Source organism: Streptomyces sp. NBC_01003 (assembly GCF_045162695.1).
Classification (GTDB): Bacteria; Actinomycetota; Actinomycetes; order Streptomycetales; family Streptomycetaceae; genus Streptomyces.
In genome coordinates, this window is sequence record NZ_CP108707.1 from 4,232,251 (window position 1) to 4,288,034 (window position 55,784).

Annotated in this window: 59 protein-coding genes (2 of these 59 only partly in view); 26 read left to right on the top strand and 33 right to left on the bottom strand. The window is 69.8% G+C overall.

Features of this window, described 5'->3' with window-relative positions:
• Positions 1-537: the 3' portion of a malonic semialdehyde reductase gene (locus OG698_RS19230; protein WP_406104291.1), read on the top strand. 54 nt of this gene lie to the left of the window's left edge; the window shows 537 of its 591 coding nt (coding positions 55-591); its start codon lies off the left edge, out of view; its stop codon occupies positions 535-537.
• A 139-nt stretch (positions 538-676) separates the two neighbouring features.
• Here OG698_RS19230 and OG698_RS19235 read toward each other — a convergent pair whose 3' ends face one another.
• Positions 677-1,198 (bottom strand): DUF4245 domain-containing protein, encoded by a 522-nt coding sequence (locus OG698_RS19235; RefSeq protein WP_100596555.1) that lies wholly within the window; start codon positions 1,196-1,198, stop codon positions 677-679.
• Positions 1,199-1,346: 148 nt separating this feature from the next.
• Here OG698_RS19235 and glpX point away from each other — a divergent pair, with 148 nt between their 5' ends.
• Positions 1,347-2,381, top strand: a complete 1,035-nt coding sequence (gene glpX, locus OG698_RS19240; protein WP_406104293.1) for a class II fructose-bisphosphatase — start codon at positions 1,347-1,349, stop codon at positions 2,379-2,381.
• Between the two features lie 85 nt (positions 2,382-2,466).
• Here glpX and OG698_RS19245 read toward each other — a convergent pair whose 3' ends face one another.
• Both OG698_RS19245 and OG698_RS19250 read right to left on the bottom strand, forming a co-directional pair.
• A complete protein-coding gene (locus OG698_RS19245; protein ID WP_406104294.1) occupies positions 2,467-2,844 on the bottom strand; it encodes a WhiB family transcriptional regulator in 378 nt (125 codons plus the stop codon).
• A 174-nt stretch (positions 2,845-3,018) separates the two neighbouring features.
• Positions 3,019-3,687 (bottom strand): DUF1707 domain-containing protein, encoded by a 669-nt coding sequence (locus tag OG698_RS19250; protein WP_399969955.1) that lies wholly within the window; start codon positions 3,685-3,687, stop codon positions 3,019-3,021.
• Between the two features lie 154 nt (positions 3,688-3,841).
• On the opposite strand from OG698_RS19250, the gene OG698_RS19255 reads away from it, so the two are divergent.
• On the top strand, positions 3,842-5,512 hold the full coding sequence (locus OG698_RS19255; protein ID WP_399969957.1) for a fumarate hydratase: 1,671 nt from the start codon (positions 3,842-3,844) through the stop codon (positions 5,510-5,512).
• Between the two features lie 75 nt (positions 5,513-5,587).
• Here the strand turns inward: OG698_RS19255 and OG698_RS19260 are convergent, their stop codons facing one another.
• Positions 5,588-7,111 carry a ricin-type beta-trefoil lectin domain protein gene (locus OG698_RS19260; protein WP_406104296.1) on the bottom strand — a complete coding sequence of 508 codons (1,524 nt, stop codon included), beginning with the start codon at positions 7,109-7,111 and terminating at the stop codon, positions 5,588-5,590.
• Positions 7,112-7,227: 116 nt separating this feature from the next.
• Here OG698_RS19260 and OG698_RS19265 point away from each other — a divergent pair, with 116 nt between their 5' ends.
• From OG698_RS19265 to OG698_RS19280, 4 genes are all read left to right on the top strand, one after another.
• A complete protein-coding gene (locus tag OG698_RS19265; RefSeq protein WP_406111150.1) occupies positions 7,228-8,634 on the top strand; it encodes a class II fumarate hydratase in 1,407 nt (468 codons plus the stop codon).
• 73 nt (positions 8,635-8,707) lie between these two features.
• Entirely contained in the window at positions 8,708-9,400 is a 693-nt protein-coding gene (locus tag OG698_RS19270; protein ID WP_406104298.1) for a DUF402 domain-containing protein, read from the top strand.
• Positions 9,401-9,493: 93 nt separating this feature from the next.
• A complete protein-coding gene (locus OG698_RS19275) occupies positions 9,494-10,234 on the top strand; it encodes a class I SAM-dependent DNA methyltransferase (protein ID WP_406104299.1) in 741 nt (246 codons plus the stop codon).
• A 49-nt stretch (positions 10,235-10,283) separates the two neighbouring features.
• Positions 10,284-12,443: a SpoIIE family protein phosphatase gene (locus OG698_RS19280; protein WP_406104300.1), complete on the top strand. Its 2,160-nt coding sequence runs from the start codon at positions 10,284-10,286 to the stop codon at positions 12,441-12,443.
• A gap of 61 nt (positions 12,444-12,504) precedes the next feature.
• On the opposite strand, the gene OG698_RS19285 is transcribed toward OG698_RS19280, so the two are convergent.
• Positions 12,505-14,784, bottom strand: a complete 2,280-nt coding sequence (locus tag OG698_RS19285) for a transglycosylase domain-containing protein (protein WP_406104301.1) — start codon at positions 14,782-14,784, stop codon at positions 12,505-12,507.
• A gap of 268 nt (positions 14,785-15,052) precedes the next feature.
• On the opposite strand from OG698_RS19285, the gene OG698_RS19290 reads away from it, so the two are divergent.
• The 5 genes from OG698_RS19290 (at position 15,053) to OG698_RS19310 (ending at position 20,008) form a co-directional block, all read left to right on the top strand.
• The gene (locus tag OG698_RS19290) at positions 15,053-15,997 is read left to right on the top strand and encodes an SPFH domain-containing protein (RefSeq protein WP_406104303.1); all 945 of its coding nucleotides are present in this window, start codon (positions 15,053-15,055) and stop codon (positions 15,995-15,997) included.
• The gene (locus OG698_RS19295) at positions 15,994-16,266 is read left to right on the top strand and encodes a hypothetical protein (protein WP_326774293.1); all 273 of its coding nucleotides are present in this window, start codon (positions 15,994-15,996) and stop codon (positions 16,264-16,266) included. Before OG698_RS19290 ends, OG698_RS19295 begins: the two co-directional genes overlap by 4 nt.
• Before the next feature lie 135 nt (positions 16,267-16,401).
• Positions 16,402-16,929, top strand: coding sequence for a PadR family transcriptional regulator (locus OG698_RS19300; protein ID WP_399969971.1), 528 nt, complete (start codon positions 16,402-16,404; stop codon positions 16,927-16,929).
• Complete coding sequence (locus OG698_RS19305) at positions 16,926-17,612, top strand: ABC transporter ATP-binding protein (protein ID WP_406104304.1); 687 nt, start codon at positions 16,926-16,928, stop codon at positions 17,610-17,612. The genes OG698_RS19300 and OG698_RS19305 overlap by 4 nt, the downstream gene beginning before the upstream one ends.
• On the top strand, positions 17,609-20,008 hold the full coding sequence (locus tag OG698_RS19310; protein WP_406104305.1) for an FtsX-like permease family protein: 2,400 nt from the start codon (positions 17,609-17,611) through the stop codon (positions 20,006-20,008). Before OG698_RS19305 ends, OG698_RS19310 begins: the two co-directional genes overlap by 4 nt.
• A 40-nt stretch (positions 20,009-20,048) precedes the next feature.
• On the opposite strand, the gene OG698_RS19315 is transcribed toward OG698_RS19310, so the two are convergent.
• Entirely contained in the window at positions 20,049-20,984 is a 936-nt protein-coding gene (locus OG698_RS19315) for a LysR substrate-binding domain-containing protein (RefSeq protein ID WP_383096343.1), read from the bottom strand.
• A 160-nt stretch (positions 20,985-21,144) separates the two neighbouring features.
• Between OG698_RS19315 and OG698_RS19320 the strand changes: the two genes are divergently transcribed.
• A complete protein-coding gene (locus OG698_RS19320; protein WP_100598182.1) occupies positions 21,145-21,699 on the top strand; it encodes a peroxiredoxin in 555 nt (184 codons plus the stop codon).
• Between the two features lie 6 nt (positions 21,700-21,705).
• Positions 21,706-22,236 (top strand): alkyl hydroperoxide reductase, encoded by a 531-nt coding sequence (locus OG698_RS19325; protein ID WP_100598183.1) that lies wholly within the window; start codon positions 21,706-21,708, stop codon positions 22,234-22,236.
• Positions 22,237-22,360: 124 nt separating this feature from the next.
• Here OG698_RS19325 and OG698_RS19330 read toward each other — a convergent pair whose 3' ends face one another.
• From OG698_RS19330 to OG698_RS19345, 4 genes are all read right to left on the bottom strand, one after another.
• Positions 22,361-23,764 carry an AI-2E family transporter gene (locus tag OG698_RS19330; RefSeq protein ID WP_406104307.1) on the bottom strand — a complete coding sequence of 468 codons (1,404 nt, stop codon included), beginning with the start codon at positions 23,762-23,764 and terminating at the stop codon, positions 22,361-22,363.
• 147 nt (positions 23,765-23,911) lie between these two features.
• Entirely contained in the window at positions 23,912-24,643 is a 732-nt protein-coding gene (locus tag OG698_RS19335; protein ID WP_406104309.1) for a lytic transglycosylase domain-containing protein, read from the bottom strand.
• A 409-nt stretch (positions 24,644-25,052) separates the two neighbouring features.
• The gene (locus OG698_RS19340; RefSeq protein WP_406104310.1) at positions 25,053-26,372 is read right to left on the bottom strand and encodes a PhoH family protein; all 1,320 of its coding nucleotides are present in this window, start codon (positions 26,370-26,372) and stop codon (positions 25,053-25,055) included.
• Positions 26,373-26,692: 320 nt separating this feature from the next.
• Positions 26,693-27,454 (bottom strand): isoprenyl transferase, encoded by a 762-nt coding sequence (locus OG698_RS19345; protein WP_100598187.1) that lies wholly within the window; start codon positions 27,452-27,454, stop codon positions 26,693-26,695.
• A gap of 132 nt (positions 27,455-27,586) precedes the next feature.
• Between OG698_RS19345 and mgrA the strand changes: the two genes are divergently transcribed.
• Positions 27,587-28,627 carry an L-glyceraldehyde 3-phosphate reductase gene (gene mgrA, locus OG698_RS19350; protein ID WP_406104312.1) on the top strand — a complete coding sequence of 347 codons (1,041 nt, stop codon included), beginning with the start codon at positions 27,587-27,589 and terminating at the stop codon, positions 28,625-28,627.
• Between the two features lie 49 nt (positions 28,628-28,676).
• Here mgrA and OG698_RS19355 read toward each other — a convergent pair whose 3' ends face one another.
• Positions 28,677-29,195 (bottom strand): hypothetical protein, encoded by a 519-nt coding sequence (locus tag OG698_RS19355; RefSeq protein ID WP_406104314.1) that lies wholly within the window; start codon positions 29,193-29,195, stop codon positions 28,677-28,679.
• 339 nt (positions 29,196-29,534) lie between these two features.
• Between OG698_RS19355 and OG698_RS19360 the strand changes: the two genes are divergently transcribed.
• Positions 29,535-29,870, top strand: a complete 336-nt coding sequence (locus OG698_RS19360; protein ID WP_100598190.1) for a DUF192 domain-containing protein — start codon at positions 29,535-29,537, stop codon at positions 29,868-29,870.
• A 310-nt stretch (positions 29,871-30,180) separates the two neighbouring features.
• Here OG698_RS19360 and OG698_RS19365 read toward each other — a convergent pair whose 3' ends face one another.
• Entirely contained in the window at positions 30,181-30,969 is a 789-nt protein-coding gene (locus OG698_RS19365) for a class I SAM-dependent methyltransferase (RefSeq protein ID WP_406104315.1), read from the bottom strand.
• Between the two features lie 112 nt (positions 30,970-31,081).
• Between OG698_RS19365 and OG698_RS19370 the strand changes: the two genes are divergently transcribed.
• Both OG698_RS19370 and OG698_RS19375 read left to right on the top strand, forming a co-directional pair.
• On the top strand, positions 31,082-31,588 hold the full coding sequence (locus OG698_RS19370; RefSeq protein WP_406104317.1) for a DinB family protein: 507 nt from the start codon (positions 31,082-31,084) through the stop codon (positions 31,586-31,588).
• Positions 31,589-32,011: 423 nt separating this feature from the next.
• A complete protein-coding gene (locus OG698_RS19375) occupies positions 32,012-33,313 on the top strand; it encodes a cytochrome P450 (protein ID WP_399982545.1) in 1,302 nt (433 codons plus the stop codon).
• Between the two features lie 167 nt (positions 33,314-33,480).
• Here OG698_RS19375 and OG698_RS19380 read toward each other — a convergent pair whose 3' ends face one another.
• The 10 genes from OG698_RS19380 to OG698_RS19425 form a co-directional block, all read right to left on the bottom strand.
• Positions 33,481-33,807 (bottom strand): hypothetical protein, encoded by a 327-nt coding sequence (locus OG698_RS19380; protein ID WP_406104319.1) that lies wholly within the window; start codon positions 33,805-33,807, stop codon positions 33,481-33,483.
• Positions 33,808-33,968: 161 nt separating this feature from the next.
• Positions 33,969-34,595 (bottom strand): OmpA family protein, encoded by a 627-nt coding sequence (locus OG698_RS19385; RefSeq protein WP_406104321.1) that lies wholly within the window; start codon positions 34,593-34,595, stop codon positions 33,969-33,971.
• Between the two features lie 4 nt (positions 34,596-34,599).
• Positions 34,600-35,166, bottom strand: coding sequence for a hypothetical protein (locus OG698_RS19390; RefSeq protein WP_406104323.1), 567 nt, complete (start codon positions 35,164-35,166; stop codon positions 34,600-34,602).
• Positions 35,167-35,194: 28 nt separating this feature from the next.
• A complete protein-coding gene (locus tag OG698_RS19395; RefSeq protein ID WP_406111152.1) occupies positions 35,195-35,806 on the bottom strand; it encodes a pilus assembly protein TadG-related protein in 612 nt (203 codons plus the stop codon).
• The gene (locus OG698_RS19400; RefSeq protein ID WP_372564789.1) at positions 35,803-35,994 is read right to left on the bottom strand and encodes a hypothetical protein; all 192 of its coding nucleotides are present in this window, start codon (positions 35,992-35,994) and stop codon (positions 35,803-35,805) included. Before OG698_RS19400 ends, OG698_RS19395 begins: the two co-directional genes overlap by 4 nt.
• A 177-nt stretch (positions 35,995-36,171) precedes the next feature.
• On the bottom strand, positions 36,172-36,996 hold the full coding sequence (locus OG698_RS19405) for a hypothetical protein (RefSeq protein WP_406104325.1): 825 nt from the start codon (positions 36,994-36,996) through the stop codon (positions 36,172-36,174).
• A 129-nt stretch (positions 36,997-37,125) separates the two neighbouring features.
• Positions 37,126-38,028, bottom strand: coding sequence for a DUF5936 domain-containing protein (locus tag OG698_RS19410; protein ID WP_100598197.1), 903 nt, complete (start codon positions 38,026-38,028; stop codon positions 37,126-37,128).
• 46 nt (positions 38,029-38,074) lie between these two features.
• The gene (locus OG698_RS19415; protein WP_406104327.1) at positions 38,075-39,025 is read right to left on the bottom strand and encodes a type II secretion system F family protein; all 951 of its coding nucleotides are present in this window, start codon (positions 39,023-39,025) and stop codon (positions 38,075-38,077) included.
• Between the two features lie 34 nt (positions 39,026-39,059).
• Entirely contained in the window at positions 39,060-40,397 is a 1,338-nt protein-coding gene (locus OG698_RS19420) for a CpaF family protein (protein WP_406104329.1), read from the bottom strand.
• 8 nt (positions 40,398-40,405) lie between these two features.
• Positions 40,406-40,807, bottom strand: a complete 402-nt coding sequence (locus OG698_RS19425; RefSeq protein WP_406104330.1) for a TadE family protein — start codon at positions 40,805-40,807, stop codon at positions 40,406-40,408.
• Positions 40,808-40,813: 6 nt separating this feature from the next.
• Here OG698_RS19425 and OG698_RS19430 point away from each other — a divergent pair, with 6 nt between their 5' ends.
• Positions 40,814-41,053, top strand: coding sequence for a hypothetical protein (locus tag OG698_RS19430; RefSeq protein ID WP_406104332.1), 240 nt, complete (start codon positions 40,814-40,816; stop codon positions 41,051-41,053).
• Positions 41,054-41,070: 17 nt separating this feature from the next.
• Here OG698_RS19430 and OG698_RS19435 read toward each other — a convergent pair whose 3' ends face one another.
• From OG698_RS19435 to OG698_RS19445, 3 genes are all read right to left on the bottom strand, one after another.
• Positions 41,071-42,666 carry a CpaE family protein gene (locus tag OG698_RS19435; protein ID WP_406104334.1) on the bottom strand — a complete coding sequence of 532 codons (1,596 nt, stop codon included), beginning with the start codon at positions 42,664-42,666 and terminating at the stop codon, positions 41,071-41,073.
• 39 nt (positions 42,667-42,705) lie between these two features.
• On the bottom strand, positions 42,706-43,416 hold the full coding sequence (gene cpaB / locus OG698_RS19440; protein WP_406104336.1) for a Flp pilus assembly protein CpaB: 711 nt from the start codon (positions 43,414-43,416) through the stop codon (positions 42,706-42,708).
• Positions 43,417-43,498: 82 nt separating this feature from the next.
• A complete protein-coding gene (locus tag OG698_RS19445) occupies positions 43,499-44,503 on the bottom strand; it encodes a hypothetical protein (protein WP_406104337.1) in 1,005 nt (334 codons plus the stop codon).
• 256 nt (positions 44,504-44,759) lie between these two features.
• On the opposite strand from OG698_RS19445, the gene OG698_RS19450 reads away from it, so the two are divergent.
• From OG698_RS19450 to OG698_RS19460, 3 genes are all read left to right on the top strand, one after another.
• Positions 44,760-45,767 carry a chitinase gene (locus tag OG698_RS19450; protein ID WP_406104338.1) on the top strand — a complete coding sequence of 336 codons (1,008 nt, stop codon included), beginning with the start codon at positions 44,760-44,762 and terminating at the stop codon, positions 45,765-45,767.
• 78 nt (positions 45,768-45,845) lie between these two features.
• Complete coding sequence (locus OG698_RS19455; protein ID WP_406104339.1) at positions 45,846-46,160, top strand: hypothetical protein; 315 nt, start codon at positions 45,846-45,848, stop codon at positions 46,158-46,160.
• On the top strand, positions 46,160-47,416 hold the full coding sequence (locus OG698_RS19460; protein ID WP_406104340.1) for a putative T7SS-secreted protein: 1,257 nt from the start codon (positions 46,160-46,162) through the stop codon (positions 47,414-47,416). Before OG698_RS19455 ends, OG698_RS19460 begins: the two co-directional genes overlap by 1 nt.
• Before the next feature lie 101 nt (positions 47,417-47,517).
• Here OG698_RS19460 and OG698_RS19465 read toward each other — a convergent pair whose 3' ends face one another.
• Complete coding sequence (locus tag OG698_RS19465) at positions 47,518-48,021, bottom strand: ATP-binding protein (protein WP_406104342.1); 504 nt, start codon at positions 48,019-48,021, stop codon at positions 47,518-47,520.
• A 254-nt stretch (positions 48,022-48,275) separates the two neighbouring features.
• Here OG698_RS19465 and OG698_RS19470 point away from each other — a divergent pair, with 254 nt between their 5' ends.
• The 3 genes from OG698_RS19470 (at position 48,276) to OG698_RS19480 (ending at position 49,627) form a co-directional block, all read left to right on the top strand.
• Entirely contained in the window at positions 48,276-49,127 is an 852-nt protein-coding gene (locus tag OG698_RS19470) for a helix-turn-helix domain-containing protein (RefSeq protein ID WP_406104343.1), read from the top strand.
• An 11-nt stretch (positions 49,128-49,138) separates the two neighbouring features.
• Complete coding sequence (locus tag OG698_RS19475; RefSeq protein WP_406104345.1) at positions 49,139-49,330, top strand: hypothetical protein; 192 nt, start codon at positions 49,139-49,141, stop codon at positions 49,328-49,330.
• 108 nt (positions 49,331-49,438) lie between these two features.
• Positions 49,439-49,627, top strand: a complete 189-nt coding sequence (locus OG698_RS19480; RefSeq protein WP_406111154.1) for a hypothetical protein — start codon at positions 49,439-49,441, stop codon at positions 49,625-49,627.
• On the opposite strand, the gene OG698_RS19485 is transcribed toward OG698_RS19480, so the two are convergent.
• From OG698_RS19485 to OG698_RS19495, 3 genes are read right to left on the bottom strand one after another with little or no spacing between them, the layout of a single operon-like run.
• Positions 49,615-50,316, bottom strand: coding sequence for a hypothetical protein (locus OG698_RS19485; protein WP_406104347.1), 702 nt, complete (start codon positions 50,314-50,316; stop codon positions 49,615-49,617). The genes OG698_RS19480 and OG698_RS19485 overlap by 13 nt on opposite strands.
• Before the next feature lie 25 nt (positions 50,317-50,341).
• Entirely contained in the window at positions 50,342-51,694 is a 1,353-nt protein-coding gene (locus OG698_RS19490; protein ID WP_406104348.1) for an Nramp family divalent metal transporter, read from the bottom strand.
• A 60-nt stretch (positions 51,695-51,754) separates the two neighbouring features.
• A complete protein-coding gene (locus OG698_RS19495) occupies positions 51,755-52,261 on the bottom strand; it encodes a hypothetical protein (protein WP_406104349.1) in 507 nt (168 codons plus the stop codon).
• A 147-nt stretch (positions 52,262-52,408) separates the two neighbouring features.
• Here OG698_RS19495 and OG698_RS19500 point away from each other — a divergent pair, with 147 nt between their 5' ends.
• The gene (locus OG698_RS19500) at positions 52,409-52,783 is read left to right on the top strand and encodes a hypothetical protein (protein WP_406104351.1); all 375 of its coding nucleotides are present in this window, start codon (positions 52,409-52,411) and stop codon (positions 52,781-52,783) included.
• 91 nt (positions 52,784-52,874) lie between these two features.
• On the opposite strand, the gene OG698_RS19505 is transcribed toward OG698_RS19500, so the two are convergent.
• The 4 genes from OG698_RS19505 to OG698_RS19520 form a co-directional block, all read right to left on the bottom strand.
• Positions 52,875-54,356: a GntP family permease gene (locus OG698_RS19505; protein WP_406104352.1), complete on the bottom strand. Its 1,482-nt coding sequence runs from the start codon at positions 54,354-54,356 to the stop codon at positions 52,875-52,877.
• A 121-nt stretch (positions 54,357-54,477) separates the two neighbouring features.
• Positions 54,478-54,888, bottom strand: a complete 411-nt coding sequence (locus OG698_RS19510; protein WP_100598214.1) for a RidA family protein — start codon at positions 54,886-54,888, stop codon at positions 54,478-54,480.
• Positions 54,885-55,697, bottom strand: a complete 813-nt coding sequence (locus OG698_RS19515) for an IclR family transcriptional regulator (RefSeq protein ID WP_326774325.1) — start codon at positions 55,695-55,697, stop codon at positions 54,885-54,887. Before OG698_RS19515 ends, OG698_RS19510 begins: the two co-directional genes overlap by 4 nt.
• Positions 55,694-55,784, bottom strand: the end of a protein-coding gene (locus OG698_RS19520) for a sugar kinase (protein WP_406104354.1). Its footprint extends 968 nt past the window's final position; the window shows 91 of its 1,059 coding nt (coding positions 969-1,059); the start codon falls outside the window, past its right edge; the stop codon is at positions 55,694-55,696. Before OG698_RS19520 ends, OG698_RS19515 begins: the two co-directional genes overlap by 4 nt.

The window sequence follows — 55,784 nt, forward strand, 5'->3', positions numbered from 1 at the left end:
ACCGCGAACACCTTCACCGACGAGCCGGTGACCGACGAGCAGGTCCAGGCGATCTACGACCTGGTCAAGTTCGGTCCGACGGCGTTCAACCAGTCGCCGCTGCGCATCACCCTGGTCCGCTCCCCCGAGGCCCGCGAGCGCCTCGTGCAGCACATGGCCGAGGGCAACCGTCCGAAGACGGCCTCCGCCCCGCTGGTCGCGATCCTCTCCGCGGACAACGAGTTCCACGAGGAGCTCCCGGCGCTCTTCCCGCACTTCCCGCAGGCCAAGGACGCCTTCTTCGCGGAGCGCCCCGTCCGTGAGGGCGCCGCCGCCCTGAACGCCACCCTGCAGGCCGCGTACTTCATCATCGGCGTACGCGCCGCCGGCCTGGCCGCGGGCCCGATGACCGGCCTCGACTTCGCCGGTGTCCAGAAGGAGTTCCTGGACGACGACCACACCCCGCTGATGGTCATCAACATCGGCAAGCCGGGCGACGACGCCTGGTTCCCGCGCTCCCCGCGCCTGGAGCACGACCAGGTCATCACCACGATCTGAGTGCTCCCGCCGAGCACTCCCCCCGGGTGCTCCCGCACGCTTGACGAGAAAGGCCCCCCGGCAACAGCCGAGGGGCCTTCCCCATGCGCCGAAACGCCTGAAATCCCCGGAATCCCGTGCGCCGGGGTCCCTGAAATACCTACTTCGTCCGCAGCGCCTCGGCCATCTTCGTCAGCTGCGCGAACGACGCCGTACCGGTCACGACGGTCGTCGACTTGTCACCCTTGAGCACCAGGGCGTCGTACTGGTCGCCCTTGTAGCGCCGCCAGGTCTCGCCGCCGATGCGCTGCGTCGCGCTGGTCTCGGTGGCGCCCTGGCTGGCCCGGTCGATGAAGGCCGAGGCCTTCTCGGTGGACTGCTCGACGCCCACGTACTGGCCGTCGGCGTCGTGGAAGCCGAGGTGCCAGGCGTCGAAGTTCGAGCCCTGGAACCGCACCGACGTCGGCTTCCAGGACTTCGCGAGCCCCTCGGGCGCCGCAACCGGGTACGCCGCGGCGCGCCGCGCCGTCAGCAGCTCCACGCGGTAGTCCACACGCTTCACCGGCGGGGTGCCGGAGTCGTCGTGCGGGACGAACACGTAGATGCCTGCCGCCGCGAGCACGGTCGCGCCCATCGAGAGGACCAGACTTCCGACGGTCTTCTTGCCTTTGGTACCTGCCACGCCCCCATCGTCGCAGGTACGTGAGCGATCACCGCACGTGGGCCCGGTCTGCTCAAACGTGGGGCCCTCTGCTCATTTTGTCGGCCTGACGATAGAGTCTGGGCATCACCCTCATCCGGCCGTCGTCGTATCAGAAAGGTGCGTCTCGATGACCGAGCATCACCAGCTGCCGTCCGAACTCGAAGTCCCCGCGGAGGCTCCCGACCGGAACCTCGCCCTGGAGCTCGTCCGCGTCACGGAGGCCGCGGCCATGGCCGCCGGCCGCTGGGTCGGCCGCGGCGACAAGATCGGGGCGGACGGCGCCGCCGTGCGCGCCATGCGGACCCTCGTCTCCACCGTCTCGATGAACGGCGTCGTCGTCATCGGTGAGGGTGAGAAGGACGAAGCCCCGATGCTCTACAACGGGGAGCGCGTCGGCGACGGGACGAGCGCCGAGGTCGACATCGCCGTCGACCCGATCGACGGCACCACGCTCTGCGCCAAGGGCATGCCGAACGCCATCGCGGTCCTGGCCGCCGCCGACCGCGGCACCATGTTCGACCCGTCCGCCGTCTTCTACATGGACAAGCTGGTCGCGGGCCCCGAGGCCGCCGACTACGTGGACATCAACGCCCCGGTGGCGGTGAACATCCGCCGTATCGCCAAGGCCAAGCGCGCCGCTCCCGAGGACGTCACGGTCGTCATCCTGGACAGGCCGCGCCACGAGGGCATCATCAAGGAGGTCCGCGAGGCCGGCGCCCGGATCAAGCTGATCTCCGACGGCGATGTCGCGGGCTCCGTGCTCGCGGTGCGCGAGGACAGCGGCGTCGACCTGCTCCTGGGCATCGGCGGCACCCCCGAGGGCATCATCTCGGCGTGCGCCATCAAGTGCCTCGGCGGCGTCATCCAGGGCAAGCTGTGGCCCAAGGACGACGCGGAGCGCCAGCGGGCGATCGACGCGGGCCACGACCTGGACCGGGTCCTGTCGACGAACGACCTGGTCTCCGGCGAGAACGTGTTCTTCGTCGCCACCGGCATCACGGACGGCGAGCTGCTGCGCGGTGTGCGCTACCGCGCCGAGAGCGCAACGACGTCCTCGCTGGTGATGCGCTCCAAGTCGGGCACGATCCGTCAGATCGACTCGCAGCACCGGCTGTCGAAGCTGCGCGCGTACAGCGCGATCGACTTCGACCGCGCCAAGTAGGTCACGCGAAGCAGGTTCTTTCCGCTACGCGTTCGGGGCGCCCCTTTGTGCGGAGGGGCGCCCCATTCGCGTATCGGGAGGGTGGTCAGCCGGCCGCGCGGATCTGGTCGACCGAGCTCGCCGCCTTCTGGAGCTCGACCTCGCGCCGGCGCCTGCGGGCGAGGGCCACGCGGCGCTCGGCGGCGGTGAGGCCGCCCCACACCCCGTAGGGCTCGGGCTGAAGGAGCGCGTGCTCGCGGCACTCGACCATCACGGGGCAGCGGGCGCATACGCGCTTGGCCGCCTCCTCGCGGGACAGGCGGGCCGCGGTCGGCTCCTTGGACGGGGCGAAGAAAAGGCCGGCTTCGTCGCGCCTGCACACGGCCTCCGTATGCCACGGGGCGTCCTGGTCCCGATCTCGCACTGGCCCCCGCTGCGGGGGGACGGCGGCGACCTGCAGGGACTGATGCGGCGGATGCAGCACGGTCTACTCCTGACGACGGCTTCGCGAGCGAGCGACGATGCAGCAACCTCTACCCGCTGTGTGCGCGCCTATGCACTGAGTTCCGGAGGACGGGAGTTCCCCGGCCACCGGCCGCCGTGCCTCCGCCGCGCGCCCCTTGCGCGTCCGCCGCGCGTCCGCCGTCCCGGAGGCGGGTCAGCTGTCGAGGTGTTTGCGCATGCGGTCGTGCAGATCGCGCAGGCGCTTCCCGCGCTTGGGCTTGGCCTCGATGTTGCCGAGGACCGCGATGCCGTCGACGTACACGACGGGCGCGTCCGGGTCGGCCGAGTCGAGGGTGTGCACCTCGAAGTTGCCGAGGACGCCGCCGCCGCTGCCGCGCAGCGAGATGTTCTCCGGGACGCGGACCTCCACGTTCCCGAAGACGGAGACGGCCTTGATCACGACCTGCTGGTACTCGAAGATCGCCTCGCTGAGGTCGATCTCGATGTTCCCGAAGACGGCGTACGCGTGTGTCCTGCGGCCCACGCGCCAGCGGCCCTTGCGGGTCGAGGTGCTGAAGACGGCGACGAGGTTCTCGTCGGCGACCGCGGGGACCGCGCCCGTGGCGGGGCGGTTCGGGGCCGGCGACGAGGTCGTGGGCCGGTGCTGCGTGTGGCCGCCGGGCAGGTCCCTGACGAGCGGCTCCAGCTCGGCGTGGGTCTTGGCGCGGTACACCCCGTCGATCCGCTCGGAGTGCTCCTCCGCGGTGAGCCGGCCCTCCGCGAGGGCCTCGCGCAGGATCTCCGCGGTGCGGTCGCGGTCGGCGTCGGAGGCACGCAGATCGGTCTGCGGCGCGGGCTGCTCGGAGCGCTTCTCAAGGTCCACGCCGCCAGAGTACCCAAACGCGATAGATCGCGACTAGGGGGCGGCGGCGCGAACTGAGCCTTACCTCACAGGCTCGGCCGTGCCGTCAGGTTCTACGCTGGTTGGCGCTGCCAATGGATGCCAGCTGCTACCGGCCGAAAGAGGAATGGGCGAGATGCCTGAGTTCGCGTACACCGATCTGCTCCCCCAGGGCGAGGACACCACCCCGTACCGACTGGTGACCACGGAGGGTGTCTCCACCGCCGAGGGGCCGGACGGCCGTACGTTCCTGAAGGTCGAGCCGGAGGCGCTGCGCAAGCTCGCCGAAGAGGCGATCCACGACATCCAGCACTACCTGCGCCCGGCCCACCTCGCGCAGCTGCGCCGCATCATCGACGACCCGGAGGCGTCGGGCAACGACAAGTTCGTCGCGCTCGACCTGCTGAAGAACGCAAACATCGCGGCGGCGGGGGTGCTCCCCATGTGCCAGGACACCGGCACCGCGATCGTCATGGGCAAGCGCGGCCAGAACGTCCTCACGGAGGGCGGCGACGAGGCGGCCCTCTCCCGCGGCATCTACGACGCGTACAAGAACCTCAACCTGCGCTACTCGCAGATGGCCCCGCTGAACATGTGGGACGAGAAGAACACCGGCTCGAACCTGCCGGCGCAGATCGAGCTGTACGCGACCGACGGCGGCGCCTACAAGTTCCTGATCATGGCCAAGGGCGGCGGCTCGGCCAACAAGTCCTTCCTCTACCAGGAGACGAAGGCGGTCCTCAACGAGGGCTCGATGATGAAGTTCCTGGAGGAGAAGATCCGTTCGCTCGGCACGGCGGCCTGCCCGCCGTACCACCTGGCGATCGTCGTCGGCGGCACGTCCGCCGAGTACGCGCTGAAGACCGCGAAGTACGCCTCCGCGCACTACCTGGACGAGATCCCCGCCGAGGGCTCCGAGCTCGGGCACGGCTTCCGCGACAAGGAGCTGGAGGAGAAGGTCTTCGAGCTGACGCAGAAGATCGGCATCGGCGCGCAGTTCGGCGGCAAGTACTTCTGCCACGACGTGCGCGTGGTGCGCCTGCCGCGGCACGGCGCGTCCTGCCCGGTCGCGATCGCCGTGTCCTGCTCGGCCGACCGCCAGGCCGTCGCGAAGATCACCGCCGAGGGCGTCTTCCTGGAGCAGCTGGAGACGGACCCGGCGCGCTTCCTGCCGGAGACCACGGACGAGCATCTCGACGAGTCGGGCGACGTCGTGAAGATCGACCTGAACCAGCCGATGGACGACATCCTCGCCGCCCTGACGAAGCACCCGGTCAAGACCCGCCTCTCCCTGACCGGCCCCCTGGTCGTGGCCCGCGACATCGCGCACGCCAAGATCAAGGAGCGCCTGGACGCGGGCGAGGAGATGCCGCAGTACCTGAAGGACCACCCGGTGTACTACGCGGGCCCGGCGAAGACCCCGGAGGGCTACGCGTCCGGTTCCTTCGGCCCGACGACGGCCGGCCGCATGGACTCCTACGTGGAGCAGTTCCAGGCGGCGGGCGGCTCCAAGGTCATGCTGGCCAAGGGCAACCGCTCGCAGCAGGTCACCGACGCGTGTGACGCCCACGGCGGCTTCTACCTCGGCTCGATCGGTGGCCCTGCCGCCCGTCTCGCGCAGGACTGCATCAAGAAGGTCGAGGTCGTCGAGTACGAGGAGCTCGGCATGGAGGCGGTCTGGAAGATCGAGGTCGAGGACTTCCCGGCGTTCGTCGTCGTGGACGACAAGGGCAACGACTTCTTCAAGGACCCGGCCCCGGCCCCGACGTTCACCACCATCCCGGTGCGCGGCCCCGGCCTCGCGTAACACCTGACGCACGACACAAGGGCCGCCCCGCCGACTTCACGGCGACGGGCGGCCCTTGTGCTGTCTGCCGGAAGGTCAGGCGAACCGCTGGCCCGCCGAGCCGTCGCAGTTCTGGAGCCGTACGTTGTCCTTCGCCGAGGCGAGGGTCAGGCACAGGCCCGTCGAGGCGGCCGGGCGCAGGGTGTCGCCCTGGCGGACGAACTGCTGGTTGGTGCCGCCGTGGCAGTTCCACAGGACGAGGGCCGTGCCCGCCTTGTAGGCGCTGTCGGGGACGTCCACGCAGCGGTCCTGGGTGAGTTCGGAGTGCAGGGACCGGCCGGCCGTGTCGTACCACCAGCCCTGGTTACGGGTTCCCGAGCAGTCCCAGCCGATGACGGCCGTGTTGTTCGCGCTGCTCGCTCCCTTGGCGTCGGCGCACGTGCCGGTGCCCGCGTTCTTCAGCGGCCGGTAAGCGTCGTCCCAGCCGCCCTTGTAGAGCTTGGGGGTGCCGGTGCTGGCCGGATCGGCGCAACCTGCTTCCTGGTAGCCGGAGTTGTAGAGCTGGGTGAGGCAGGAGGCGAAGGCACCGTGGCCGCGCACGTTCGGGTGGAAGGACTGGCGCACGGAGTTGGAGTCGGGCGGGAACGGGTTGGAGATGTCCACGTAGAGGCCGCGGGCCCAGGCGTCCTCCATGCAGACCTCGTGGCCCTGGAAGAGGCGGGAGTTGTCGAGGTAGACGGCGCCGGACTCCTGGGCGGCCTTGCGCATGCCGCGTTCGAAGGCGGGCACGGCGGCGTTGCGGCCCCAGGCGGCGTCGGAGTCGTAGCCGAGGCAGCCGCCGGGGAGCTTGCCGGGGAAGCTGGGGTTGTCGTGGATGTCGGGGCCGATGGGGCTGGGGTAGCCCATGACGACGAGCTTGTAGTCGCTGTCGGCGTAGCCCGCGCCGCGCATCACGGTCTTCAGGTCGGCGACGGTCGACTCGACCTTGGGCACGAGCCCGTCGACCCTGGCCTGCCAGCCCGGCGCGTACTTGGGCTCGCACGCGCCCTGGAGCGTGAGGTAGCGGGTGACGCAGTCGGTCATGACGGGGCCGAACTGGAGGTCGTCGTTGGCGCCCGCGACGAGCACGATCATCTTGATCTTCGTGTTGCGTGCCTTGACGGCGAGAGCGTCGCTCTGCACCAGCTCGTCGGCGTACTGCTTGCTGCCGCCGATGCGGATGTTGCCGGTGTACGCGCCCGAGCAGGAGACGTTGTACGTCTCGTCGGCCGGGATCCCGGTGCGGTGGATGGCGGAGTCGGGCGAGCGGTGGCACCAGTTGTCCGGGCCGTTCGTGCCGGCCTCGTACGTGCCGACGCCCTCCCCCGAGATCTCGCTGTCCCCGAGCGAGATGAGGGCGGTCCTGCGGTCGGCGAGGGGCCGTTCGGCCGGGTCCCCGTAGAGCTTGGTGGCCTCGGCCGCGCGGATCTTCTCCAGGTCCGGCGGGAGCGGGCTGGTGGCCGCGGCGGCGGGTGCCGCGGACGCGGTCGGCGCGGTCAGGCCGACGAGTGCGGCGGCCGTCGCCGCGACAACGGCGACGGCGCATCTGATGCTGGGTCTGGTGCGGTGCAGGACGTTCATGACGCCTCCCCGGTTTGGGTGTTACCCGAGGTATTTACTGGCGAGTAAGAGACTTGGGAATAGCCAGAACAAGACAAGTGCTCACGTTTTTAGGAGGGATGACGATGACGACGGCGATGAACGACGACGGCGGCGACAGCGGCCGGTACCGGATCGAGCACGACTCCATGGGCGAGGTACGGGTCCCCGTGGACGCCAAATGGCGGGCCCAGACGCAGCGGGCCGTGGAGAACTTCCCCATCTCGGGCCAGCGCCTGGAGCGCGCCCACATCGAGGCGCTCGCCCGCATCAAGGCGGCCGCGGCCCATGTGAACGCCGAGCTCGGCGTGGTGGACAAGGACATCGCGCAGGCGATCGCGGAGTCGGCCGGCGAGGTCGCCGACGGGCGCTGGGACGACCAGTTCCCCGTGGACGTGTTCCAGACCGGCTCCGGCACGTCGTCCAACATGAACACCAACGAGGTCCTCGCGACTCTCGCGACGGAGCGCCTCGGCCGCGACGTCCACCCGAACGACCATGTGAACGCGTCCCAGTCCTCGAACGACGTCTTTCCGTCGTCGATCCACATCGCGGCCACCGCCGCCGTCACCCATGACCTGATCCCGGCGCTCGGCCATCTGCGGGCGGCCCTGGAGCGCAAGGCGGACGAGTTCGCCGACGTCGTGAAGTCGGGGCGTACGCACCTCATGGACGCGACGCCGGTGACCCTCGGGCAGGAGTTCGGCGGGTACGCGGCGCAGGTCGCGTACGGCGTCGAACGCCTTCAGGCCTCGCTGCCTCGCCTGGCCGAACTGCCGCTCGGGGGAACGGCGGTGGGCACGGGGATCAACACGCCGCCCGGGTTCTCGGCCGCCGTCATCGCGGAGGTGGCGCGGACCACGGGCCTGCCGCTGACCGAGGCGCGCAACCACTTCGAGGCGCAGGGCGCGCGCGACGGCGTCGTGGAGACGAGCGGGCAGCTGCGGACCATCGCCGTCGGCCTGACGAAGATCGCCAACGATCTGCGCTGGATGGCGTCGGGACCCCGCACCGGACTGGCCGAGATCAGCCTGCCGGACCTCCAGCCGGGCTCGTCGATCATGCCGGGCAAGGTGAATCCGGTCATTCCCGAGGCGGTGCTCATGGTCGCCGCCCAGGTCACGGGGAACGACGCGACGGTCGCCGCCGCGGGCGCCGCGGGGAACTTCGAGCTCAACGTCATGCTGCCGGTCATCGCCAAGAACGTCCTGGAGTCGATCAGGCTGCTCGCCAACGTCGCGCGCCTACTCGCCGACCGGACCGTGGACGGCATCACCGCGCACCGCGAGCGCGCCCGCGAGTACGCCGAGTCGTCACCGTCCGTGGTGACCCCGCTGAACAAGTACATCGGCTACGAGGAGGCCGCGAAGGTGGCCAAGAAGTCGCTGGCCGAGCGGAGGACGATCCGCGAGGTCGTCCTGGAGGGCGGCTACGTGGAGCGCGGCGACCTCACGGTCGAGCAGCTCGACGAGGCGCTGGATGTCCTGCGGATGACGCGCCCGTAACAGCGTTTGGCGACTGACCGAATTCGTGACGCGCACCGCGGCGTCACGTGTCGGGGGCACCTAATATCTGTCCATGACGGACCGGACGAGCATTCTGGCAGGTGAGACCGACGGCAGCGTTGGGCGCTGGGCGCCCGGCAGCCGGATTCTGTGGCGGTACCGGACGAACGGCGGGGACGGCTTCCACATCTGCCGCCCCGTCACGGTCGTCGAGGACAGCGCCGAGCTGCTCGCCGTGTGGCTGGCACCCGGCACCGAGTGCGTGAGACCGGTCCTGGCCGACGGCACACCGGTGCACGAGGAGCCCCTGGCCACCCGGTACACGAAGCCGCGCACCGTCCTGCGCGACCGGTGGTTCGGCACCGGCGTCCTGAAGCTGGCGCGGCCCGGCGAACCCTGGTCGGTGTGGCTGTTCTGGGAGCCGGGCTGGCGGTTCAGGAACTGGTACGTGAACCTGGAGCAGCCGCGGGTGCGGTGGTCCGGCGGCGTGGACTCCGAGGACCACTTCCTCGACCTGTCGGTCTACGCGGACCGCACCTGGCGCTGGCACGACGAGGACGAGTTCGCACAGGCGCAGATCGCGGGCCTGATGAGCGCGGCGCAGGCCGAATCCGTACGGAGAGCGGGGCGCGCCGCGGTCGAGGTGATCGAGGGCTGGGGGCACCCGTTCCCCGACGGCTGGCAGCACTGGCGGCCCGATCCTGCGTGGCCGGTTCCCGCGCTTCCGGGTGACTGGAACCGTACGCCCGCGCATGTGTCCTCATGAGACCCTTGATGCGCCCCCGTGGTTCAAACGTAGGATCGTCCTCCGCAAGTGCGCACAAGTACAACTCTTCGTGCTTGCAGCAGGTCTGACACGATGTCAACGAGGTCATCGAGGGGCGGCGGGACCGTGAGTCACGGCAGCGAGGGTTACGAGACGTACGGGAGTGGCCGCCGGACCCCGGCGCCGGACCGTACGGGCCAGGCCGATGCCTTCGACGCGATCGGCGCCCGCTACGACGACGCCTTCCCGCACAAGGAAGGCCAGTTGGCCGCGGTGGACGCGCTGCTCGCAGGCCTCGCACCCGGCTCGCGCGTGCTCGAGGTCGGCTGCGGCACCGGAGTTCCGACGAGCCGTCAACTGGCCGACGCGGGGCACTCGGTGGTCGGTGTGGACCTGTCGGCCGGCATGCTGGAACTCGCCCGCAAGAACGTCCCCGAGGCCGAGTTCCACCAGCTGGACCTCGCGTCACTGAGACCCGAACCGGGCGAGGAACAGGGCGAGTTGGGGGAGTTCGACGCCGTCACCTGCTTCTTCACGCTGCTGATGCTGCCGCGCGCGGAGATCCCCGCGGCGCTGCGGCTGCTGCGCTCGATGCTCCGGGCCGGCGGGCTGCTCGCCCTGTCGATGGTCGAGGCCGATCTGGACGACGCCGAGATTCCGTTCCTGGGGCACACAATCCGGGTATCGGGTTTTCTGCGGGACGAGCTGCGCCAGGTCGTACGCGACGCGGGACTGGAGATCACCGGCGAGCACACGTACGCGTACGCTCCGGCGAGCACCGATGTACCACCCGAACACCAGCTGTTCTTCAACTGCCGGCGTGCCGGGAAGTGAAGCGGCACGTCATTAGGCGCGCAGCCCAGGACGGACGGATTCGAAACGCGTGACGGAGCACCCCACCTCCCACGAGGGCCGCCGGCCGGCCGCCCGCCCCGCCGCCCCCGCGGACCCCCGCGGGGCCCTGAGGCGCGCCTCCGACGCGTTCCCCGCACAACAGGGGCGCCCCGGAGCGACCGCGTCCGCCGACGACGCAGATCCCGCGCGCCGGGCGCCCGCGTCGGGCGCCTCCGCACCGCGCGGCGCCGCGCCCGAGCACTCCGGAGCCGCACCCGTACCGGAGCCGCCACGTCGTGAGAGCGGTGGCGGTGGCGTGCCCGGGCGGCGCAAGCCCGGTTCCGCTTCCGGGGACGCCGACAGCGCACCCGAACACGCCCTGTCGGACGCAGGACCGGACGATCCCCACCGGCCGAGGCCCGTGCCCGACCGCCGGAGCGGACAGCCGCGCCCGCCGGGGACACCCGTCCCGATGCGGCGGGACGGGGACCGGCTGCGCTTCGTGGGCGCCGCGACCCGGCGGATCGCCCGCGGGATAGACCTCGACGAGATCGTCATGGGCCTGTGCCGCGCCTCCGTACCCACGTTCTCCGACGTGATCCTGGTCTATCTGCGGGACCCGCTGCCGGTCGGCGACGAGCGGCCCTCCGGGCCCGTCGTGCTGCGGCTGCGCAGGACGGACCGGCTGCGCCTCATCGAGGAGGGCGCCGAGGACCCGGACACCGACGGCGGCGGACTCCTGACGATGGCGGCCGGCACCGCCCAGGGCGACCCCGTCACCGCCGAGCTGTGCGAGGTGCGGACCGGCGGCGCGCTCGCCGAGGTACTGCGGGGTGTACGGCCCGTGTTCGCGGACTCGCCCGCCGCCCTGGCCGCGCTGCCGGAGCTGCTCGGTGACGACCCGGACCTCGCCCTGCCCACCGGGCAGCGGGCGATCCTCGCGCCGCTGCGCGGGCGCCGCCGGGTCATCGGCGCGGCCGTCTTCCTGCGCCGCCCCGAGCGCCACGCGTTCGAGAACGACGACCTGCTGGTCGCGGGGCAGCTCGCCACGCACAGCGCGCTCGGCATCGACAAGGCCGTCCTGTACGGCCGCGAGGCGTACATCGCCGACGAGCTCCAGCGCACGATGCTGCCCGAGACGCTGCCGCGGCCCACGGGCGTGCGCCTCGCGTCCCGGTATCTGCCGGCCGCGGAGACCGCGCGCGTGGGCGGCGACTGGTACGACGCGATCCCGCTGCCGGGCAGCCGCGTCGCCCTCGTCGTGGGTGACGTCATGGGCCACTCCATGACGTCCGCCGCGATCATGGGCCAGCTGCGTACGACCGCGCAGACCCTCGCGGGCCTCGACCTGCCGCCGCAGGAGGTCCTGCACCATCTGGACGAGCAGGCCCAGCGCCTCGGCAGCGACCGCATGGCGACCTGCCTGTACGCCGTCTACGACCCGGTCTCGCACCGCATCACCATCGCCAACGCGGGCCACCCGCCGCCGGTCCTCCTGCATCTGGGCGGCCGCGCCGAGGTGCTGCGCGTCCCGCCGGGCGCGCCGATCGGTGTCGGCGGCGTCGACTTCGAGGCGGTCGAGCTGGACGCCCCGGCGGGCGCGACGCTCCTCCTCTACACGGACGGTCTGGTCGAGTCGCGGCTGCGGGACGTGTGGACCGGGATAGAGCAGCTGCGGGAGCGGCTCGCCGCGACGGCCCAGCTGACCGGCCCCGACCATCCGCCGCCCCTTGAGGCGCTGTGCGACGAGGTCCTCGACATGCTCGGCCCGGGCGACCGGGACGACGACATCGCGCTGCTCGCGGCCCGCTTCGACGGGATCGCGCCGAGCGACGTCGCCTACTGGCTCCTCGACCCCGAGGACGCGGCGCCGGGCCGGGCCCGCCGCCTGGCGCGCAGCGCGCTCGCCCGGTGGGGCCTGGAGGAGCTGACGGACTCGGTGGAGCTCCTCGTCAGCGAGGTCGTGACGAACGCCGTGCGGTACGCGTCCCGGCCCGTCACGCTGCGCCTGCTGCGGACCGACGTGCTGCGCTGCGAGGTCGGCGACGACGTGCCACAGCTGCCGCGGCTGCGTCAGGCCCGCGCCACCGACGAGGGCGGGCGCGGCCTGTACCTGGTCAACAGGCTGGCGAGGCGCTGGGGCGCGACACGGCTGAGCACCGGCAAGGTCGTGTGGTTCGAGCTGGCGCACGGGAACGGCACAGCCTGAACCTGGAGACGCGAGTGGGCCCGGAACCGTACGGTTCCGGGCCCACTCGCGTGCGTCACTGTCAGCCGGTGAGGCCGCGTGGTCTGTTGCTGCCCGAGTCGTCCGGGTTCTCCGGGATTCCGAAGGTCGGCGACGAGGGGTCCGTCGGGGGCGTGACGCCGCCTGACGGCTCGTCGGTCGGCGGGGTGGTCTCCGGGCTCGACTCCGGGGTGCTCGGCGTCGTCGGCGGAGTGGACTCCGGGGTGCTCGGCGTGTCCGACGACGGGGTGGACTGCTCGGTGCTCGGCGTGTCCTGGGGGGTGGACGGCACCTCGACGGCCGCGCCCATGTCCGTGTCGAGGTCGAACTCGGCGGTGGGGCTGGACGAGTTGAAGGTGTACTGGGCCCAGATGCGGGCCGGGAAGCTGCCGCCGTCGACGCGGGGCAGCCCGCCGGCGCCCTTCATCGGCACCTGGTTGCCCGCCTCCGAGGTCTTCAGAGCGCCCTCGCCGAACAGGCCCACCGAGGTGACCAGATCCGGCGTGTAGCCGGTGAACCAGGCCGACTTGTTGTCGTCGGAGGTACCGGTCTTGCCCGCCACCTTCTGCCCGTTCCGGGCCGGGTTGTCACGCACCGAGGTCTTCGCCGTACCGTCGTCGACCACGCCGGTCAGGACCGAGGTGATCGAGTCCGCGGCGCCGCGGCTGATCACCTGGTTGCCGATCGCGTCCGGCAGCGGGACGTCCTCGCCCTGCTTGGACACGGACTTCACGATCTGCGGAGTGACCTGCTTGCCGTGGTTGTCGAGCGTCGCGTAGACACCGGCCATCTCCATCGGACTCGCGCCCATGGTGCCCAGGGTCTGCGCCGGATACGGCTTGAGGTCGGCGTCGTCCATGCCGAGCTTCTTGGCCGTCGCCATGACCTGGTCCATGCCGACATCGACGCCCATCTGCGCGAAGACGGAGTTGATGGACTTGTTCATGGCGGTCTGCACGGTGACCGGGCCGTAGCTGTGGTCGTCCTCGTTCGGCGGCGCGAAGCCGACCTTCTTCCCTTCGCTGACGACCGGCCGCTTGTTGGTGCCGTCGTAGATCGTGCTCGCCTTGATCGACTGCCCGGTCTGCGTCGTGGCGTTGTTCTCCAGGGCGGCCGCGAGGATCAGCGGCTTGAAGGTGGAGGCCGGCTGGTAGTCGGTGCGGGTCGCGTTGTTGACGTAGTGCTCGCTGAGCCCTGCACCGCCGTACAGCGCGAGGACCTTGCCGGTCTTCGGGTCGACCGAGGCGGCACCTGCCTGCACCCGGGAGTCGGCCTTCTTGGTCTTCGGGTCCAGGTTGTCGGTCAACTGCTGCCTGACCGACTTCTCCAGCTGCTTCTGCTTCTTGCGGTCGATGTTGAGGGTGACCGTGTAGCCGCCCGCGTCGAACTGCGCCTCGGTGAGGTTCAGGTCCTTCATCACCTCGGCCTTGGCGGCGGTGTACAGGTAGCCCTCCTGGCCCTCGAGCCCGGCGGCGGCCTTCGGCGCCTTCGGCTTGGGGAACGTCATGCCCTCGCGCTCGCTCGCGCTCAGCCAGTGCATGTCGACCATGTTGTCCAGGACGTAGTTCCAGCGCTCCACGGCAAGCTTCTTGCCGGTGTCCGAGGCGATGCCCCAGTCGTACTGGTTCGGAGCCTGGAGGAGCGCCGCGAGATACGCGCCCTGCTCCACTGTCAGCTTCTTGGCGTCGACGTGGTAGTAGGCCTGGGCGGCGGCCTGGATGCCCCACGAACTGCGGCCGTAGAAGCTGGTGTTGATGTAGCCCGCGAGGATGTCGTCCTTGGACTTCTTGCGGTCCACCTTCAGCGAGATGACCAGTTCCTTCAGCTTGCGCGTGACGGTCTGGTCCTGCGTGAGGTAGTAGTTCTTCACGTACTGCTGGGTGATCGTCGAACCACCCTGCTTGCCCTTGCCGGTGAGCGTGTTGACGACACCGCGGGCGGTGCCCTTCAGGTCGACGCCCTTGTCCTTGTAGAACGTCTTGTTCTCAGCGGCGACGAACGTGTGCTGCACGCCCGTGGGCACCTCGGAGAGACCGACGATCTCGCGGTTGACCTGACCGACACGGGCCATGGTCGCGCCGTCGCTGTACTTGTAGACGTTGCTCTGCCGCATCGCGTCCGGGTTGCCCTCGGGGACGTCGATCACCATGTACAGCACGATGAACGCGCCCATGCAGAGGAGGCACAGGCCGAAAAGTGTGCCGAGGATCTTCTTCCAGGTGAAGAAGCGGCGTATACCCGTCCGCCGGGTGGACGAGCCCCCGCGCGCCGCCCGGCGCGCGCCGCCGCGCTGCCGTGCTCGTCTCTCGTCCGCTCGACCCATGGCTCCCGGTACTCCGCTTCTAGTCGCTGACATGTCCGCGCGCCCACGGCGCACTTCACACTCATCGGTGCTGAATCAGCTCATGAAGCTAACACCGCACCTAAGGGCAAAAGGCTGCCGATCCGGGCATTTCCGGACGTGACAATCAGCACCTGTCCCATGGGAACCGACGATCGGGAGGTGCAGATGGTTGCCGCACGCGATAAAGTGATATCACTTTGCTAGACCTGGTTCGCGAGAACCGCCAGCTCACAGGACGGGGACCCTTATGTCCGAGACGGACACCACAGCCACGGACACCACAGCCGACGCACCCGAGATGCCCAAGCCGCGCGTCAAGGAGGTCGTCGCTCACAGCATCGGCGGCGGGCTCGCCCTGCTGCTCGGCCTGCTCGGCCTCTTCGCGGGCGTCGCCCTCATCGCGACCGGCGCTTCGCTGTCGTCGGCGGGCGCGAAGGCGGGGCTGATCGTTCTCGGCGTCGTGGTCGCGATAGCCGCGTTCTTCGCGATGTGCGGGCTGAACATGGTGGCGCCGGGCGAGGCCCGCGTCGTCCAGCTCTTCGGCCGCTACCGGGGCACGATCCGCGAGGACGGCCTGCGCTGGGTGAACCCGCTGACGTCCCGCACCAAGATCTCGACCCGCGTACGCAACCACGAGACGGCCGTCCTCAAGGTCAACGACGCCTACGGCAACCCGATCGAGCTGGCCGCCGTCGTCGTGTGGCGCGTCGAGGACACGGCGCAGGCCACCTTCGAGGTCGACAACTTCCTGGAGTTCGTCGCCACGCAGACCGAGGCCGCCGTGCGGCACATCGCCATCGAGTACCCCTACGACGCGCACGAAGAAGCCGGCCTCTCGCTGCGCGGCAACGCCGAGGAGATCACCGAGAAGCTCGCCGTCGAGCTCCACGCGCGCGTGGAGACCGCCGGCGTGCAGATCATCGAGTCCCGGTTCACGCATCTCGCGTACGCCCCCGAGATCGCCTCGGCCATGCTCCAGCGCCAGCAGGCGGGCGCCGTGGTCGCGGCGCGGCGGCTCATCGTGGACGGTGCGGTCGGCATGGTCGAGGACGCGCTCGCCCGGATCGCGGAGCAGGACTTCGTGGCGCTCGACGAGGAGCGCAAGGCGGCCATGGTCAGCAATCTGCTCGTGGTCCTGTGCGGCGACCGCGCAGCCCAGCCGGTCCTGAACACGGGAACGCTCTACCAGTGAGCCCCTCAGAAGAGGAGCGCGAGGGTCCCCCCGAGGGGCCCGCACGCCGGTCGCGGCCGCAGCGCAAGCAGGTACTGCTGCGGCTCGACCCGCTCGTGTACGACGCGCTGGCGCGGTGGGCCGGGGACGACCTGCGCTCGGCGAACGCGCAGATCGAGTTCCTGCTGCGGCGCGCTCTCGCGGAGGCCGGGCGGCTGCCCGGCTCGGCGGGGCCGCTGCCGCGGCGGGGGCGGCCGCCCAAGGGATCGCAGGGCGACGAGGCGGAGTGAACGGTCCGGGGCACGCGCCCCGGACCGTCCGCGCTCCCCCCTGGAACTCCTCCCTGAACTCCCCCGAACTCCTCCCGGAAGTCCTCACCGAGACGCTATACACACCACGTATACGCACTATGTATAGTGACCGCCATGTCCATCGGTCACACCCTTCTGGGGCTTCTCGAGTCCGGGCCACGACACGGCTACGACCTCAAGCGCACTTTCGACGCCACCTTCGGGCACGACAAGCCGCTGCACTACGGACAGGTCTACTCGACCATGTCCCGGCTCCTGAAGAACGGCCTGGTCGAGGTCGACGGGATCGAGGCCGGCGGCGGCCCGGAACGCAAGCGCTACGCCATCACCGACGCCGGCATCACCGATGTCCAGCGCTGGCTCGCCACCCCCGAGGCGCCCGAGCCGTACCTGCAGTCCGTCCTCTACACCAAGGTCGTCCTGGCGCTGCTCACCGAGCGCGACGCCGTCACGGTCCTGGACGCCCAGCGCGCCGAGCACCTGCGCTTGATGCGCATCCTCACCGACCGCAAGCGCAAGGGCGACCTCGCCGACCAGCTGATCTGCGACCACGCCCTCTTCCACCTCGAAGCGGACCTGCGGTGGCTCGAACTCACCGCCGCACGCCTGGACAAGCTCGCCGCGGAGGTGCGCAAGCCATGACCCCCGCCGGCTCCCTCCTGACCGCCGACGGTCTCCACAAGACCTACGGCGCCACCAAGGCGCTCAACGGCGCCGAGTTCTCCGTCCACCCCGGCGAGGTCGTCGCCGTCATGGGCCCCTCCGGCTCCGGCAAGTCGACTCTCCTGCACTGCCTCGCCGGCATCGTCACGCCCGACGAAGGCACCATCACCTACGCGGGACAGAACCTCGCCACCCTGTCCGACGCCGCACGCAGCGCCCTGCGCCGCAGCGACTTCGGCTTCGTCTTCCAGTTCGGCCAGCTCGTACCCGAACTCACCTGCCTGGAGAACGTCGCCCTGCCCCTGCGCCTCAACGGCGCCAAGCGCAAGGCCGCCGAGGCCACCGCCCGTACGTGGATGGAGCGCCTGGAGGTCGACGACCTCACCGGCAAGCGCCCCGGCGAGGTCTCCGGCGGCCAGGGTCAGCGCGTCGCCGTCGCCCGCGCCCTGGCCACCAGCCCCCGCGTCCTGTTCGCCGACGAGCCCACCGGCGCCCTCGACTCCCTCAACGGCGAGCGCGTCATGGAGCTGCTCACCGATGCCGCCCGGTCCACCAACGCCGCCGTCGTCCTCGTCACCCACGAAGCCCGCGTCGCCGCCTACTCGGACCGCGAGATCATCGTCCGTGACGGCAGGTCCCGCGACATGGAGCGCATCGCATGAGCGCGACGCGCACAAAGCCGCAGCCCGCGGCCACGGCACCGGACTCCGCCCCCACCGGCGTGCGCGCCTGGATCCGCGACCTGGGCATGGGTATGCGCTTCGCGGCCGCCGGCGGGCGCGAGGGCTGGATCCGCACGATCCTCACCGCTGTCGGCGTGGGCCTCGGGGTCGCGCTGCTGCTCGGTGCCGCGTCCGTGCCGTACCTGACCGACCACCGCAGTGACCGCTCCTCGGCGCGCGAGGCCGCGGACCGGATGACGCTCGCGGGCAAGATCAAGCGGTCCGACACGACCCTGTTGATGCGGGACACGTTCACGACGTTCCGCGACCGCTCACTGGAGGGCAGGTTCGTACGGGCCGAGGGCGGCCGGCCCGTCCTGCCGCCCGGCCTCGGCAAGCTGCCCGGCGACCACGAGATGGTCGTCTCGCCCGCTCTGCGCGACCTCCTCGACGACCCCGGCGCGAGGCTCCTCAAGGAGCGCTTCCGTGACTACCGCATCACCGGAACGATCGCCGACGCCGGCCTGGTCTCCCCGCAGGAGCTCTTCTACTACGCGGGATCCGACACCCTAACGACCCGCGACGGCGGCTACCGGGCGGCGAGGTTCGGCTCCGACCTGTCGGCACCGTTGAACGCGCTCCTGATGGTGCTCGTCGTACTGATCTGCGTCGTGCTGCTCACGCCCGTGGCCGTCTTCATCGGTACGGCGGTGCGGTTCGGCGGCGACCGACGCGACCGGCGCCTGGCCGCGCTGCGCCTGGTCGGCGCGGACGCCAGGGCGGTGCGGCGGATCGCGGCGGGCGAGTCGCTGTTCGGGGCCCTGCTCGGCCTGGCCGTCGGCGCCGTGTTCTTCCTCGCCGTACGGCAACTGATCGGCGTGGTCGACCTCGACAGGGTCAGCGCGTTCCCGTCCGACCTGCAGCCGGTGCCGGTGCTCGCCGCGCTGATCGTCGTGGCCGTGCCGCTCTCGGCGGTCCTCGTCACCGTCTTCTCGCTGCGCTCGGTGGCCATCGAGCCGCTCGGTGTCGTGCGCGGCGGCGTGCCGCGCAGGCGTCGCCTGTGGTGGCGGCTGCTCCTGCCCGTCGCGGGCATCGGGATCCTCCTGGCCATCGGCCGGGTCAGCGGTACCGACCAGGACATCAACGCGTATGCCATCGCGACCGGCGCGACCCTGGCCCTGGTCGGGCTGAGCACGCTGCTTCCCTGGCTGCTCGAATCGGTCGTGGCCCGGCTGCGCGGCGGCCCGGTGCCGTGGCAACTGGCCACACGGCGGCTCCAGTTGAGCAGCGGCACCGCAGCCCGCGCGGTCAGCGGCATCACCATCGCGGTGGCCGGCGCGGTCGCCCTGCAGATGATGTTCGCGTCGATGCACGACGACTTCAACCGCACGACGGGCCAGGACCCGCACCGCGCCCAGCTGACCGTGCACTCCCAGGCCGGCGACGGCAGGCTCGCGCAGCGGATGATCGACGACTTCCGTGACACGCAGGGCGTCAAGAGCGTCATCGGCACCGTGTCGACATACGCCACGCGCCCCGGCCCGGTCCCGGAGGGCGAGATCCAGCCCACGACGATGATCAGCATCGGCACCTGCGCGACCCTGCGCGAACTGGCCCGCGTCGGCAGCTGCCGCGACGGCGACACATTCGTCTCTCACACCGGCGACCGGAAGATGAACGCCTGGGTCGACGAGTCGGCGCGCCCCGGCAAGCCCGTCGACGTGGGGCCCGGCGACGGCAGGAAGTCGAGCCAGATCCTGTGGACGCTGCCCGCGGACGCCCGCACGGTCCAGGCACGGCCCAGCCCTACCGGCGACAAGGTCGACGGCATCCTCGCCACCCCCGGCGCGATCGACATCGCGAAGCTGACCGAGGCCACGACCACCGCCATGGTGCAGATCGACCCGAAGGTGCCGGACGCCGAGGAATACGTGCGCAACACCGCGGCCCGTATCGATCCGATGCTCGACGTGATGTCGATCAAGGCGGTCAACCGCGACAAGCAGTACGCGAGCATCGCGAGGGGGCTGCAGATCGGCGCGGCCGCGACGATGGCCCTGATCGCGGCGTCCATGCTGGTCTCCACGCTGGAGCAACTGCGGGAGCGCAAGCGGCTGTTGGCGGCCCTGACCGCGTTCGGCACGCGGCGCCGGTCGATGGCCTGGTCGGTCCTGTGGCAGACGGCGATCCCGGTCGCCCTCGGCATCGGCCTGGCGATCGGGGGCGGGCTCGGCCTGGGCTACGTGATGACCCGCATGATCGACAAGCAGGTGACCGACTGGTGGGCGTTCGCACCCCTGACAGCGGGCGGCGCCGGACTCGTCGCGGTGGTGACACTGCTCAGCCTGCCGCCACTGTGGCGCATGATGCGGCCGGACGGCCTGCGCACCGAGTAACACACCCTGCCGGTACGGGACTTGCCCCCAAGAGCTGGGGTCACAGCACCCGTACCGGCAGCGGCCGCACCGCCTCGCGCAGGGCCGCGGCCAGCTCCTCGTACTCAGCGCCGCGCGCGGCGCCCGTCCGCATGGCGAGGGCGATGCGGCGGGTCGGCGCCGGGTCCTCGAAGAACCCGGTGAGCAACTGGCTGCTGCGGCTGGCCTCCACGGCGAGCGCGGTGCGCGGCAGCAGCGTCACGCCGAGCCCGCCCGCGACCAGCTGGACCAGCGTGGACAGGCCGGCCGCCGTCGTGGTCACCGGGGCGTCCGCGCGGCCGGCCTCGCGGCAGATGTCGAGCGCCTGGTCACGCAGGCAGTGCCCCTCGTCGAGCAGCAGCAGCCGCAGCTCGCGCAGCGCCTCGCGCGGGATGCCCTCGCGGCCCCCGAGCCAGTGGTCGAGCGGCGTGACGAGCACGAAGTCCTCGTCGAACAGGGGCAGTTCGGTGACGCCGGGCATCCCGAGCGGCACGGCGAGAAGCAGCAGATCGAGCCGCCCCGCCGCGAGCCCTTCGAGCAGGGACGACGTCTGCTCCTCGTGGACCTGGAGGTCCAGGTCCGGGTACTTCTCGTGGACGAGGCGCAGGACGGCCGGCAGGAGGTAGGGCGCGACGGTGGGGATGACGCCGAGGCGGAGCGCTCCCGTGAACGGCGCCCGTACCGCCTCGGCCTCCTCCATCAGCGCGCCCACCTCGTCGAGCACGGCCTTCGCCCGCACCGCGAGCCGCTCGCCCTCGGGCGAGAGCAGCACCTTGCGGGTGGTGCGTTCGAGCAAGGTCACGCCGAGGGACTCCTCCAGGGCGGACACGGCGCCGGAGAGCGCGGGCTGGCTCATGCCGATCGCGGCGGCGGCGTCCCGGAAGTGCAGATGCTCGGCGACGGCGGCGAAGGCCCGCAGCTGCGCGAGGCTCGGCTGTCGCCGCTTGGTGCTGGCCACGGTCACTCCCCTTACCTACGGCTACTGATAGCCGGGTCCGATCAACACAACCGAGTCTAGCTATTTCCATAATCAATGCACCCTGTGCCACGATCGGACCCAGTCCAACCCCCTTGGAAAGCCCTCAAAAAGGGCCCCTCCATGCTGCAAGGAGTAGTGCGTGCTCACTGTCGGTGACAAGTTCCCCCAGTTCGACCTGACTGCCTGTGTCTCCCTGGAGAAGGGCAAGGAGTTCGAGCAGATCGACCACAAGACCTACGAGGGCAAGTGGAAGATCGTCTTCGCGTGGCCCAAGGACTTCACCTTCGTGTGCCCGACCGAGATCGCCGCGTTCGGCAAGCTGAACGACGAGTTCGCCGACCGTGACGCCCAGATCCTCGGCTTCTCCGGCGACTCCGAGTTCGTGCACCACGCCTGGCGCAAGGACCACCCGGACCTGACCGACCTGCCCTTCCCGATGCTCGCCGACTCGAAGCACGAGCTCATGCGCGACCTCGGCATCGAGGGCGAGGACGGCTTCGCGCAGCGCGCCGTCTTCATCGTCGACCAGAACAACGAGATCCAGTTCACGATGGTGACCGCCGGTTCCGTGGGCCGTAACCCCAAGGAGGTCCTGCGGGTCCTCGACGCCCTGCAGACCGACGAGCTGTGCCCGTGCAACTGGACCAAGGGCGAGAACACCCTCGACCCGGTCGCGCTCCTGTCGGGCGAGTGATCTGACATGGCTCTCGACGAACTGAAGTCCGCCGTCCCGGACTACGCCAAGGACCTGCGCCTGAACCTCGGCTCGGTCATCGGCAACTCGGACCTGCCTCAGCAGCAGCTGTGGGGCACCGTGCTCGCCTGCGCGATCGCGTCCCGCTCCCCGCGCGTCCTGCGCGAGCTGGAGCCCGAGGCGAAGGCGAACCTGTCGCCGGAGGCGTACACCGCCGCCAAGTCGGCCGCCGCCGTCATGGCGATGAACAACGTCTTCTACCGCACGCGCCACCTGCTCTCCGACCCGGAGTACGGGACGCTGCGCGCCGGCCTGCGGATGAACGTCATCGGCAACCCGGGCGTCGAGAAGGTCGACTTCGAGCTGTGGTCCCTCGCGGTCTCCGCGATCAACGGCTGCGGCCAGTGCCTCGACTCGCACGAGCAGGTGCTGCGCAAGGCGGGCGTCGACCGCGAGACGATCCAGGAAGCGTTCAAGATCGCCGCGGTCATCCAGGCCGTGGGCGTCACGCTGGACTCCGAGGACGTCCTGTCCTGACGGACGGATCACCTCGGTAAGCGCATACGAGAACGCCGGGCGGGCTGAAGGAAATTCAGCCCGCCCGGCGTTCTCGCGTATCCCGGCGTTCTCGTGTGTCCGGCGTTCTCGCGTATCCCGGCTTCTAGGTCTTCCCGGCCGTCGGATCGACCGGTGCCACGTCGACGACGGTCGCCCCGTGCGGCGGAGGCGACTGCCGCAGCGCCGCCTCACGCGAGTACGAGCGCAGATAGCCGACGACCGTGTTCGTCACGGCCACGAGCGGCACCGCCACCACGGCCCCGCCGATCCCGTTCACCAGGCCCCCGGCCGCGACGGAGAGCACCACCGCGAGCGGATGCACCCGCACGGCCCGGCCCAGGATGAACGGCTGGAGGATGTGGCCCTCGATCTGCTGCACGGCCAGTACCACCGCGAGCGTCATGACGGCCGTGAAGACGCCCTGGGTCACCAGGGCCACCACCACCGCGAGCGCTCCCGAAATCACCGCGCCCACCAGCGGGATGAACGCGAACAGGAAGATGAAGACGGCGAGCGGCACCGCCATCGGGACCCCGAGGAAGAAGATGCCGAGCCCGATGAAGATCGCGTCGATGAGCGCGACTATCACCGTGCCGCGCACATACGCGGTGAGCGTGCGCCAGGCCCGTGGCCCCGCGCCGGCGATACCGGGACGGGCCTGCGCCGGGACGAGCCTGGTGGTCCACTCCCAGATGCGCCGGCCGTCGTAGAGCAGGAACAGTGTCGAGAACATCGTGAGCAGGATGCCGGTGAGCGCCTCGACGATGACGGTGACGCCTTCGAGACCCGCGGACGTGATCTGGTCGGTGTTGGCGCCGACCGCGTCGCGCAGGGACTTGGCGATCTCGTTGATCTGGCTCTCGGTCACATGGAACGGGCTGTTGAGGAGCCAGTTGCGCAGCTCGTCGATGCCGTCCTGGATCTGGTCCGAGAGGTTGTCGATGTTCTCCTGGACCTGCCAGACGACGAACCAGCCGACAAGTCCCATGATGACGAAGCCGAGGATCGCGGTGAGTGCGGTGGCCAGGCCCCGCGGCACGCCGTGTCTCCTCAGGCGCGCCACGGTCGGCTGGAGGAGCGCGGTGATGAGCATCGCGGCGACGAACGCGTAGACCACCAGCTGCACCGCGCTGATGACCCTCATCAGGACCCAGAGGGTGCCCGCCAGGACGAGCAGCCGCCAGCCGGCCTCGGCCGCGACGCGCATCCCCCACGGCACGGCCGCGACGGGGTCGGGCCTGGCCGCTATCGCGGGCGCGTACGCGGGCGGCGGGGGTACGTGGTCGCCGCCGCCGTTCTCCGGCCGGGTGACGGGCACTTGGGGCACTTCGGCGGCCGCATGCGCGGCATCACGGGTGGGGTGAGGGGCGGACCCGGTGGCGGCATCCGGGACGGAGTCGTCCCCGCGGTCGTCGCGCTCGGCCTCGGCGCGGCGCTCGTCCAACCGCTCCCCCATCCGGCTGAGCTCACTGCCGAGCCGGCCGAGCCATCCTGGAACTCGCGACATGATCCGTCCTCTTCCCCCGTGCTCTCTCACCACTCCCCCGGGAGTCGTCGGCTCCGACCGTACATGCCCTGAGCCCCTCACCGTAGGACGGCAAGGGGCTCAGGAAGGTTGACGGGCCAAGGGCCCGTCATGAAGCTGTACCGGCTTCTAGTACCAGTGGTTGGCCTGCCAGAAGCTCCAGGCCTCACACGGGCTGCCGTAGCGGCTGTCCATGTAGTTGAGGCCCCACTTGATCTGGGTGGCCGGGTTGGTCTGCCAGTCGGCGCCCGCGCTGGAGTACTTGGACGCGGGCAGCGCCTGGAAGAGACCGTAGGCGCCGGAGGAGGCGTTGGTCGCCCGGTAGTTCCAGCTGGACTCGTGGTCCACGATGTTGCTGAAGCACTGGAACTGCCCGGCGGGGACCATCTGACGCGCCATCGCCTGTATCTGCGACGTCGAGTAAGAGGCCTGCGTGGCGAAGCTGGAGGCGTCGCGGGTGGCCGAGCGGCTGGCGACCTTCTTGGCCTCCTCACGCTCCTTGGCTTCCTTGTCCGCCTTCTCCTTGGCGTCGGCGGCCGCCTGCTGCTTGGCGACGGCGTCCTCGGCGGCCTTCTTACGGGCTGCTTCCTCCGCCGACTTCTGAGCGGCGTTGTCCGCGGCGATGGCCTGCGTCTCCGCCTGCTGCGTCAGCGTGGCGGTCTGCACCTGGGCCTGCTGGCCCGCGGGTATGTCGGCGAGGAGGGTCGCGTCGCTCGCCGTGGCCTCAGCCTCGTTGTTGGAGGGCTGAGCGGTGCTGCCCGAGGCAACACCCACGACTGCGCCGACTGTGGTGACCGCGGTGGCCGAAGCCACTGCGAATCCCCGGACCGAAATCCGGCTCACACGGTTTCCTTCCAGCATCGCCCGCTGTAGGTGACCCTCGCGGACGCAATCGTGCCCCTGGCGCTGGCCTCCCAACTGCGGGGTCACGGGAGACACGGGCCCGGTGGGCAACTCCCGCTGGGGGAGAGCCGCGTGGTGCACGGGCGGCATACGACGGCCTCTGTGAAGTTCTGGTGTCCGTGGTGCTCGTAATGCTGTGGATGCACAAGTGTCGTATGCGGGGCCTGACAGGACTGAGACTCTGCCGGACGCGGTTGCCTCAAGGCAATTCTCATCCAAGTGGGAAAGCTCACACCTCGTTTGCCCCAGCGGTTTCGCGGAAACAAGCGCGCGGCACAACGCCGCCCGGCTAAGCTCCTGCGCTTCGCCGGGCGGCGCCAACTACCGCGTAACCCCTACAAGATGGGGTGCTTCGCTCGCTCTCTCATCACAGGGGGCCGTCCTCCAGCATCTCGGTGACCAGGGCCGCGATCTGCGAACGCTCCGACCGCGTGAGCGTGACGTGCGCGAACAGCGGGTGTCCCTTCAGCTTTTCTACGACGGCGACCACTCCGTCGTACCGGCCGACCCGGAGGTTGTCGCGCTGTGCCACGTCGTGCGTGAGCACAACCCGCGAATTCGCCCCGATCCGCGACAGAACGGTCAAAAGGACGTTCCGTTCGAGGGATTGGGCCTCGTCCACGATCACGAACGCGTCGTGCAGGGAGCGGCCGCGGATGTGGGTGAGCGGCAGGACCTCCAGCATGCCGCGCGCGGTGACCTCCTCGATGACGGCCTTGCCGGCGACCGACCCGAGCGTGTCGAAGACCGCCTGCGCCCACGGGCCCATCTTCTCGGCCTCGGTGCCGGGCAGATAGCCGAGCTCCTGGCCGCCCACCGCGTACAGCGGACGGAAGACCATCACCTTCTGGTGCTGGCGCCGTTCGAGCACCGCTTCGAGGCCCGCGCACAGCGCGAGCGCCGACTTGCCGGTGCCCGCCCGGCCTCCCATCGACAGGATCCCGATGTCCGGGTCGAGGAGCAGATCGAGCGCGATGCGCTGCTCGGCGCTGCGTCCCTTGATGCCGAACGCCTCACGGTCGCCGCGCACCAGACGGACGTTGCCCTCGGCCGTGATCCTGCCGAGCGCCTTGCCGCGCTCGGACTGGATGGTGAGGCCGGTGTGGACGGGCAGCTCCGCCGCCTCCGGTACGTACAGGCTCTCCTCCTCGAAGAGGAGGTCCACCTGTTCAGCGGAGAGCCGCAGCTCGGACATCCCGGTCCAGCCGGAGTCCGTGCTGGCGAGCTCGGCGCGGTACTCCTCGGCGAGCAGGCCCACCGACGACGCCTTGATGCGCAGCGGCAGGTCCTTGGAGACGACGGTGACGTCGTACCCCTCGGCCTGGAGGTTGCGGGCGACGGCGAGGATGCGGGAGTCGTTGTCCCCCAGGCGGTAACCCGCCGGGAGAACGCCCGGGTCCGAGTGGTTGAGCTCGACGCGCAGGGTCCCGCCCAGATCGCCGATGGGGATCGGGGCGTCCAGGCGTCCGTGCCGGATACGGAAGTCGTCGAGCAGGCGCAGGGCCTGCCGGGCGAAGTATCCGAGCTCCGGATGGTGCCGCTTGGCCTCCAGTTCCGTGACCACGACGATCGGGAGCACCACTTCGTGCTCGTCGAACCTGGTCAGGGCGTTCGGGTCGGCCAGCAGGACGCTGGTGTCGAGAACGTAAGTGCGCCGGTCGGGCTGGCGCTTGTTGCTGGTCACCACGGAAGGACGTACCCCCTCGGATGAGGTCGGGGAGCGACAGAGGGATCCAGGGCCGGGCGGGGCGGGTCGTACCCGCCGGTCGACGGCCGCAATGCGTGGGCCGTGGACCGGCCCCCAGCCTGTCCAGCGGAGCACGTGCTCCCCGCGTGGTCGTCGTGGCGCAAAGGGCCTCCCGGGCGGACAGCCCCGTGCCGTCCGCTGAGACTCGACGTCCGTGAATCGGACATCGACCTGGAAGGCTTATTCCCTCGAACACGCGCCGCCATGCCACGGCATATGACGGCGCGCGCGTTAACTCCTGGTGACGTACGTCCCCGGGGTCAGCCGCCGTAACGCCGGTGGCGGGCGGCGTAGTCGCGCAGGGCGCGCAGGAAGTCCACCTTGCGGAAGGCGGGCCAGAAAACTTCGCAGAAGTAGTACTCGGAGTGGGCCGACTGCCAGAGCATGAATCCGGACAGGCGCTGCTCGCCGCTCGTGCGGATGACGAGGTCCGGGTCGGGCTGCCCGCTGGTGTAGAGGTGCTTCGAGATCTGGTCGATGTCGACGCTCTCGGCGATCTCCTCGAGGCTGGTGCCCTTGTCCGCGTGGTCGAGCAGCAGGGAACGCACCGCGTCGGCGATCTCCTGGCGGCCGCCGTAGCCGACCGCGACGTTCACGAGTATCCCCGCGTTGTCGGCGGTGGCCTGCTCGGCCTCCTTGAGGACGGTCTGGGTGCGGGCCGGGAGAAGGTCGAGGGTGCCGACGTGGTGGACGCGCCAGCGGCCGTCGACGGCGAGGCTGCGGACGGTCTCCTCGATGATGCCGAGGAGCGGCCTCAGCTCCTCCTCGGGGCGGTCGAAGTTGTCCGTCGACAGCATCCAGAGGGTGACGACCTCGACGTCCGTCTCGGCACACCAGCCGAGGAACTCCTCGATCTTGTACGCACCGGCCTGGTGGCCCTGCGCCGCAGTGCCACCGGAGGCCTTCGCCCAGCGCCTGTTCCCGTCGAGGATGACCCCGATGTGTTTGGGCACCTGATCGTGGTCGAGACGGCCTTCCACCCGGCGTGCGTAAAGTCCGTACACCAGGTCGCGCAGGTTCACTGTCTTTCAGCCCCTCCGTGCAGACGGCAGTCCCCGAGGGCGAAGCCTACCGCTGCTGGGCGCAGTCCTCACTGTGGGGTGTGTGCGCTCCGGTGCTGTGGGCTGTCGGTGCTCTGACGTAGCTTCGTACCCATGAACGACATGTCTTCGTACCGCGCCGCCGCGGACCGCTACGACTCGATGGAGTACCGGCGCACCGGCCGCAGCGGTCTCAAGCTGCCCGCGATCTCGCTCGGCCTGTGGCACAACTTCGGTGACGACCGCACCCTGGACTCGCAGCGGGAGATCCTCCGCCGCGCTTTTGACATCGGTGTCACCCACTTCGACCTGGCGAACAACTACGGGCCGCCCCCCGGCTCCGCCGAGCTGAACTTCGGCAAGATGTTCGCCCAGGACTTCGCCCCGTACCGGGACGAGCTGGTTATTTCGACCAAGGCGGGCTATCTCATGCATCCGGGCCCGTACGGGGAGTGGGGCAGCCGCAAGTACCTGCTGTCGTCCCTCGACGCGTCCCTGTCCCGGATGGGCCTCGACTACGTCGACATCTTCTACTCGCACCGCTTCGACCCGGACACCCCGCTCGAGGAGACGATGGGCGCGCTCGCGTCCGCCGTGCAGCAGGGCAAGGCGCTGTACGTGGGTGTTTCCTCGTACAACAGCGAGCAGACCGCCGAGGCGGCGCGCCTGCTGAAGGAGATGGGCGTCCCGGCGCTCATCCACCAGCCCTCGTACTCGATGATCAACCGCTGGACCGAGGACGACGGCCTGCTGGACACGCTGGAGACGGCCGGCATGGGCTGCATCTCCTTCGTGCCGCTCGCGCAGGGCCTGCTCACGGACAAGTACCTGAAGGGCATCCCGGAGGGGTCGCGCGCCACGCAGGGCAAGTCCCTCGACCCGGGCCTCGCGGGCGACTCCGAGGTGATCCGCCGGCTGAACGGGCTGAACGACATCGCCCAGCGCCGCGGCCAGTCCCTCGCGCAGCTCGCGCTCAACTGGGTGCTGCGGGACGATCGGATGACGTCGGCCCTGATCGGCGCCTCCAGCGTCCGGCAGCTGGAGGAGAACGTGGCGGCTCTGGCGGGCCCGAAGCTCACCGAAGAAGAGCTGTCCGAAATCGACTCGTTCGCGGTGTCGACCCCGGGCACGAACATCTGGGCCGGGCGGAGCTGACCCCTCCCGTTCCGTTCCGCGGGCCGCGGCCCTCGCGCCAGGACACTCCCTAGGCGCCGGGGGTACGCGGCCTGCGGAACCATGCGCCCGCGCTCGCCTGGCTGAGCAGGACGACCATGACGATCGCTCCGACCAGCGCGATGGGCCCACCGATGTTGCCGCGCATCGTTCCGCTCAGGCCGAGCAGGATCTGCACGCTCGCGATGACGATCGACGTGACGCGCAGCCCACGTCCCGCCCTCCCGTAGAAGCAGGCGAGGACCAGCAGCGCGACGCCGAGGATGTTCCCGCCGAACGCGGCGCCGGCGCCCCGCGCCCCCTCCGTCACACCTACGGCGACGGAGGCGAGGAGGGCGAGGCCGACCATCACGTACGTGGTCGTCCGGGCGGCACGGAGCGAGTACGGCATGCTCAGGGGCGGCGCGGGGGCGAACTGCGGGTTCTCCCCGTACGGCCCGGGCGCGTTGTAGGGGCCGGGGATGTAGGGGACGCGAGCGCCGTGCTGACCCGGGCCGCCGTACGGGCCGGGAGCGGTGGGCGGCGCCTGGTGCGGATAGTCGTTCGGCATGCCGCGGACTCTAATCCCGGCGCCGTGACTCGGGGGGGGCGCACGCGCGCGGCCCGGCCGGAGACAAAAAACGGGCCGGTCCGTGGGGGGGGAGACGGACCGGCCCGAGGGGGGGTTTCCACCATAACCCTTCGTAAGTGATGGTGGGTGCATCGGCGTGCCACAACTACTCTCCGAAGTCGCCCGACGACGGCTGGAGGTATGTTTCCGGCCGCTTCGGGCGGGGTTTCGCAACGGTTTTCCCGGCTTGCGGCCCGCGCGGGGCGTCCCCCTGAAGGGTTAGTCGTGCGACGAACGCGCGCTTGACGCCTGAGCCGCCCGGAGGTTGGCTGCGCACCCATGGCGACCTTCACCGTGCCGGGACTCGAGGCCGAACTGCCGCTGGAAATCGCGGAGTCGGGGCGGGCGCGGCGACGCGGGCTGCTCGGCCGGGACGGGGTGAACGGCGCGCTCCTGCTGACGTCGTCGTCGAGCGTGCACACCCTCGGGATGCGCTTCGTCATAGATGTGGCGTATTTGGACCGGCGTGGCACGGTGCTCGCCGTGCGGACGATGCGGCCGGGCCGGATCGGACTCCCCCGGTTGCGCGCCCGGCGCGTCCTGGAGTCGGAGGCGGGGGCGATGGCCCGGTGGGGGGTGCGGCGGGGGGTGCGGGTGACGGTGCTGGGGCGGTGACAGCCCTGGGGCGGTGACGGCGTATCGCGTACCGCTTGTCGCGTATCGCTCGCCACACATCGCTTGTCACGTATCGCGCGAGGGCCCGGTGGCCGTAGGCGAGGAGGGGGAGGCACGCGGCACCGCGCAGCCCCCTCCACTGCACGGTGCCGCCGCGCAGCTTTGCTCACGCGAATTGCCTTGGTCTGAACCTACGTGACGGTGACACGTGTAGCGAGCCCTTGTCGGTAACGATGCGGAATCGGTTGGACGGTGAGCCTCCGGAAGAGGCACGGCGAACTCCTCCCGCTTGGGGGCCAATTGCCGTGAATCACCCGGCGATCGGCTTGCGGGCCTCGATGAGGTGGCGGGTGCTGTGGGCGACGAACGGCCCTTCCTTCTCGAGCCGTTCATGCAGCTCGAGGAGTCGCGGCCGGTACGCCTCGACCGTGAAGCCCGGAACCATCCAGATCACCTTGCGCAGGAAGTGCACGACGGCACCGATGTCGAAGAACTCGATGCGCAGGCGCTCGGCGCGCAGGTCGACGACTTCGAGGCCGGCCGCTTCGGCCTCGGCACGCTCGCCCTCCGGGTCGCGGCCGCTCCTGACCGCCTCCGGCTGCGGGCCGAGGAAGTACTCGACGACCTCGAAGACGCTGCTCGGGCCGACGTGCTGCGCGAAGTACGTACCGCCGGGCGTCAGTACCCGGGCGATCTCGGCGAACGGGGCCTTCACGGGGTGGCGGCTGGTCACCAGATCGAACGTGCCGTCGGCGAACGGCAGCGGCGCCCCTTCCGGCGAGGCGACCACCACGACGCCGCGCGGGGCGAGCAGCGCCGAGGCCTTGGCGACGTTGGGCGGCCAGCCCTCGGTGGCGGCGATCAGCGGCGGCAGCTTCGGGGCGGCGGCGAGGACCTCGCCGCCGCCGGTCTGGAGGTCGAGCCCGGCCGAGGCGCGGCCCATGCGCTCACCCATGGCGCGTGCGTAACCCCAGGAGGGCCGCTCCTCGGTGGCCCGGCCCTCGAACCAGGAGAAGTCCCAGCCCTCCACGGGGGCGTCGGCCGCCTCCGTGACGAGCTCGTCGAAGGAGCGGCCGGCGGGGGTGGGGGGTGTGCTCATGGGGCCATGTTCGCAGGGGCGTTCCCGCGACGGCACGTGGTTTTGTGCCGCCCGGGCCGTCCGTCCTTCACGGGAGGGGGCGTTGTCGGCGTGCGCTGCTACGTTCCCCGGCATGGGAATCCACGTGCCCTACACCGGGGGCGAGAAGGAAAGTCTGCTGGCAGCGCTCGACCGGCACCGCGACGTCGTGCTCTGGAAGCTGCAGGGTCTCGACGAGGAGCAGGTGCGGCGGCCGATGGCCCCGTCGGGGAACAGCCTCCTCGGCCTGGTCAAGCATCTGGCGTCGGTCGAGTACGGCTGGTTCTGCGAGACGTTCGGGCGGCCGGTGGAGCCGCTGTGGTTCGACCCGGAGACGGACGAGGACCTGCGGGTGGGCCCCGAGGAGTCCACGGAGAGCATCACCGCTTTCTACGGCCGGGCGCGAGCCGCGGCCGACGCCGTGATCGCCGAGGTCGGGCTCGAGGAGACCGGCACGTCGTGGGACGGCAAGAAGGTGTCGATGCGGTGGGTGCTCATCCACATGCTGGAGGAGACGGCCCGGCACGCGGGCCACGTCGACATCCTGCGGGAACTGATCGACGGGGCGGCGGGCGATCACCAGGGGACGTCCAGGGCGTGATCGTCCCACGCCGGCCAATGGATTGCTGGGCGACGGACATTCCATGGATTACCGGGTGACGGACGCGTGATTGCCGCACGCCGACCGCCGGATCGCCGGGCGACGGACGCGTCATCGTCGCCCGGCTCCGGCCGAACTCCCGGCCGGCTCCGACCGAACTCCCGCCCCGTTCCCCGGCCGAGCCGCTGACGTGGGCGGGGGAGGTCACCGCCCGCCCGGCCTCGGCCTACGGGGGTTCTCCACGTACCCTGGGCGGATCCGCTCCGGGCACCGCTGCCCGACACAGGTAACGGCACCGTCCGTCCCGCGCCGAAATGCGAGCACATGTCCGATCGTTCCATTCGCTCCGTTCGTTCCGCCCGTTCAGCGATAGCGGCCCGTTCCGCACGCCCAGCGGAAGCGGCTCGTTCCGCACGCTCGGCGATAGCGGCCCGTTCCGCACGATCCTCGATAGCGGCCTGGCTCACCCGCCTCTACTTCGCCCGGCTCCGGAAGAAGGGCGGCCTCGACCTGTCCGTCCTCTCGAAGCTGCCCGACGCCGCACTCCTTCCGCTGCGCCGCGACGGCCTCGACCCGGTGGCCGAGATCGGCGAGCTGCGTGACCGGGAGCCGGTCAGCAGGCTGCCCATCCCCGGCATGACGGTCTGGCTGGTCACCGGCTACGACGAGGCGAAGGCCGTACTGGGCCACGGCTCCGCCTTCAGCAACGACTTCCGGAACCTGGTCGGCAACACCGGCGTCACCGACGACCAGAACCCGGGCGGGCTCGGCTTCACCGACCCGCCGGACCACACCCGGCTGCGGAAGATGCTGACGCCGGAGTTCACGATGCGCCGGCTCTCCCGGCTCACGCCCCGTATCCACGCCATCGTCGAGGAGCGCCTCGCCGACCTCGCGAAGGCGGCGGACGGCGACGGCACCGTGGACCTCGTCGAGCACTTCGCGATGCCGGTGCCCGCGCTGGTGATCTGCGAACTGCTCGGCGTCCCCTATGAGGACCGGGACGACTTCCAGCAGTTCTCCGTGGCCCGCTTCGACGTGTTCGGCGGCGCGGGCGCGTCGTTCAGCGCCGTGTCGCAGTCCCTCGACTACCTGCGCGGGATCGTCGCCGAGCAGCGCCGCAACCCCGGCGACGGCCTCCTCGGCATGCTCGTACGCGAATACGGCGACTCCATCACGGACGAGGAGCTCACCGGCCTCGCCGACGGCGTCCTCACCGGCGGCCTGGAGACCACCGCGAGCATGCTGGCGCTCGGCACGCTCATCCTGCTCCAGAACCCCGAGCACTTCGCCGCGCTGCGCGACGCGGAGGATCCGGAGGCCGTCGCCGCGCCCTTCGTCGACGAGTTGCTGCGCCATCTGACCGTCGTCCAGACCGCGTTCCCGCGCTTCGCGCGCGAGGACGTCGAGATCGGCGGGGTCCAGATATCCGGCGGCGACATAGTCCTCGTCTCCCTCAGCGCGGCCGACCGCGACGCGCGCCTCGGCGAGGACATGGACCGCTTCGACCCGTCCCGCCAGGTCACCGGCTCCCACCTCGCGTTCGGCTACGGCATCCACCGCTGCATCGGCGCCGAACTCGGCAAGATGGAACTCCGCGCGGCCTTCCCCCAACTGGTCCGCCGCTTCCCGGAGTTGAAGCTCGCCGTCGAGCCCCGCGACCTGGAGTTCCGCAAGCTGTCGATCGTGTACGGGGTGGACACGCTGCCGGTCTACGTGGCCTGAAGCGGTCGAGCCCCGGCGCACCACTGCGCTTCCCCTGCCGATCGTACGGCGGCAAGCCGGTCTGAAGTCAGCACTCCCCCGCGCCCTGACTGGAGCGTCCCCGCCCGGATAGCCGGACGGGGACGCTGTCGTATTCGCGCGCTACGTGCAGCGGTGCTCAGATCACGCTATTTGATGCGTTCACCCCGCCTGGCCAACTGCCGTTCCGAGTCCTTCATGTGCCACCATTCGAACAAGCGGATTCGAAAGGCCGATGCCACGCTGCGGACCAGGTGATGAGGCGGCTGACCGTCGAAGATGGCCATCTCCGAACTATCGCCTTCAAGGCGCACCCGCCAGCGTTGCCCGTAGGCCGTCAGCTCGAGTTCGACCGTGAAGCACCGGCCATGCTCCACCACGCGAAAGCCGACCACGTCGAGTTCCGCGCTCCCGTCGTCCAGCCGCCCCATCAGATGTGGGACGAGAAGGTCACGAACACCTTCTGCTGATGGCATGGGAGTTCTCCTGGCAAGCAGACGAAGCTGCCGCAGCGGGGAACCTACGTCTCACCAGCGACGCAGGCAGTGGACCAAGGGCGCTGACGCGCATGCCGATGAAGGGAACCCGCCTCCGGAGGCGACCCACCGTCACCGGACAGCATGTAGCCGTTACAAGCTCACGCCCTCGGGAACGACACCTCCACGCGGCGGTTCTTCTTGCGGCCCTCTTCGCTGTTGTTGTCGGCGATCGGGTAGTCCTCGCTGTAGCCGCGCACCGCGAACGTGACGTCCTGGTCCTGCGAACCGAGTGCTGCCGCCAGCTCGTCGTGCACCGCCTCCGCGCGCTTCTTCGAGAGCGTCAGCCCATGCGCGTACGACCCGAGGTCGTCCGTGAAGCCGAAGACGCGGACGTTCGTGGCGTTCTGTGCCTTGATCTCGTCGGCGATGGCCTGAATCCGGGACTTCGCGCCCGGATTCAGCTTGGAGCTGTCCTTCGGGAACAGCACCTCCGCCTGGAGCGCGAACTTCACGTCCTGGTTGGTGTCCTCGCGCCGCTCGTCGCCCGACAGGTCCTCCACGACGGACTTGATGTCGAGCACCTTGGCCGGCGCGAGCGTGGCGCCGTCGGCGAGCTTCAGCCCGGGGCTGTTGGCGTCGACGTCGGGGGGCGGGGAGGTGGTGGTACTGCCGGGCGGGGCGCCGGAGGGGTCGGGGTCGTCGGCGTAGGCGCTGCCGCTGAGGCTTCCGCCGAGGGTGATCAGGGCGACGGTGGTGAGGGCGGCGATGCGATGGGTGAGGGGCATGGGGTTACTCGCCCTCGGAGATTTCTACGGGGGCGGGGGGCATCGTCGGCACCTGCAGCTGAACCTTCGTGGTGCCTTCGGGCGGCGCGGGGAATTGGGCGAACCAGTCGACCGTCTGGCCCTGGTTGATGCCGCCTTCGAACTTGGTGCAGAGGCATCGGCCTTGCGTGTCCCTGAGGACCAGGTACTTCTTCTTGCCCGCTTGGTCGACGACGCTGGCTCCGGCCAGAGATCCGCCGTTCACCTGAAGTTCGGTCTCGTCGCTCTTCCACTCACTCGCCAGCCAGATACCCGAGCCACCGTTGGTCACCGTGCCGGTGATGTTGAGGAATCCGCCCTGATCACGGGTGGCTGAATTGACGTTGACGGTGATGCCGTTGCTCTTCACCTCAGCAAGAGACTTGCTTTCGCCGGGAGCCGATTCCTTGGCATCTCCGCCGCTGCTCTTGCTCGACGAAGAAGAGGGCTTGGGGTTCTCGGATCCCTTGTCGTCTCCCCCACCGCAGCCGGCCACCGTGAGGACCAGCCCAGTCGTGATCGCCACCGCGCTCAGGGTGTGCCGAACATTCATCAGTGCGGCTTTCCTCTCTCGTCGTTTGTCAGTCGGCCAAGTGAACGGAGAACAGAACCGAGGGATCAGGCAGGTCCTCGATGTCGAAGTCGTCCGGGTCGAACTCGAACTGCTCGCCGCCGTCGCAGTCGAAGACCACTGTCTTTCCCGGATCGGCATCCGGATCGACATCGCAACGAGGCTCGATCACTGCGATGGCGTGCGCCTTCGCGTGCTTGGTCTCCGTGCCGGGAATGACCGAGTCTCCGACGGTGTAGCGGGTCTCGACCTCCACTCGATATCCCGGATGGCCATCCACGTCCGTGTCATCCGGTCCTGCTACGACATCTGCGTCGTTCTCCGCTGCCAGCCGCTTTGCGGCCTCCGCGGCGCCCACGCCGTCGAACTTGTCGCCGAGCAGCCAGTCGCTCCAGGCGTCTCCCTGCCCGATGGCCGCTCCCAAGCCGTCTAGCAGTTCCTTCCGGGAGTCCTGGGCCGCAGCCAGAGCAGCCGCGTCCGCTGCGGACTGGGCGCCATTACGCGCGGACGCTGCCTGGGCGAAGGCAAAGAAAGCAAATGCGGCAAAGAGTAGAATCGCCGTCATCCATATGTAGATGGGGAGGGTCTGCCCTCGATCACCACTCGGCCGCCGCGTACTCAGCCCCCGCCGATGACGTTGTTCACCGCATTGCCGATGGCCTGCGAAATCTTGCCGTCCAGGCCCAGCTGATCGATCAAGGTGTAGATCCCCGCAATCAAAATCATCAACCCCGCATACTCCACGAACCCCGCCCCGGAATCCCGTTCCCTCCCGCGGACGCGGTCCCCCACCGTCACGGTCCACTTCACCCACACCCCGAGTACGCGTTCCTTCAGCACGGTTTCCCCTTCGTTCCCGCACGATTTCGCCGCCCCGAACCTCCCGGGCACCATACGCAACGTACGGGAACTGCAACCCTCTGTGCCGTGTTTCGCACATTAACGGCGCACGCTTGACCGGAAGTTGGTCGCTTCCTGTCATGCCCTTCACCGCCCGTCGTACGCCACCACGACCCCACCCAGATCGCGGGCGACCTTCGCGCCGAGGGTGGTGTCGCAGAGGTTGACGGTCCAGTTGCCCGCGGTGACCAGCTCGGCGGGGACGCCGCGGTACTTGATCGCCTCGCGCAGGGCGGCATCGCGGCGGGCGTGGGTGGGGTGCAGGGTCAGGACGGCGCAGTTGGTGGTGCCCGAACCCAGCTTTCCGGTCTCGCACTTGATGCTTCCGGTACTCGCCGTCTGACGTTGGAAGCAACCCACGGAGGCGGCCACGTCGTCCGCCAGCGCGTCCACCTTCTTGTAGGTGGGAGTGGAAGAGATATGTGGGAGTGGGTACTTGGGGGTCTTCGCCCCCTTCCCCTTCGCATCCACGACCACCGCGTGCAACGCCTTCGCGACCGCCGGGGCGGACGGCGGGTCCATGACGCGGATGTACCAGTTCCCGGCCGCGACCAGTGTCTGCGCGTACGCGCCCGTGCGCCGGGACTCGATCGACGTACCGATCTCCGTCTTCGACACGACGTCGGGGTCGAAGACCGAGATCTCGTTCTCGACCTTCACCCCGTCGACCGTCGCGACGCAGTCCGCCGTGGAGCTGCCGTCGTAGTCCCGGCTGCGCACGGTCTCGCAGTCGAGGCCGGCCTGGCCCATGGCCTGTACGACCGCCTTCGCCGTGGTGTACGTCGGCTTGGACGGTACTTCGGACGGGATCGCCGTACCCGCCGGCTCCGGGTGGGACTCGAAGCGGCCGCAGGCGGTGAGCACGGCCAGTGCCAGGCAGGCGCCCGCCACCGACACAGGTCTCTTCCTCATCGGTCGACCCAACCCGCTCCGCACGACATGCGATCACCCCGTCAACGAGTCGCCATATTTGCCAAATTCGCAACTGCCAACCAATTGCTCAGTCCACTGTAGCCAGTGGACCCGTCACAGCGCAGTCCCTCAACGCCCGAGAATCGAACCGAAGTTGGATCCGGAGCCGAGGAACATGCCCGTCGCGATGAGGATCATCGTGGCGGGGAGCATGAAGACGAGGGTGACCATCGTGGCCTTCGGGATCGTCTTCGCGGCCCGGCGGCGGGAGTTCTGGGCGTCGGTGCGCCGCATGTCCGTGGCGATCTGGATGAGGGTCTCGGCGATGGGCGAGCCGAGTTCCTCGCCCTGCTGGAGCGCGGAGACGAACTGGGCGACCTGTTCGGAAGCGTTGCGGCGGCGCAGCTCGTCGAACGCCTGGCGCCGGCTGACGCCCATGTCCATTTGCCGGAGCGTAATACGCAACTCGTCGGCCCACGGCCCCTCGTACTTCTCGGCGACGCGGTCGAGCGCCTGCCGGAAGCCGAGGCCCGCGCTGACGACGACGGCGAGTACGTCGAGGAAGTCGGGGAGCGTGCGGTCGATGACCTCTTTGCGCTCGCGTGTGGCCTGCCAGATGAGACCGTCCGCGGCGAGGAGGCCGAACGCGAGGGTGAGGGCGGCGAACAGGGTCTGGCCGTTGGTGAGGAAGACCAGGCCGAGGACGACCCCGAAGATCCCGTAGACCGCGCGGCGCGCGGCGTAGCGGTCGATGGTGAGGCCACCCGGGTTCCCCGCCATGTCGATCTTGCGCCGCTTCGAGGTGACGCGCCGGGGGCCCATGGCCCGCAGGACGAGGGGGGCGAAGCGCATGCCCAGGCGGTCGACCGCGGACCCGGCGGCGGACACGCGCGTCGCGCCAACCTCCAGGGCTATGGCCAGATCGCCGGGGAGCTTCGCCTCGGCGCGGTACATGCGGATGCCCAGGAAGATCCCGAGGACGGCGAGGCCCATCGCGAGGGCGAGCAGCAGCCCGATCAGACCCGTACTCATGGCCTACCTACCTCGCTCGCCGTGCGCCGGATGACGGACGCCCATGTCAGACCTCGATCTTCCCGAGCCGGCGGATCACGAAGAACCCGATCCCGTACAGGCCGAGCGAGATCAGGATCAGCGCCTGGCCGACCGGCGATCCGGTCACTCTGGCCAGCGCGCCCTCGTTCGACGAGTTGATCAGGAGCAGCGAGCCGAGGCCGAGGAGCGGCACGGTGAACGCGGTCGCGTTGACCTCGGAGAGCATCGTGCGGATCTCGCGCCGGGTCTCTTTGCGGTCCTCCAGGGTCTGGGTGAGGTTCCGCAGGGACGACACGACCGAGCCGCCCGCCTTGTTGGCGAGGACGAGGGTCGTGACCAGGACGACCAGTTCGCGGGACGGGAGGCGTTCGGCGAGCTCGCCGAGGGTGTCGTCGATGGTACGGCCGAGCGCGAGCTGGTCGGCGACCATGGACAGCTCCTCGCCGGCGGGCGCCTCCAGCTCCTCCGCGGCCATCGCGAGGGACGTGCGCAGGGCGAGTCCGGCGGCGGTGGCGTTGGCCAGGAGGCGGGCCACGTCCGGGAGTTGGTTGATGAACGCCTCGATGCGCTTCTGCCGCTGCCAGTTGAGGAAGATCACCGCGCTCCACACGCCGACGAGCCCGGCGATCGGCCCGAAGAAGGGCGCGAGGGCGGCCGACGCGATCAGCCAGAGGGCGACGACCACGGCGAGTACGTACGTGAAGAACTCCCCCGCGGTCAGGTCGAGCCCCGTCGCGGACAGGCGCAGATGGATGGCGCGGCCGAGCCGGGTGCGGCGCAGCCTGCGGTCGACGGTGGCGAAGCGGCGTACGCGGCCGGAGGCGCCGCCGTACGGGCCGGCACCCGACAGACCGTCGAGCCGGTCGACGAGGGCCTGGCGCTGGGCTCGCCCGGACGCGTACGCGTGGAGGCCGGCGACGGCGAGTGCGCAGGTCAGGATGGTGGCGCCGAGGGCGATGAGGGCGGGATCGCTCATGATCCGCCACCCTCGACGGCGGGTCGCACGGTCCTCATCCGATGGCCTCCCTCGTGTTGCGTCCGTCGATGCCGTCCAGCACGCCGAACGCCGGCGGGATCGGCTCGTTCGCGACGTACAGGCGCTCGGCCACGCGGCGCGGCAGCGGCAGATGCTCGAAGGTGCCGCGCACGCGGTGGTCGTGGCCGAGGGGGTGCGGCACGAAGCGGGAGACCGTCGAGATCCTGAACTGTTCGCGGCCGTGCGAGACGAGCAGGGCGATCTCGGTGACCTTGCGCGAGCCGTCGGCGTGCCGGGTGAGCTGGACGAGGACGTCGACGGCCGAGTTGATCTGGTCCTTGAGCGCCTCGAACGGGATCTGCACCTCGGACATGGACCCGAGGGTCTGCATCCGCATGAGGGCGTCCTCGGCGGTGTTCGCGTGGACGGTGGCGAGCGAGCCGTCGTGGCCGGTCGACATGGCCTGGAGCATGTCGAGGGTCTCGCCGCCGCGCACCTCGCCGACGATGATGCGGTCGGGGCGCATGCGCAGGGAGTTGCGGACGAGGTCGCGGATGGTGATCTGGCCCTTGCCCTCGACGTTCGGGGGCCTCGATTCGAGGCGGATCACATGGTCCTGCTGGAGCTGGAGTTCCGCCGAGTCCTCGATGGTGATGATGCGCTCGTGGGGCGGGATGAGGCCGGAGAGCGCGTTGAGGAGGGTGGTCTTCCCGGAGCCCGTGCCGCCGCTCACGATGACGTTGAAGCGGGCGCGGACGAACGCGGACAGCAGCATCAGCATCTGCTCGTCGAGCGAGCCGAGGCCGATCAGCTCGGGCAGGGTGTAGGCGCGCGGGAAGCGGCGGATCGTGAGGGTGGCGCCGGTGAGGGACAGCGGCGGGATGATCACGTTGACGCGCTCGCCGGTGGGCAGGCGGGCGTCGACCATCGGGTTCGACTCGTCGACGCGCCGGTTCACCGTGGAGACGATGCGCTCGATGGTCTGCATGAGCTGTTCCTGCGAGGCGAAGCGCAGGGGGAGCTGCTCCACGCGCCCGGCGCGCTCCACGAAGATCGCGTCCGGGCCGTTGACCATGATCTCGGTGATGGACGCGTCGGCGAGAAGGGGTTCCAGTACGCCCAGCCCGAGCGCCTCGTCGACGACGCGGCGGACCAGCTGGCTGCGTTCGGAGGAGGAGAGGACCGGGCCCTCGCGGCTGATGATGTGGCCGAGGACGCGTTCGAGACGGATCCGCCGGTCGGCCGCCGCGAGCGACGACATCTCGGCGAGGTCGATCTCCTCCAGGAGCTTCGCGCGGTAGACGGCGACGAGGCCGTCGTCGCGGGAAGGGCCGGGCTCCTCGCGGACCGTCACCCTTGATCGCAGGCTCATGTTCCGGCTCAACCCCCTTCCGGGTCACGGTCGTTCGGCATGGTGGCGGTGCGCCGCACGTCCCACCGGTCGTCCAGGAACGGGACGAGGACCGGGACGTGCACGGTGACCGTGGCGGTGGTCGTGTCGCCGCCTCCGCCTCCGGCGTCGATGTCCGCGTCGAGCCAGCCGCTCATCGCGGCCTGCCCGGCGCCGGTGCCGTCGCCGCCCTGCGACTGCACGCGGGCGGCGGCCCTGGCGCCGGAACCGGCCTGGTTCGCGCTGTAGCCGACGAGGCCGAGCTGGATGGCGGCCATGCCGATGAGGAGGAGGAAGGGCAGGAACCCGGCGAACTCGAGGATGGAGACGCCTCGGTCGTCGGTGCGGAGGCTTTGGCGGGGGCTGTCTTCCGTCTGGCGGGAGCAGTCCACCGTCCCGTGGCGCGGGCCGTGTTCCGTACGGTGGCTCGGGCCGCCTTCCGTCTGGCGCGGGCCGTGTTCCGTACGGTGGCGCGGGCCGCCTTCCGTCCGGTCGCGCGGGCCGCCTTCCGTCCGGCGCCGAGGGCTGTCTTCCGACTGGCGCGGGCCGCCTTCCGTACGGTGGCGCGGCCCACCTTCCGTCCGGTCGCGCGGGCCGCCTTCCGTCCGCAGGCGTCGGAGCCGACCCCCTTCGCCTGACACCGACAGCCGGCCCCTCACGGCGTGGCCCCCTGGTCGTCCTCCCTCGCGGCGCCCGCCTCGCCCTTGACGGTCCACCCGGCGTCGATCCCGGGGAAGAACACCGGCACCTCGAGCTGCACGGTCGCCTTCATCACCGACCCGTCGGGTCCGCAGGTGATGGCGGCGCCCTGCCACGCTCCGGGCAGATTCTTCTCGCCCGCGGTCTGGCACGCGCCCGCCGTGTCGCCGCTTCCGGCCTCGGCGGAGGTCGCTGCTCTGGCCGCCTCGTCCGCCGCGTTCCCGGCGAGCGAGTACGTGTACCCGTACAGGACGCACTGCCACAGCAGGCCCATGACGACGAGCAGCAGCGGGAACATGCCCGCGAACTCCAGGGTGACCGCGCCCTTGTCGCCGCCGCGACGGCGGGCGCGGCGGCCGGATTCCTGCGCGGCGGCGTCGACCAGGCCGAGCTCGCCCGCGAGCCCCCACAGCGCCTGCTTCACCGTCGACCGGCTGTCGAGGTCCTGCATACGGCCCGCGTCGACCGCGCCCTGGAGCTCCTTGAACCCGGCGGGCACGCTGGCACGCGCGACCCGGGTGCCCGTCACGCGCTCCACGAGCGACGCGGTGATCTCGGATCCGCGCGCGTGACGGTTGATGACGGTGACGGTCTCCTCGGCCTTACGGATCTGGAGGCGGTCCCACATACGGATCATGCGCTTCGCGGCGCGCACAGCGACGACGTCGGGGGTGACCAACAGGACTGCCTGGTCGGCGAGTTCGACGGCCGCCGCGTTCGCGGACCCCATCTGCGTACCGCAGTCGACGACCACGAGGTCGTAGCGGCTGCGCAGCGCCTGGACGACCTGGCGGGCCACGCGGTCGGTGACCTCTTCGCCGCGCTCGCCGTCGGACGGCGCGAGCAGGAGACCGAGGCCGGTCTCGTGGGTGAAGACGGCGTCCTGCAGGACGCGCGGGGTGATGTCGCGGATGGCGGCGAGGTCGGCGACGGAGCGGCGGAACTGGACGTCGAGGTACGAGGCGACGTCACCGGACTGGAGGTCGAGGTCGAGGAGCGCGACCGAGCGGCCCGACGCCTTGGCGGCCAGAGCGAGTTGGACGGCGGTGACGGTCGTGCCCACGCCGCCCTTCGCGCCGGTGACGGTGATGACGCGCCCGCCGGACGTACCGGCCGTGATCGCCAGCTCGCCGCCGCTGCCGAGGTGCCTGCGCATGCCGCTGGACCAGGACGCGGCGGCCTGCACACGCTCGGCGAGCGCGTCGTACCCGAGGGGGAACCCGACGATGCCGCGCGCGCCCGAGTCCATCGCGGCGGTGAGCAGGGCGGGGCTGGTGTCGGCGGTGGCGAGGACGACGCCGACGGCCGGGAAGCGCAGGACGAGGTCCCGGATCAGTTCAAGGGCGGGAACGGGCCCGATCCGCTCGTGGACGAGGACGACCTCGGGCAGTTCGTCGAGCGACTCGGCGGCGAGCCGGGCGAGGGTGTCGAGGAGGGCGGTGGAGTCGGCGACGGGCGGCGCGGGCTCGGCGTCGGGCAGCTGCCCGAGCAGCGTGACCAGGGACCGGGCGGCGTCCAGGTCCCCCACCGCGGGAAGAATACGGATGCTCATACGGCGCCTCGCCTCCTCTCTCTTGCTCTCACTTGTGCGCTACTTGTCCTCGTCGAGGGTGTACGAGCGGTCGCCCGGCGGGACGGCCGCGTCGCTGCCGGCGGCGACGAGGGCGAGCCGGACGTGGGTCGCGAACGACTCCGCGTACGCGACGCGCTGCGCGTCGGCGGGGTCGAGGGCGAAGGTGATCGGCACGGCCTCGCCCTGCCGGCGCCGGCCGTTGTCGCCACCCTGTTCGTCGATGGGCGTGAGTTTGCCGACGTCCATGACCTCCGCGTTCTCGACGATGACCTTGGACTGGTCCTTGGCCTTCTCGTTGGCGGCCTTGAAGGTGGCGTAGATGTTGACCTTCGACCCGGGCGTGATCTTCCCGGCGACCCCGGTCTCGGCGTCGATCATGATGGCGATCTCCTGCTGTCCGTCCCTGAGTTGGGGCCGGGAGACGATCATGTCGGTCTGGAGCAGGGAACCCTTCTTCAGCGTCGTGACGGCGATCTTGCCGCGGATCTGACTGAGACTGGTCACGGCGGTCTTCGACAGCCACCGCTCGGGCATCTCGACCTTCTCGAACCGGTCGGCGGTCAGCTCCTTGTACGGCGCGACATCGTCCTTCAGCCGGTACGCCGCGACTTCCGGGCCCACCTTCGAGTTCACGTCACGGATCACCGAGAGCACCCCGGCGAAGGCGCCGACGGCGCACAGGGCCGAGATGACCAACAGGATGACGCCGCGACGCTGACGTGAGTTCATGGACCGGACTACCTCGTGGGGATCTCGTTGGGGATCTCGATGGGGAGCGCGTTGTGGATCTCGTCGGGGATCTCGTTGTGGATCAAGGGCGGGCGGCGGGTGGCAGGGCGGCGCGGGCCGGGCCGGTGACGGGGGCCAGTGCAGTAGCGGCAGCGAGGCCGGTGGCGGGTGCGAGGGCACTGCCGCGGCCGCGTCCGCCCGGTGGCTTCGCGGCCGGGGCGGGCGGATCGGCGAGCGGCGCCGCACAGAAGCCGCAGCGGTCGCCGATGAGTTCGAGGCCGCACCAGTGGCACGCCTCGCGCCGGACGGACGAGACGAGCTGGTAGAGCACGGAGATATCGGGGATGGCGGCCGCGAACTCGGCGAGTTTTCCGGGGCTCCCCGGCTTCCCGGTGGCCCACCAGCGCCCCGACTCGGCGGGCAGCCGCGTCTCGACGGCGCCCTGCACCTGCCAGGCGGGCGCGAGGGTGCCGGTGATCCAGTCGGTGGGCTGCTGCCCCGCGGCGTAATACATACGGGTGCCGAAGGCGGGTCCGCTCAGCCGGGGCGGCTCGGGTCCGGTGAGCCGTACGAGTTCGGGCTGCGGGGTGGCGAGTACGGCGAACTGGGCGCCCGGCACCCACGACTTGGCGTGCGACGTAAGGCTGACGGGGACGCGGTCGAGCCGGGCGACGGAGCCGAGTACGGCGCCGGCGTAGATGTAGTGGGCGAGGAGCCGCGCGGCGGAGGCGAGCACGCCCGGGCTGAAGTCGCACATGGTCAACTGCCGCAGCTGGAGCACGAGTACGGCGAGCCCGAGCGGCGGGAGCTCCGGCCGCAGGATGGCGATCCGGTCACTTTCCAGCACGGAACGCACAGCGTGGAGCCGGTGAACGACCAGGTCCGGCACGGAAGCCGGGCACAGGGCGATCACATAGCCGTGGTGCTCGATCAGGGTGTGCATCTCGACGATCGCGCGATCGAGGTCGTACGGCTCCGCCCTGCCGCCCCTGTCCTCGGCGGAGTGGAGCACGGCGGCGGACGGCGTATGCCGGTCGGCCGCGGCGAGGACCAGGTCAGGGCTGGTCACGGCTATCGCGGTCGGCACGCTCGCACACCCCCGGTCTCTGTGCACTCCTGTCTCAGCACCATATCCGCGCATTGCCCGCTCAACACCCAACTTCCCGGTGTTCACCGGGAGGTTGCTCAGGCCGCCGGCCGGGAGGCCGGCCCGGAGCCGCGCGGCGGCCGTCTCGGCCAGTCAAGGAACCAGTAATTCCAGAGGTCTTGACAACCCAAATGGTCTGGACCAGTTTGTTCAACCAGCAACTGCCCCTCCCCCCACATCTGAACCGGAGGCAGCAATGGCACGCGCGACGACAAATCCAGCATGGAAGCGTTCATTCCTAGCAGCGGCCCTGACCACTCTGGCCCTGGCCCTCACCGGCACGGCCACGGCCACCGCGGACCCCGCCGGGGCGGACGCGGCACCCCCGGCCCACGCGGTCACCGGCTACTGGCAGAACTTCAACAACGGAGCGACCGTCCAGAAGCTCGGCGACGTACCGGGCGACTACGACATCATCGCGGTGGCGTTCGCCGACGCGACGACGACGCCGGGCTCGGTCGACTTCACGCTCGACTCGGCGGGCCTCGGCGGTTATACGGAGGACGCCTTCAAGGCGGACATCAAGGCGAAGCAGGACGCCGGCAAGTCGGTCGTCATCTCGATCGGCGGCCAGAACGGCACGGTCTCCATCAATGACGCGAATTCCGCGACGAACTTCGCGAACTCGGTCTACTCGCTGATGCAGGAATACGGCTTCAACGGCGTCGATATCGACCTCGAGAACGGCCTGAATTCGACGTACATGTCGCAGGCCCTGAAGTCCCTCGCCGCAAAGGCTGGTTCGGACTTCGTCCTGACGATGGCCCCGCAGACGATAGACATGCAGTCGACGTCGGCCGAGTACTTCAAGACCGCACTCGCCGTGAAAGACATCCTGACGGTCGTCAACATGCAGTACTACAACAGCGGTTCGATGCTGGGCTGCGACGGCAAGGTCTACAGCCAGGGCTCGGTCGACTTCCTCACGGCCCTCGCCTGCATCCAGTTGGAGGGCGGCCTGGACCCGTCCCAGGTAGGTCTCGGCGTACCGGCCTCCACCAGCGCGGCAGGCAGCGGCTACGTGTCCCCGTCCGTGGTCAACGCGGCCCTGGACTGCCTCACGAAGGGCACGAACTGCGGCTCGTTCAAGCCCTCGAAGACGTACCCCGGCCTGCGGGGCGCGATGACGTGGTCCACGAACTGGGACGCGACGTCGGGCAACGCCTGGTCTTCGTCGGTGGGGCCGCACGTACACGGCCTCTGACCACCCCACCCCGGCCCGAGCGCCCACAATCCCCCCCTCCGATCCGCAGCGCCGCCGCTCCCCCGGCGGCGCTGCTGCGTGTCGGGGGCGGGCGTCGCCGACGACGGTGAGTTTCGCGTTCGCACCGCCGGCCCGCACAGCCCCACCGGCAGCCACGACCACGACACCCAGCAGCACCCACTGCCCTTCGACGAGGCCCGCACGAACATCAGGCAGGGGTACAAGGACGCTGCCCGGGACGTGGCCACCTCGACCGTGGGGAGTCCCGTGACCCCGCAGCAGATCAGTGGCATGAACGACAAGGAGTACGAGGCCTGGTTGGACAGCAGGTTCGGGCCGTCCGCCGAGGAACGGGCCGAAGCAGCTGCCCAGCAGGGCGGGGGCGCCCACTGATGGGGATCGGTGACTGGGCGAACAAGGGCCTTGACGCACTGGAGGACGGCTGGGACAACGGCAAGAAGGCCCTTGGCGAGGGGGTCGAGTGGGGCGCCGACAAGCTCGGCGACGGTCTTGAGTACGCCGGCGCGGACTGGGCCGCGGACAAGGTCAAGGACCTCGGCGACGGGCTCGCGTCCGACCTCGGCGCTACCGTCGACGAGCAGCAGCTCGGCGAGACCGAACAGGCCAACGAGCTTGTGCACGGCAACCCCGGCGACATCCGCGCGAGCGCGAGCCACCTGAAGGACTTCCACAAAGCCTTCGACAAGGTCGGCGGGGGCATGCGCGCCCTGGACTCGTCGCACTGGCAGGGCGAGGCGGCGAGCACCTTCCGGAAGAAGTTCGCCATGCACCCCGGCAAGTGGCTGCACGCGGCGGACGCCTGCGACAAAGCGGGCAAGGCCCTCGACACGTACGCCGATACGGTCAAGTGGGCGCAGGGACAGGCGCAGGATGCCATCGACCTCTACAAAAAGGGCAAGCACGCCTCCGACCAGGCCGTGGAGACGTACAACAACCGGGTCGACGCGTATAAGGCCGCGCTCAAGGCCGACAAGGACCCCGGCCCTCGCCCCGATCCGTTCAAAGACCCTGGCACGGCGGACATCAAGCATGCGCGCGAGAAACTCGCGGAGGCGCGCCGCCAACGCAACGAGGCCGGCGCCACCGCCACCAGCGCGGTCAAGGCGGCCCTGGCCCACGCACCGGCCGAGCCACCTCCGCTCGACCGCCTCAAGTCCGACGTCACTGACAACGTCCAAGCGACGACCACCGAGTTGACCCACTTCGCAGGCGGCGTACTCAAGGGCGCGGCAGGCCTGCTCACTTTCGTACGCGGACTCAACCCGGAAGATCCGTACAACATCACGCACCCGGCCGCGTACGTGGAGAACGTCAACCTGACCCTGGCCGGGCTGGCGTCCACCGCCACTCATCCCGACCGTGCGGCAAAGGACGCGTACGAGAGCTTCAAGAAAGATCCCTCCGAGTTCGGGGGCCGGGCATTTCTGGAGTCGCTGGGGAGCAAGGGGCGATCTCGACCAGTCCCCCGAGAAAGCCACGATGCTCGAGGGCCGGACGTATTCACTGACCTTCGCCTGCGCCGGTTCGGGCAAATTCACCGTCCACGCCGTCGGTGCGAAGGCTCTGCGCCGGGACATGTACTGCACGCCCACCAAGAAGATCGAGACCGTCAGCCTGAATCATCTTGAGGGAAGCCGCATAGGCGAGCGCCGGTGGGACGGGCGCATGGACCTGACCATCACCACCCATGGCGTACAGGGAGTCCTCTCCTGGCACGCCGCCCAGATGTTCACCGCGGACTGACCACACCCGGCCCGCCGTATGCCGACGCCGTGCTCGTACGCGGCAGCGCCGCCCACATGCGCGTACCGCCGCCCGGTTCACGTGCCGGACCGAATCCCCAGTCGCCCCCGCAGGTACGGGTGACGCAGGCCAGCAGACGTAGGGCCGCCCGGCGCCGGGCCTCGCAGGCCGCGGCGACCCGGACGTTCGTGTGGCACGGGTGACTGTCGTACGTGATCAGGCGCAGCGCGTCCTCGCGATAGCGCAGCGATACGTAGATCTCGGGCGAGGCGGTGAATTGGCAGGCCGTTGCTGTCAGTTCGGCGGTTGCCTGGAGCGCCGCGTCCAGGATGTCGCGCAGTCCGTGCGCCGTGAGCAGCGTGCGGGTCGCTGCGCGGGCCATCGCGGGTGACGTGAGCGTGGAGGGGAGGGTGAGGCTGTACGTGAGGTTCTCGGGCGTGGGGGCCGTGCGGTCCGCGTGCGCGGGGCAGGCGGAGAGGGTGACCGGCATGGCGAACTCCCTTGTGGGGTGGAGTGGGCAACAGTCGGTGGCTCGTCTCCCTGACGCGAACCCGACCCTTCCAGGGAGGAAGCGTGCGGGCAGGCTCGCGCGATGCACTGCCAACTGCCGTGTGTAGCTTGTTCATTACTGACCGTAGAGCGTTGGATGGTTACATTGCCACCTTGCATGAGAAATTGACCCGAACAGGGCCACTTGGCGGCTTGGAGCGGCAGACTGCTGGCGACCATCGCGGAAGGAGTGGCATGCCACCGAGGACCACGCCCACGGAGCGTCAGAAGCGCCTGGGCAGCGAGCTGCGCAAGATGCGGTTGGCCGCCGGGGTCACGGCAGAGCAGGCCGCCGGGCTGCTCGGCCTGGACCGGGCGAAGATCTCCAACATCGAGACCGGCATCCGCACGATCAATGCCGACAGGCTGCGCACTCTCGCCTGCAACTGCGACTGCTCGGACACGGCCTACGTCGATGCGCTGGCCGAAATGGCCCGTCCCAACGGTCGTGGTTGGTGGGAGCGATATCGCGGCGCCCTGTCCGCCGATCTCCTCAACATCGCCGAGCTGGAGTCGTACGCCGCCCGGATGCGTACCACCCACACGTCGCACATCCCAGGTCTGCTCCAGACCAGCGCCCATGCCATAGAGCTCTTCCGGGCAGTGCTGCCTCCGTTGCCCGAGCAAGAGGTGGCCCTACGACTCGCCTATCGCGTCGAGAGGCAGGGGGTTCTCGACGGCGACGACGCCCCTGAGTATGTGGGCATCGTCCACGAGGCCGCGCTGCGCATGCAGTTCGGCGGGCCCAAGGTCGCCCGCGAACAGCTCGACCATCTCCTGATGGTCTCCGAGCGACCCAATGTCCAACTGCTGATCATTCCGTTCACCGCAGGCACGTTCCCCGGGGCCGGGCAGACGGTGAACTACCTCGAAGGTCCCGTACCGCAACTGGACACCGTCCAGGTGGACAGCTCGCATGGTCCGGAATTCCTAGGGGAAGAGGCGCAGTTGGCCAAGTACCGTGCCCACTTGGACTGGATGGAGCGCATCGCCCTGGCGCCCGCGCTCTCACGCGACTTCATCCACGCCATCGCCCGCGACCTGTGAGGAGCAGTCCGATGCCCGACATCACATGGGAAGAACCCTTCTGCGGCGAGGGAGCAAGCTGCTTCCGCCTCGGAACCGACCCCGACGGGGGCGCCTACATCACCGTCACCGGTGACGAAGAAACGTATCTCACCGACTCCCGCGAGGCGCTCCGCGCGCTCATCCTGGACATCAAGGCCGGCAAGGCCGATCACCTGCTCTGACGCGATGGCCGGCACGGAAGTGGACGATTTGGGCTACCACTCCCCCGCCACCAAAGGCGTCCAGCGGCCCAAATCCTCCAATCACCCTTAGGAGACGTCACCGTGCCGATGACCATCACCTGGGAAGACCCCTTCTGCGGCGAGGGCGCCAACTGCTTCCGCCTAGGAACCGACCCCGACGGCAACGCCTACATCACCGTCACCGGTGACGAAGAAACGTATCTCACCGACTCCCACGAGGCGCTCCGCGCGATGATCCTGGACATCAAGGCCGGCAAGGCGGATCACCTGCTCTGATCCGGCTCCGTCACTCGCGGAGTGGCGCCTGCGCTCGCATCCGCGGAGCGGCCCGCCCGTACCGCCCCCGCCGCGCACACGAACGTCGTCGCCAGCAGCGTCCATTCCAGGGTCCCCATCCAGCCCGGGACCAGGTCGTACGTCTTGCCATCGGCGTAGACGCACGTCGTCTGCGCGGGGAACGGTGTGCGGTGGACCGACTGTGCCCGTTCGTAGATGCCCGTGGTGAAGGCCGAGCAGGTCTGGAGGGGGTCACTCTTCGGTGAGCCCGTGGTGAAGAACGCGAGGGCGTAGACGGCGGTCAGTGCGGCAGCCCCGGTGATCGCCAGCCTGCTCAGGCGGGTCGCCGCCTTCGCGCCGCGGACGCCGGTGAGTTCCAGGGCGAGTGCGCCCAGGCCCGACACGGCCAGGACCACGACCGCCGCCCAGAAGATCCAGACGAGGGCGCCCGCGCTGGAGAGGGTCGTGCCGTCCTCGTACACGCAGCTCACGTCGGGCGGGAAGCTGCTCTCCTCCAGGCGGAAGCGGCCACCCGGGCCGACCATTCCCTGGGCGCACCGCTCGTCCTGCTCGGAGATCCCGGTGACGAGCCAGGACACCATCCACACGACGAACGTGGCCCCGAGGGCAACCCCGAAGACCCCCCACAACCGGTCGGCGGCACGCCGCGATGCACGTATGTTCGGCATGACGCGGGAGCCTAGCGAACGCTCGTCAGAAGAAGTCCGACCAAGGCTGGTCCCAGATCTGCTGGGCGCACAGGACGATGAACAGCAGGCCCGCGAGCGCCAGCATTCCGTTGCTCAGCCAGCTGTTGCGCCATTCCCTGGGCGTGCGGGACGAGTTGAGGAGCCAGATCAGGGTCAGGGCCAGGAAGGGCATGAAGGCCGCGCCCAGGACCCCGTACAGGATGATCAGGCGGAACGGCTGGCCCTGGAAGAGGAGGACGATCGGGGGGAACGTGAGCCAGAGGAGGTAGGCGCGGAACGGCCAGCCTCGCTCGCGTCGGCCCGTCGCCACGTCTTCGCCCGTCACCGTCACCCGGTCCGCGCGGACACGCGACCTGCGATAGCGCTCCACGAAGTCCGCGAACATCAGGCTCACCCCGTGCCACACCCCGATCAGGGACGTGAAGGACGTGGCGAAGAAGCCGATCAGGAAGAGCTTGGCCGTTGCCGTGCCGTACTGGGTCTCAAGGATCGACGTCAGGTCGATCAGGCCCTTGTCGCCCGCCGCGATCGATGTGTGCGAGGCGTGGAGGAGTTCCGCGCCGACGAACAGCATCGCGACCACGAAGATGCCCGTCGTGATGTACGCGACCCGGTTGTCCAGGCGCATGACCTTCATCCAGCGCGCGTTCGTCCAGCCCTTCGCGTTGACCCAATAGCCGTACGCGGCCAGGGTGATGGTGCCGCCGACGCCGCCGATCAGGCCGAGTGTGTTGAGGATCGAGTCCTTCTCGTCGGGGAGTACGGGGAGCAGGCCCGCGAACGCGTCGCCGAGGTGCGGGGTGACCCTGATCGCCAGGTAGACCGTGACGACGAACATGACGCCCACGAGGACCGTCATGACCTTTTCGAAGATCGCGTACTTGTTGAACCAGACGAAGGCGAGACCGATCAGGCCGCAGAGGATCGCCCACGGCTTGATCGACCAGTCGGCCGGGAACACGTCCGGGAACAGGGCCTGGAGCGGAAGTGCGCTCGACGACATCGCCGCCGCGCCGTAGACGAAGCCCCAGATGACGACGTAGACGACGAAGAAGTACGTCGTCCAGCGGCCGAGGCTCGCCCAGCCGTCGAACAGGGTGCGGCCCGTCGACAGGTGCCAGCGGCCCGCAGCCTCCGCCAGGCTGATCTTGACCAGGCAGCCGATCACCGCCGCCCAGAGCAGCGTGTAGCCGAAGTTGCTGCCCGCGATCAGGGTGGCTACCAGGTCGCCGGCGCCGACGCCCGTCGCGGCGACGACGATGCCTGGACCGATGTACTTCCAACTCGACTTGCGTGGCTGTGAGTTGAGGTGAGCGGTGCCGGTTCCCGGTCCTGTGGTGCCTGTGGTGTCCGCCATACCGTCAAGGAAGCGTAAAGCGGGGCAACGGGCAAGAGGGCCCGCGGGAACTGGTGCCGATCAGTCCTCGAAGTACGCGTCCAGGACCTTGTCGAGCTCATCCGCCCACTCCTGGGCGCGCGCCTTGTTCGGGGCCTCCACGTCGTTCGGGTACCAGCGGCTGTCCGGGGTGTGGACCGTGACGGTCAGGCGGCGCCGGGACGTGCCCACCTCGACCGCGCCGATCTCGTCCCAGCGGAACTCGGCCTCCTGGTCGTCGAGCCGGAGGCGTACGCCGCTCGCGTCCGCGGTGATCGAGCCGCGGCGGTCGGAGGCGGTGAAGTCCGGGCCGGCCGGGTCGGCGGAGGGGGCGTCGGCCGGGGCGTCGGCCACGTCCTCGGCGGGCTCCGGTTCCGGCTCCGTGTCCAGCTCCTCCGCCGGTTCCGTCGGCTCCGTCTTCTCCAGGGACAGAGCCTTCTCCTCCGTCTCCGGGGCCTGGCGCGGGGGCGTGAGGCCGGGGACGGAGGCCGGGTCGGCTCCGGCGGCGTCTACGGGCGTGACCTTCTGAGTGTCTATGCGCTGCTCCACGGAGCGAAGTATGGCGGACGAGCCTGTGGGGCGGGAGCCTCAGCCCTGCGGAACGTCGTCGTCACCGCGCGCCGTCTCCTGTGTGCCGGTGAGTTCGGCGACAACAGTGCCCGAGCGAAGCGCGGAGAACGCATGGATAGTTGACTGGTGGTGATGGAAACGATGAGCCTCACCACAACGTCCCGCCGACGCAATGGCCTTCTTGCCGGCGCTGTCCTACTGACGGTCCTGTCGGCCGCGCTGCTGGCCGCCCACGTGTCCTTCGACGGGGACACGTTCCAGCACTGCCGGTATCTGGGGCCTTCGACGCGGATGTATGTCACGGCTTGGGCCGGGCCGCTCTGCAGTGTGGCCGTGCTGGTGGCGCACGGGTTTCGGCATGGGCGTGCCCGGCCCGTCACCGTGTGCGCGGTTCTTGCCCTGTTGCTGCTGTGCGTGCAGTTCGTGGCGCTCTACTGGGTGTACGCGCCTGATCCCTCGGGGGGTTACGACTGTTCCGGGATCGCGGGCCTCAAACAGTGAGGCGTCGGGCCGGCGGAGAATGCCTCCGCCGGCCCGACGCCTCAGCAGTCAGTGCGCGGCCAGCGTCCTGGACGAAGGCCGGCCCCGCGTCCTAGACGAACAGGCTGATCACCGCCGCCACCGCGAAGCCCGCCACCGACAGGACCGACTCCAGGACCGTCCACGTCTTGAGAGTGTCGCGTTCCGAGATGCCGAAGTACTTCGCGACCATCCAGAAGCCGCCGTCGTTGACGTGCGAGGCGAAGATGGAGCCCGCCGAGATGGCCATGATGACGAGGGCCGTGAACGGCTGGGAGTAGTGGCCCGCCTCGATGAGGGGCAGGACGATGCCGGCCGTCGTGACGATCGCGACCGTGGCCGAGCCCTGGGCGACGCGCAGGACCAGGGAGATCAGGTAGGCGAGGACGATGACGGGCAGGCCCACGTCGTTGAACGTGTCGGAGAGGGCCTGGGCGACGCCGCTGCCCTTGAGGACCGCGCCGAAGATGCCGCCCGCGCCGACCACCAGGAGGATGTTGGCGACCGGCTTCAGGGAAGCCGTGGACACCGTCTCCAGGGACTTGCGGGACCAGCCGCGGCGGATGCCGAGCAGGTAGTAGGCCAGGAGCAGGGCGATCGTCAGGGCGACGAAGGGGTGACCGAAGAACTCGATGACCGAGCGGACCGTGGAGGGGTCGAGGGCGATCGAGGAGAACGTGGCCAGGAGGATCAGGACGAGCGGGGTGCCGATGATCGCCAGGACGGTGCCGAGCGGGACCGGCTTCTCGGTCGGCTTCACGCCGGCCTTGCGCTGCTCCTCGACGAGCGCGGCCTTCGCCTCGTCGGCGGCCTCGACCATGTCCTGCGGCACGGGCACGAAGATGCGCTTGCCGATCCACGCGGACCAGGCCCAGGCGGCGAGCACGGCGGGGATGCCGCAGATGATGCCCATGAGGATGACCCAGCCGAGCTGCACGTGGAGCAGTCCGGCGGCGGCGACGGGGCCGGGGTGCGGGGGCAGGAACGCGTGGGTCATCGACAGGCCGGCGAGCAGCGGCATGGCGTAGAGGACGATCGACTTGCCGCCGCGCTTGGCGGCCGCGTAGACGATCGGCGCGAGGACGAAGATGCCGACGTCGAAGAAGACCGGGATGCCGAAGATGAGGCCGGTGAGGCCCATGGCGAGGGGGGCGCGCTTCTCGCCGAAGAGGTTCAGGAGGCGGGACGCCAACACCTCGGCGCCGCCGGAGACTTCGAGCACCGCGCCGAGCATGGTGCCGAGTCCGATGATGATCGCCACATGGCCGAGGGTGCCGCCCATGCCGGACTCGATGAGGGAGACGGCGTCGGACTTCTGGACGGTGCCGAACAGCTCGGTGACGGAGAGGCCGGCCGCGAGGCCGACGGCTATGGAGACCGTCAGGAGGGCCAGGAAGGGCTGGAGTCTGACCTTGATGATCAGGAAGAGCAGAAGGATGATGCCGAGCGCTGCGCAGGTGAGCAGGCCCGTGGTGCCACCGATGATCGTCAGGAGACCACCGGTGTGGGGTGGCGCGGGGGCGGGGGCGGTCGCGGCGAGCGGTATGAGGGACATGAGGGGGGACCTCGTAATTCCATGAAACTTTCAGGATCAGGGCAGGGGGGATCGCGGTGCGGCGGCCCGGGGGTGGGCGCCGCACCGTGACGACGTACGGATTACGGGTGTTGCGAAAGCGTCAGCTCAGGACGGCGAGCGCGTCGATCTCGATGAGGAGACCCTTGGGGAGACCGACGTAGACGGTGGTGCGGGCGGAGGCGGGGGCCTTGAGGCCCTGCTCCTCGAAGTACGCGTTGTAGATCGCGTTCATCTCGGCGAAGTGGTCGACGTCGGTGAGGTAGACGCGCATCATCATGACGTCGTCCCAGGTGGCGCCGCCCTCTTCGAGGATCGCCTTGACGTTGGCGAAGGTCTGGAGGGTCTGCTCGCGCAGGGTCGGGCCCGCGGGGGTGGGGGCCTGGCCCTCTACAGCCGGCAGGAAGCCGACCTGGCCCGCGACCTGAAGGATGTTGCCCTTCTTGACGCCGTGCGAGAACTTCGCGGGCGGGGTCGTGTGCGTGGCGGGGGTGAGCGCGGTCTTCTCGGTCATCGTGAAGTGACTTCCTTCGTGGGGGCTTCTTTGCCGGCGGCCTTGGTGGGGGCCTCTTTGGAGACGGGTACGGCTCCGGAGTACTCCCGGCTGATCGCGTCGGCCGTGCGGCGGACCAGCGGGAGCAGGGTGAGGAGTTCCTCGGCCGTGACGACCACGTTCGGTGCGGAGACCGACATGGCGGCGACGACTCGGCCGTCCGCACCACGGATGGGTGCTCCGACACAGTTGATGGACTCCTCGTGGCCGCCGAGGTCGGTGGCCCAGCCCTGTTCGCGGACGACGGCGAGTTCCTTGAGGAAGGCGCCGGCGTTCGGGGTCGAACGGGCCGTGTACGTGGGGTAGTCGAGCTTCTCGGCGATGGCGCGGCGCTCGGCTTCGGGGAGGTCGGCGAGGAGGAGCTTGGCGACGGCGGCGACCGTGATGGCCACCGGCTTCCCGATGCGCGAGTACATGCGGACGGGGTAGCGGCTCTCCACCTTGTCGATGTAGAGGACCTCGTTCTCCTCGTACACGGCGAGGTGGACCGTGTGGCCGCACTTCTCGTTGAGCGCGGTCAGGTGGGGGTGGGCGATCTCGCGGACGTCGAGGTTCTCGACGGCTTCCTGGGCGAGGGCGAACAGGCGCGCGCCGAGGCGGTAGCGCTGGTCGGACTGGCGGTAGACCAGGCCGTGTTCGTGGAGAGTGCGCAGCAGGCGCAGGGCCGTGGACTTGTGGACGCCGAGGCGGTCGGCGACCTGGCCCAGGTCGGCGGGGCCCTCGGCGAGCAGCGGCAGGATGCTCAGCGCTCGGTCGACTGTCTGGCTCATGGCGTACGTACCTCCTCGTCGGCCCTCGCGTCGCCGGCGGTCCAGCCGGGGCCGAGGTGCAGTGTGCCCCAGGAGGCGTCGTCGAGG

Coding starts and splice junctions, on each gene's coding strand:
- glpX (WP_406104293.1), top strand. CDS start 1,347: ATGACCGAGCATCACCAGCTGCCGTCCGAACTCGAAGTCCCCGCGGAG.
- OG698_RS19255 (WP_399969957.1), top strand. CDS start 3,842: ATGCCTGAGTTCGCGTACACCGATCTGCTCCCCCAGGGCGAGGACACC.
- OG698_RS19260 (WP_406104296.1), bottom strand. CDS start 7,111: ATGAACGTCCTGCACCGCACCAGACCCAGCATCAGATGCGCCGTCGCC.
- OG698_RS19265 (WP_406111150.1), top strand. CDS start 7,228: ATGAACGACGACGGCGGCGACAGCGGCCGGTACCGGATCGAGCACGAC.
- OG698_RS19270 (WP_406104298.1), top strand. CDS start 8,708: ATGACGGACCGGACGAGCATTCTGGCAGGTGAGACCGACGGCAGCGTT.
- OG698_RS19275 (WP_406104299.1), top strand. CDS start 9,494: ATGTCAACGAGGTCATCGAGGGGCGGCGGGACCGTGAGTCACGGCAGC.
- OG698_RS19285 (WP_406104301.1), bottom strand. CDS start 14,784: ATGGGTCGAGCGGACGAGAGACGAGCACGGCAGCGCGGCGGCGCGCGC.
- OG698_RS19290 (WP_406104303.1), top strand. CDS start 15,053: ATGTCCGAGACGGACACCACAGCCACGGACACCACAGCCGACGCACCC.
- OG698_RS19300 (WP_399969971.1), top strand. CDS start 16,402: ATGTCCATCGGTCACACCCTTCTGGGGCTTCTCGAGTCCGGGCCACGA.
- OG698_RS19305 (WP_406104304.1), top strand. CDS start 16,926: ATGACCCCCGCCGGCTCCCTCCTGACCGCCGACGGTCTCCACAAGACC.
- OG698_RS19310 (WP_406104305.1), top strand. CDS start 17,609: ATGAGCGCGACGCGCACAAAGCCGCAGCCCGCGGCCACGGCACCGGAC.
- OG698_RS19325 (WP_100598183.1), top strand. CDS start 21,706: ATGGCTCTCGACGAACTGAAGTCCGCCGTCCCGGACTACGCCAAGGAC.
- OG698_RS19330 (WP_406104307.1), bottom strand. CDS start 23,764: ATGTCGCGAGTTCCAGGATGGCTCGGCCGGCTCGGCAGTGAGCTCAGC.
- OG698_RS19335 (WP_406104309.1), bottom strand. CDS start 24,643: ATGCTGGAAGGAAACCGTGTGAGCCGGATTTCGGTCCGGGGATTCGCA.
- mgrA (WP_406104312.1), top strand. CDS start 27,587: ATGAACGACATGTCTTCGTACCGCGCCGCCGCGGACCGCTACGACTCG.
- OG698_RS19355 (WP_406104314.1), bottom strand. CDS start 29,195: ATGCCGAACGACTATCCGCACCAGGCGCCGCCCACCGCTCCCGGCCCG.
- OG698_RS19360 (WP_100598190.1), top strand. CDS start 29,535: ATGGCGACCTTCACCGTGCCGGGACTCGAGGCCGAACTGCCGCTGGAA.
- OG698_RS19365 (WP_406104315.1), bottom strand. CDS start 30,969: ATGAGCACACCCCCCACCCCCGCCGGCCGCTCCTTCGACGAGCTCGTC.
- OG698_RS19370 (WP_406104317.1), top strand. CDS start 31,082: ATGGGAATCCACGTGCCCTACACCGGGGGCGAGAAGGAAAGTCTGCTG.
- OG698_RS19380 (WP_406104319.1), bottom strand. CDS start 33,807: ATGCCATCAGCAGAAGGTGTTCGTGACCTTCTCGTCCCACATCTGATG.
- OG698_RS19385 (WP_406104321.1), bottom strand. CDS start 34,595: ATGCCCCTCACCCATCGCATCGCCGCCCTCACCACCGTCGCCCTGATC.
- OG698_RS19390 (WP_406104323.1), bottom strand. CDS start 35,166: ATGAATGTTCGGCACACCCTGAGCGCGGTGGCGATCACGACTGGGCTG.
- OG698_RS19405 (WP_406104325.1), bottom strand. CDS start 36,996: ATGAGGAAGAGACCTGTGTCGGTGGCGGGCGCCTGCCTGGCACTGGCC.
- OG698_RS19410 (WP_100598197.1), bottom strand. CDS start 38,028: ATGAGTACGGGTCTGATCGGGCTGCTGCTCGCCCTCGCGATGGGCCTC.
- OG698_RS19415 (WP_406104327.1), bottom strand. CDS start 39,025: ATGAGCGATCCCGCCCTCATCGCCCTCGGCGCCACCATCCTGACCTGC.
- OG698_RS19420 (WP_406104329.1), bottom strand. CDS start 40,397: ATGAGCCTGCGATCAAGGGTGACGGTCCGCGAGGAGCCCGGCCCTTCC.
- OG698_RS19435 (WP_406104334.1), bottom strand. CDS start 42,666: ATGAGCATCCGTATTCTTCCCGCGGTGGGGGACCTGGACGCCGCCCGG.
- cpaB (WP_406104336.1), bottom strand. CDS start 43,416: ATGAACTCACGTCAGCGTCGCGGCGTCATCCTGTTGGTCATCTCGGCC.
- OG698_RS19450 (WP_406104338.1), top strand. CDS start 44,760: ATGGCACGCGCGACGACAAATCCAGCATGGAAGCGTTCATTCCTAGCA.
- OG698_RS19460 (WP_406104340.1), top strand. CDS start 46,160: ATGGGGATCGGTGACTGGGCGAACAAGGGCCTTGACGCACTGGAGGAC.
- OG698_RS19465 (WP_406104342.1), bottom strand. CDS start 48,021: ATGCCGGTCACCCTCTCCGCCTGCCCCGCGCACGCGGACCGCACGGCC.
- OG698_RS19470 (WP_406104343.1), top strand. CDS start 48,276: ATGCCACCGAGGACCACGCCCACGGAGCGTCAGAAGCGCCTGGGCAGC.
- OG698_RS19475 (WP_406104345.1), top strand. CDS start 49,139: ATGCCCGACATCACATGGGAAGAACCCTTCTGCGGCGAGGGAGCAAGC.
- OG698_RS19480 (WP_406111154.1), top strand. CDS start 49,439: ATGACCATCACCTGGGAAGACCCCTTCTGCGGCGAGGGCGCCAACTGC.
- OG698_RS19485 (WP_406104347.1), bottom strand. CDS start 50,316: ATGCCGAACATACGTGCATCGCGGCGTGCCGCCGACCGGTTGTGGGGG.
- OG698_RS19490 (WP_406104348.1), bottom strand. CDS start 51,694: ATGGCGGACACCACAGGCACCACAGGACCGGGAACCGGCACCGCTCAC.
- OG698_RS19505 (WP_406104352.1), bottom strand. CDS start 54,356: ATGTCCCTCATACCGCTCGCCGCGACCGCCCCCGCCCCCGCGCCACCC.
- OG698_RS19510 (WP_100598214.1), bottom strand. CDS start 54,888: ATGACCGAGAAGACCGCGCTCACCCCCGCCACGCACACGACCCCGCCC.
- OG698_RS19515 (WP_326774325.1), bottom strand. CDS start 55,697: ATGAGCCAGACAGTCGACCGAGCGCTGAGCATCCTGCCGCTGCTCGCC.